A 57,671-nucleotide genomic window follows, 5' to 3' on the forward strand; every position below is an offset into this window, starting at 1 on the left:
GACCATAGAGCATTGGAACCACCTGATCCCATCCCGAACTCAGCAGTGAAACGATGCATCGCCGATGGTAGTGTGGGGTTTCCCCATGTGAGAGTAGGTCATCGTCAAGATTAAATTCCGAAACCCCTGTCTGCTAACGCAGACAGGGGTTTTGTCGTTTTGGAGGACTGCCGCCGACTGAGAGAAGGCAGATAAGTCCTCCCGGGTCGACCACATCAGATCACCCTGAACCCGGCCCACAAAAAAGCCAGTGCCTGAAAGCGGACACTGGCTTGTCAGAAACGCTAACAGATCAGAATTGATAGCTTACCGTCGCACTGACGTTACGCTCTTCGCCCAAATAGCAGAAGTTCAGGCTGGCACAGGACGCTACATAGGTCTCATTGGTCAGGTTGTTCGCGTTCAACCGTACATCTACGCCTTTCAACCCAACCCTGCCCAAGTCATACCCCAAGGATGCGTCAAACAAGGTGTAGGCCGGTACCTTCATTGTGTTCTCCGCGTCTGCCCAGCTGTAGCCGACGTACCGAACCCCGCCGCCAATTCGCAAGCCGTCAAAGGCGCCGCTATCAAACGTGTAGTCCGCCCACACCGATGCCATATGGCGAGGTGCCTGCGTGGGGGAGTTGCCTTTGTTCTCGATCAAGTTGTCGGCTGAGCTCAATGTACTGACCATCGATTTTGAGTATTTAATGTCGGTAAAGGTATAGCTGCCCAAAATCTTCAGGTTATCGGTCAGTTGCATGTGTGCTTCCAACTCCAGGCCCTGCGAGCGAACCGCACCTACTGCGCGATAGAAGTTTTCTTGTGGAAGCTTCGTCGCCAGGTTTTCTTGATCGATGCGAAACCAGGAGGCTGTAAACAGGTCATCCGTCCCCGGCGGCTGATACTTCAAGCCCGCTTCCCACTGCGTTCCATTGGTGGGTGCCAGCGGGTTACCGGCGCTGTCTGAATAGGAGTTCGGGTTGAACGACTCTGAATAGCTGACATAGGGTGCCAAGCCGTTATCAAACAAATACAGCGCGCCGGCTCGCCCAGTCAGCTTGGTACGCTTGTCAGAAATCTCTGTGCCCAGCGGTCGACCCGCTTCAGTAATACGGTTCTCGTCAGAGGTCTCGACCCAGTCCTGACGCAGCCCTAGAGAGAACCGCCATTTATCCATTTCGATCAGGTCTTGTAGATAAACGCCAGTTTGCTCAAGGCGACGCAGATAGCTGGTCAGGCTGGCATTGCTGATAGCAGTGTTGCCATAGACCGGGTTGAATGCGTTGATTGGCTGCAGTGACCCGCTCGTCCAGTCCACCACCGTTTTACGTCGCTGATAATCAGCTCCCATCAGCACGGTATGTTGGGTGGCCCCGGTAAAAAATTCTGCCTGCAGCATGTTGTCGATGATGAACGCATGCAGCTTCTCATCACCTCCCGAGTAATAGCGATTCAACTCGTTACTGGTCGGTGTGGTCCAGCCATAGGCGTACACCTGATCCAATTGCACCTTGGAGTCGAGATAGCGCAAGTTCTGTCGCGCAGTAAACACGTCGTTGAATCGATGCTCGAACTGATAGCCGAACGACTGCTGATCACGTTTGTAGCCATCAACTCCAGGTTCACCTTCAAAGAAGTGGCTGGAGATGCGCTGGCCATTACGCTGATGCAATGCGCCGTCTGCCGGCATACCGCCGTGATAGCCGCCATCAGGATCATGCTGCAGGTACGCCTGGAGTGTCAGCGAGGTGTCTTCGGTAAAGTCGATGCTGAGTGTCGGCGCCAAGGCAAAGCGCTTTTCTTTGGTGTGGTCGAACTGCGTATCGGCCTTGTCCGCTACACCGGTAAGCCGATAGGCAATGCGCTTGTCGTCATCCACGGGGCCACTGAAGTCAAAACCCATGCCCTGCTGGCCGTGACTGCCTGCCGTTGCTTGAACTTGATGGTAGGGCTCAAGCAATGGCTTCTTGCTGGTCAGCGCGACCAGGCCGCCGGGCGAGCTGCGTCCATAGAGGACAGAGGAAGGCCCCTTCAGAATGTCCACGCGCTCGAGAAAATACGGATCAACCTGCATGGTGCTATAGGTGCCGCTATCCCCCATGGACTTCAAGCCATCAAGGTAGATGTTGTCCACAGAACCATCGTTAAAACCGCGCATTGCCACGTAGTCATAACGGTGGGTCGCGCCATAGGGGTTGGTCAGTACACCAGGCGTGTAACGCATGGCTTGTGCGACGGTCTGGGAGCCTTGGTCGTCCATCTGCTCGCGCGTCACCACGGAGACGGTTTGCGACGTCTCCAGCAGCGCAGCGCTGGTCTTGGTTGCGATTTGGCTATGCGTCGCGTTATAGCCTTCCATGCTGCCTAAGGCATTACCCAGGGCGAAGCCTTTGATATCCGTGGTGGGCAGCGTCACGGTGCTGCTCTGCATCTGGGTCTCCAGCACAAAGCTGACACCATCTTGCGATACGGCCTGCAAGCCAGAGCCGCTGAGTAGATGATTCAACCCCTGCTCGGCTGAATACTCGCCGTGCAGCCCGGCTGATTGCCGGCCTTGGGTTTGCCCAGGCGTGCTGGAGAGGGTAATGCCTGCCTGGCGGGCGAATTGATTGAGCACCTCGCCCAGGGCGCCGGCAGGCAGGTCGTAGCGCTGGTTAACCTGCTCGATGTTTGCTTGCCCAGCCATGCCGGCGATCGGAACCGCGCCTATGCCCAGCGCGGTCGACAGCAATGCCGCACGGATGGATTTAGCCAAAAGGGGGTAGGAAGAGCACGATGAGTTGCCGGGAAAACGCGCTGTCATGATCAAGATCCGTGGAGGCCGGTGAGGGCTGATTGAAAGGCTTACTGTCTAAGCCGGTCTCACGGAAAAAAACCGCCAAAAAACTTTATATAAAACATAAAAAATCAGGCTGAACGTTCCAGGCTTACCCACCAACGCGTGCGATAGCGCACTTCAACAGACAGCGTCTGTGCAACGACCGCCAACAATTTATCCGTGTCCTTCAGGCGGAAAACCCCCGACAACCGCAAGTCGCTGGCTTCTGCCGAACAACCCAGATAACCATGGCGATAGCGCCCCACCTCCGACAGGAAGGCAGCCAGGCGCATGTTCCGTGTCACGATCAGCCCATCGACCCAGGCGCCCATGTCCATATCCAGCGGCGGCGCCAGCGTGGCATGCGTGCGATGTACCAGATAGTTCTCTCCTGCGTGGACTTGAGTCGACAGTCCGTCTGCCGAGTGTGGTGAGTGAATGGCCACGTTGCCACTGACCACACTCAAGCGTGTGCAATCGCTGTCTTGGCGCACGGCAAAGCGCCCGTCGATACCTTCGAACAAACCATGCCGAGTTTGCACCAGCAGTGGCGCTGAAGAAGGCGCGCCGCACGTCACCAGAATTTCCCCGCGAACCAGCGTGATCAGACGCTGCTGTGCGTTGAAGTCCAGGTCCACGGCGCTGTCGGTGTTGAGTTGCACGCGAGCGCCATCCGGCAATTGCACGCTGCGCCGTTCCCCTGTTGCAGTCGCAAGGTCGGACGTCCAGCGCTGCCAGCCGGTCAGGTCGCGGCTTAACCAGGCTGCGGAGCCCACCAACATGACGCCAGACAACATCTTCAGTGCCTGCCGCCGGCCCACGCCTTGCGAAGCATTTTCCAAGGCCACGCGCGCACCGGGAATCGCGGCCATTTGGCTGCTCAACTCCTGCTGCAGTGCTTGTACCCGCTGCCAGGCCAATTCATGGTCGTCATGCGCTTCGCGCCAGCGCTCACATTGTGCATGCAAGCGCACATTGGCGCGGTTATTACGCAGGCGCAGTGCCCAAGTGATGGCCTGCTTGACCACCTGAGGATCTGGCCCCGGGCGCGCGGCATTATCCATCGGGGTCATGCTTCATAACGCACTACGTAACAGTGATACAGCGCCTGCGCGATATACCGTTCCACTGTTCGCAACGACACCCCCATCTGCAGCGCGATCTGCTTGTGCGCCAACCCATCACACTGAGCCAGCAGAAACGCCTGACGTACTTTCGGTTTCAATCCGTCCAGAAGACGGGCGATTTCCTCCAGCAGTTCCAGCACCAACATCCGCGCTTCTGCGCTGGGTGCCAACGCTTCAGGCAGATGGGCAATAGACTCAAGGTAGGCGCGCCGGATTTCTTCGCGCCGCCAATGATCAATCACCAGGCCGCTGGCGATGCTTCGCAGAAAGGCGCGAGGAGCTTTGAGTTCAAGGCGTTCGGTTTTTTGCAGCAAGCGCACGAACGTGTCTTGAGCCAGGTCCGCTGCATCCGCCGCATTGCCCAGGCGACTGCGCAGCCACCGGTTGAGCCAGCTGTGATGGGCGCTGTAAAGCGTCTGCACCACAGGTTCACAAGGGATGTACTCGGTAGATGGCATTCACACAGGCCCGGCCAAACGTCACAAATGATAATTAGTCGCATTGTCTGGGAGGCTGAAAAATTTTGCAACGCCAGAGCCTGCAGATCTACCGCCGGTCGGGTTCCTACTCAAAATGAGGATGCTTCTCACAAATTTCTAAGATTTATCCTGGCCTGGCCGAAAGCCTGACGAGCCATGCGTGCACCGAAATAGAGCGGTCGCAGAGTCCGCCTATCCCGTTACATGGAATGTTCCACTCGGCACGCTCATCCCCATTTGGCAAAAGAAGTCGATGAAATGAATCTTAAGTTCAGTCATAAAATTCTGCTGGCCGCATCAGGCGTCGTGGTTCTCGCGTTCGCGTTATTCACGCTTTACAACGACTACCTGCAGCGCAGCACCATCAAGCAAAACCTGGACTCGTCTATCCAGCAATCAGGCGAACTCACGGCCAGCAGTGTGCAGAACTGGCTCAGTGGCCGCATTCTGGTACTCGAAAGCCTGGCGCAAAACGTTGCCCATCAGGGCAGTCAGGCCGATCTTCCTGGTTTGGTTGATCAGCCGGCGTTCACCTCGAACTTCCAGTTCACCTACGTCGGGCAAACCAACGGGGTGTTCACCCAGCGTCCTGACGCGAAGATGCCTGACGATTACGACCCGCGTCAGCGCCCTTGGTACAAGCAGGCGGTGGCTGCCGATAAACCCATGCTGACTCCGCCTTACATGGCCGCAGTCGGCGGGCAGATCGTAACCATTGCTCTGCCCGTCAAAAAGAACGGTGAGCTGTTGGGTGTGGTCGGCGGCGACCTGAGCCTGCAAACCCTGGTGAAGATCATCAACTCGGTAGACTTCGGCGGGATCGGCCATGCGTTCCTGGTCAGCGCCGATGGCCAGGTCATCGTCAGTCCTGACCAGGACCAGGTGATGAAAAACCTCAAGGACATCTACCCAGGTACCAACCTGCGTATCGACAAGGTCAGCCAGGACGTGGTTCTCAATGGCCAGGACCGCATTCTTTCGTTCACGCCGATCAGCGGTTTGCCCGGTGCGGATTGGTACATCGGTCTGTCGATCGATAAAGACAAAGCCTACGCACCACTTGGCAAATTCCGTACTTCGGCGTTGATCGCCATGTTGATCGCGGTCGTCGCCATTGCCGTGCTGTTGAGCCTGTTGATCCAAGTACTGCTGCGCCCGCTGACCACCATGGGTGTGGCCATGCAGGACATTGCCCAGGGTGAGGGCGATTTGACTCGCCGTCTGGACGTAACCAGCAAGGACGAGTTTGGCGAGGTAGGCAGCGCCTTCAACCAGTTCGTCGAGCGTATCCACGCCTCTATTTCCGAGGTGTCTTCGGCAACGCGTCAGGTGCATGACCTGTCCCAGCGCGTGATGGCGTCGTCGAACGCCTCGATCATCGGCTCGGACGAGCAAAGCGCACGCACCAACAGTGTGGCCGCGGCGATCAACGAGCTGGGTGCCGCTACCCAGGAAATTGCGCGTAACGCAGCTGATGCTTCGCAGCACGCCAGTGGTGCCAGTGAACAAGCAGACGACGGGCGCAAGGTGGTGGAGAAAACCATCCTGGCAATGTCGGAGCTGTCGCAGAAGATCAGCCTGTCCTGCACTCAGATCGAAACCCTGAACGCCAGCACCGACAACATTGGCCACATCCTTGATGTGATCAAAGGCATCTCCCAGCAAACCAACTTGTTGGCGCTCAATGCCGCAATCGAGGCCGCGCGTGCCGGGGAAGCCGGGCGTGGGTTTGCCGTGGTTGCCGATGAAGTGCGTAACCTCGCTCACCGTACCCAGGAGTCCGCCGAAGAGATCCACAAGATGATCACGTCGCTGCAAGTGGGCTCGCGTGAGGCGGTGACCACCATGAACGCCAGCCAGACCTCCAGCGAGGAGAGCGTTGAAGTGGCCAACCAGGCCGGCGAGCGCCTGGTCAGCGTGACGCAGCGAATCGTCGAGATCGATGGCATGAACCAGTCGGTCGCGGCGGCTACCGAGGAGCAGACCGCTGTGGTTGAGACCCTCAATGTCGACATCAACCAGATCAACCTGCTGAATCAGCAGGGTGTGGCCAACCTCAACGAAACGCTGAAGGACTGCGATGCGCTGTCTCAGCAAGCGAGCCGCCTGAAGCAACTGGTCGACAGCTTCAAAATCTGACCGGGCCCTGCAGGAGCGAGGCGTCTCGCTCCTGCTGATCAGCTGAACATCTGGCGTACATTCTCCAGGGCAGTGTCGGCGAAGGTCTGCACAAACTGTTCAAACGCCGCCTGGGTGGTATCGACCGGCTCACCCATGAGCGTCCAGGTTGCCCGCGAACATCCTGCGCCGAGCGCTTCCACCTGCATGGCAGCCCACAGCCGGGCGACACCCAAGGTGTTGTAGAGTGTGGTCCAGGTCATGTACATGGCGTCGTCGTCGCGGCTGTTGAGTTGCTCTACGACGCAATGGCCATCGTGGAAATATTTCGTGCGCAAGGCGCCTATGCCTGTGCCCGTCATTTCGATGTGCGAGAGAGTCGGAACGAAGGCATCAAAGCCTGCAAAATTGCCCACCACTCGCCACAGATCAGCGGCCTCGCACGCGACGTCAACAGACGCCACCACCGGTGTGCCGTTCGGGTTGCAAATTAATGTATCGGGTTGCAGCAGATTCATAGAAATGTCCTGAACGGTCAGAGAAAGCCGATGGCCTTGAGGTGGTCGCAGCCCCTGCGCAACAGCGCCGGGTCCTTGTGCGGGTACTGCTCGGCCATCGCCTCCACACCCTGGCGTGCGTTCTCGTGGCAAATCATCGTGATGTCGCTGATGTCTTCTGCGAGGTTATCCAGGTAGAAGCCCAGCACGCCAAACAGCGCGTTATCGGGGCCTACCGTTCGCAGCTCTGTCTGCCACTGCGCAACGCTCACTCGCTCGAAGCAGTGGCCTGCCTGACTGAATGCATCAAGGTAGTGATCCCAGCTCAAAGGCTGTGGGTTGTGCAGGTTGAATACGTTTCGTCTTGCAACAAAGCGGCCGCAGTGAAACGCAACAAAACGGGCAAAGAAGTCCACCGGCATCAGGTCGAAGTTCACCTGCAGGCGCGGCGCCAGGCCCAATTGCAACGAACCCTTGAGCATCATCATCAGGCGGTTGTTTTGCGGCTTGCAGACGCCGTTGCGGCTATTGAAAGCGATGTTTCCCGGGCGATAGATGTTCACCCATGCGCCTTGCTCGGCTGCACGGCCCAGCAAGCGTTCGGCGACCCACTTGGAGAGGTTGTAGCCATTCTTGAGGTAGAGCGGCAACGTGGTTGCAGCCGGCGTTTCGAGGATGTGTCCCTGGGCGTCGACACTGCTGCAGGCCGACAGGGTCGAGATGAAATTGAAGACTTTCTTGCAGTGGGTTTCACACAGGCGCAGGCACTCACGTATCGGTTCGACGTTGTCCTGGGCCAGTGAGGCGTAATCCATCACATGATTGACCCGCGCGGCGTTGTGCACCAAGACCCCGTGGTTACGGGCGAGGTGCTCATACACATCGCTGGCCAGGCCCAGCCGGGGCAAGCCCATATCGGCGGCGTATACCTGCACCCGACTCAAATCCAGATGTTCCAGCCGGTACTCGCGCAATGCCTGGGTGAACCGCGTCATCGCCGACTGCCCCGGCTGTTCACGCACCAGGCATGCCACCTCCTGCACACCGCCGGCCAACAAGGCTTCGACGAGGTGCACGCCGACGAAACTGTTGGCGCCCGTGACAATCACCTTGCGCGGATCGCCAGCGCGGTCCTCATGCAGCGTTTCTATATTCAGCGCTTGCGACGCATCCTTTTCCACCTGGCCTGACAGTGCATGCGGCAGTGCGCCGTCTTCCATCAGCACGCAGAGCGTACGAATTGTCGGTGCTTCAAAGAAACTGCTCAGTGAAAGGCTACGGCCAAACGCTTTGCGCAGACGCAGCAGCAGGGTAGACAGCAGAATGGAATGGCCGCCCAGGTTGAAAAACCCATCGTCGATGGAAATGTCGCCATCCGGCAACGCCAACAACTCGCTCCACAGCGCCACCAACCGCATTTGCAGAGGCGTTCGTGCAGCATTGCAGTCGTTGCGGGGAGTAGCGTGTTTCGGTATCGCCAGCAATGCCTGGCGGTCGATCTTGCCGTGGTGAGTGCGCGGCAGAGTGGGTAATTCTGTCCACACCTCGGGCTGCATGTAGGTCGGCAGCCATTGCCGAGCATGGTGCTTGAGGCCCGCCATGGTGGCGCCTGGTTCGGGTTGGGCGGCAAAGCTGAGGATCCTGCGGTCAGGATCAATCAGCACCGCCACTTGGCGAAACAGCCGACTGCTGCGCAGGCACTGCTCAATCTCCTGGGGCTCGACCCGAAAGCCGCGGATCTTCACCTGATCATCCCGCCGGCCGCCCAGTTCGATACCGTCCGCCGTCCATTTCGCCCGGTCGCCACTGCGGTATGCCCTCACTGATCGGCCGCCCGGCAGTGTCAGCTCAACAAACGGGCTGTCGGCCCCTTGCGGCGCGCTCACATACCCGAGGCCCAGGCCAGGGCCGACGATATACAGATCACCCATCACTTTTTCATCCACCGGGTTCAGGTCTTCGTCGAGGATCAGCACCTGGCTGTTGGCAATGGGGCGGCCAAGATTGCGTGTGCTGTCACCGGGCTGGAACGTTCGGTGGGTGACCAGCACCGTCGTTTCGGTAGGGCCGTAGAAATTGTGCAGGTGGCATTGGCTCGCCAGGCATTCGATCACATGCGGCTCGCAGGCATCGCCGCCGGTCATCAAGTGAGTCAAACCCAAGGGCTGATCCAGCGGCAGAATGCTCAGCAGCGCCGGCGGCAGAAACGCGTGGCTGATGCCCTGTTGGCGAATCAGCTCTACCAGTTGCTGAGGATCGTGCCGTTGGCGCTCGCTCGGGACGATCAACTCGGCGCCGGCTATCAGGGCAGGGAAGATGTCGATCAGCGATGAGTCAAAACTGAGCGGCGAAAATTGCAGCACGCGGCTGTGCTCGTCCAACGACATACAGGCGCCAAGCCAGGCGGTGAAATGCGCAAGGTTGCGTTGGCTGAGCAGTACGCCTTTCGGTTGGCCGGTGGTGCCTGAGGTGAAAAGCGCCACGCAGGGCGCCTCGCTGCTGGGACGATGCTGCATCAGCGGGCGTGTGATATCGGCACAGGTCGGGTCGACAGTGCTGACATTCAGGGTAACGAAATCGTCGCGCAAAGGGTGCTGACCCTCTACCACCAACACCTTGGCATTGCTGCTTTGCAGCATGGTGCGCTGGCGTTGCGGCGGATGATCCGGTGCCAGTGGCAGGTACACCGCGCCGCAACCCAGCACCGCCAGAATGCTGGCATACAGATCGACGGATTTTTCCAGGCACACGCCGACCACGGTTGGCGTCTGCGCGTGTTCCAGCAGGGGGCGCAGGCCTTGCTGGATCGACACGGCGCGATCCAGTAATTGACGGTAGGTCAGCACGCTGCCCGCGATGTTCAGCGCCGGTCGTTCAGCAAAGGAATGAAGGCTGGCCTGTAACCGTTCGATCATTGGCACCTGGGCAGCCTGTAGCAGTGCCGGCTGCGCGGTACGGTTGAATCGATGCAGGAACGCCAACTCATCCAGCCCTTGCAGGCCTTGCTCAGGCCAGGCATTAGCGACGGTTGTTGCCGAAAAAAACGCCGGGTCTCGCGAGAATTGGCTGACCAGCGAGGCTACCCATTCCACCAGAGCATTCGTCGCTTGTCGGCGCAATCGCTCGCCGTTGCCGCTGGGCTCCTCGGTAATGTCGCGTATCGCCAGTACGCGACGGGTCTGGTCATAGCAGCGCAATTGCACCGCAGGAAGCCCGTGTTCAGACACCGGGCCAATGCCCAGTCGCAGGCTGATCCGCTGGGTTCTATCGGCAGGCAGGCGCAGCGGTTGGCTGCCGTCTTCAATCATGACGTCGAGGGACTCCGTCGCGGTGACGTGTCCGTACTGCTCCAGCGTTTGCCTGATCGCTTCCAAGGCTTTGCTGGTGCCGCTCCATCCCATGTTCAAGCGCCTCATGGCTGCCTCCCCGATTCGGGTAAATAGGCGCTCAGGGCCAGGGCGACGCTCGGGGTGTGCAGCACACCGCTGTGGTGCAGAAAACCCATGATATTGCCGAGCAGCGGGTGTTGGCGGGTGATGGGAAAGTGCAGCGCTGCGACTTCGTCCTCAAGCGCACGGCGAACGTCGGCGCCGACGTCCAGGTGTTCGATCAACTGCAGATCGAAAGCTTTCTGCAGATCGTTGGTCAGGTAATGCGTCAAGAACACCGGCAAGGTAGCCGCGATGCTGTCGCGGTCGGCCGGGTTTGCCGACTGCCAGTAGATACGCACCAGGTGGGTCCAGAACTGTGCATGGCGGCCTTCATCAAACAGGTGGTCGGCCATCAAGCCGCGTATGGACGATTTGACGCTGTCATCTTTGGCAAACGCCGCGACGTCATGGGTGATGGTGTTCTCGGCGATAGCCACGCCAATCAACTCCACGGCATCACGCAGGTGCGGCGGTGCCAGCGCCTGGGCTGCGGGCAAGGCATGGCTCAGTTCGATTTGGCCAGGCAAGTCGAGCGGTTGCAGGCCCGTCATGGCCACGGTCTGTTGCAGGAAATCCAGCGCGACCAGCGCGTGGTAATCCTCATCGACCACGACGGTCATTGCGTCGTAGCGACAGGCGAGGGGGAAGGACAGCGAGAAGCGATTCTTGGCAATGCTGCGAGCGGTCTTGTCGACGATCTCGGTTTCGAAGATCACCACGTCATTGAGGAATTTGTAGAAGCTTTGCACCAGCACGAAGTCGCGCCACTGCGAGCAATGCTCCAGGAAAGTCGCGCTCAGCACCAGGGGCTGGCGGCTCGCGGGATAGATCAGTCTGTCGTCGTTTTCCAGCATGCGCCGCGGACGTGTACGCAGGGTTGCACGGCGTTCCCAGTCATCGGCGAAGGAGCGATAGTCGGCGGCGTTCATGGCTGCCTCTCTTGCAGCGAGGCGCGCACGTCGTCCCAGAAGCGGAGGCGGCTGTGCACGGCGCCCAGAGCGATTTCATCGGCCTGGCGTTGGCGAGTCGGGTCTGTACCGATCAGGCGCTGAAGTAGCAGCTCTGCGGCGGGCCCATGCCCTTGCGTGTCCAGTTCGATGTGACGGTTCAAGTAGTAGCAGAAGGTCGGCGCCTGGTGGCCCTTGAATACATCGCCGCGCAGAATGCACGCGAACATGGTGGGAATGACACTCTCGCGTCCATGCAGGAAGGCGGACGCTACGCCGTGGGTGGGCGCGTTCAAGGCGATCTGCAACGTGCTTTCGACAAAGCGGGCTACGCCTGGCGGCGCATCGACCTGATGCAAGGCCGCGCTGGCTTCGGTCCCTTGACGCTGCAGCTCAATGAAGCGCCGGACGACGCGGGTGTCAGCGCCTACTTCGGCCATCGCTTGCAGGTACAGGTCGAAGTGGCTGCAATGGCCCTGTGCGGGGTGTGCGTCGGACTCTTCGCCGAGCACTATTTCATTGATGAGGCGTGCCGCTTGCGGGTCGAGGGGCGGCAGCCAGGGTAATTGCGTGCAGCTCAGGTCCTGCTGCAAGCGTTTGGTCAGGCTCATGAAGTCCCAAACGGCAAATACATGGTGTTGCATAAAACGCTGTAACTTGGTCAATGAAGTTATTTCTTTAAATAACGGATGGCTGCACAGTTGCAGTTTCTTTTGTTCAAGTAAGTGTTGATGCATGGTTGATGCCTATAAGTTATTGCGACTGCTCTGAAAACAGTGTTGGGATTTATAACCGGGCGTGCAGGCGTGGCGCATAGCCAGACCCCGCGCGCAGTAAGAACGCGACTAGACTGCGCAGCAAAATGAAGTGTTTGTTGTATGAGGCAGCGATAGTAAGCTGATTAAACGTTTGGGCGAGATGGTGAAAGTATTAGATATTTTTTCGAAATAAAGTTTGTTGTAAGTAACTTGCTTGAATGGAAGTGGGACGTTTCTTTAAGTTAGCCGGGCATCAATAAATAGGCGATGTATACCGTGGGGGCCCTTCCGCACAGAAAGGGGCCTTCACCGTATAAGGATCTACAAAACGCGTGGTCAAACTTACTGCGTGTCGAGTGTTGCGGCGGCTTCAAGACCATTGAGGTAGGTGGAGATGACCTCCATGCCGCGCATCAGGTGGTTGCGCAACGTCAGGATGCTTTCGTCGGTTTTCTTCTGGGCTACCAGGCTCAGCAGTTCACGGTGATCTTCCTGGGACGTCTCGCCCAGCCCCATCGCTTCGAGGTTGAAGCGCAGAAAGCGTTCTTCCTCATTCAAACCGTGTTCAACCAACTTGAGCAAATGCTGGTTGGGTGCCTTGCTATAAAGCGCCATGTGAAACAGACGATTGAGACGGCCGATCTCGGCGTAATCTTTCTCCTGCTCCAGCGCTTTGATCAAGGCGTCGGCTTCGGCAATGTCGGCGTCGGTAAGCAACGGGATCGACAAGCGCAGCGCTTCGGATTCCAGCAGCATGCGCAGGGCATAGGTTTCAGCTGAATTGTCTTCGATCAACGGCGCAACCACGGCGCCCTTGTGCGTCACCACATGCAGCAAAGACTGGGCTTCCAGCTGGCGCAAAGCTTCGCGTACGGGCATGCGGCTGACACCGAACAGGCTGGCGAGCTCTTGCTGGCGCATCGCGGTGCCACAGGGCAGTCGACCGTCGAGAATGGCATTGCGCAGGGTTTCTTCAATAACGGCGCGGGCAAGGTGGGCGGGAATAGGCCCGCTGATTTTGATGCTGCTTAACGGGTTCGGCTTCTGCGTCACGGTTACGCTATCCTCCTCATTGTTGAATGGAGTGTGTTTAATTGGATCCAATGCACACTAAAGATGGCCCACACGCTTGTCAAACAGCCAAAGTTTCCGTTTGTAAGGGCTTACAAGCTGTACTTTGTGCATCCCACAGCGGGGGGTCATGAACTTCGCCCCCGTATGAATGATTGCACTGTGCCATTGTTTTTTGTCGGTTGAGGCTTCACCATCCTTTGAAATTCCGTCTCTCTTCACGGACTGAACGCCTTGGCGGTAAGTTTTATTCCCTCTCGAATCCTTAGCTGGCTATTTTCAGCGATTCTGTTGGCTGGCTTGATGCTCGGCGGGCTGCATGCCGATTGGGATTTCTCTCAGATCAGCCGCAAAGCCACCGCCTTGTACGGGCCGCTGGGTGAGGGCCAGCAGCGGATTGACGCCTGGCAGCGGTTGCTCGCGACCCAAAAGCAGGTCGACGAGCAGGAGCAGCTCAAGGTCGTCAATCTGTTCTTCAACAAGCAAATGACGTACGTGGAAGACATCGACCTGTGGCACGTGGTCGATTATTGGGAGACGCCCATCGAAGCCCTGTGGAAAGGTGCCGGAGATTGTGAAGACTATGCAATCGCCAAGTATTTCAGCCTGCGTCACCTGGGCGTTTCCAGCGACAAATTGCGCATTACCTACGTCAAGGCCTTGCGTCAGAATCGCGCGCACATGGTGCTGACGTATTATTCGACCCCGAACGCCATCCCGCTGGTGCTCGATAGCCTGATGGACGAGATCCTGCCGGCCACCCGCCGTACCGACCTGATTCCCGTGTATTCCTTCAACGCCGAGGGTTTGTACCTGCCCGGCGCCAAGGGCAACACGAAAGTCGGTGATACCAAACGCTTGTCGCGCTGGCAGGATGTGTTGAGAAAAATGCGTGCCGAAGGCTTCCCGGCCGAGCCTGCCAACTAGGAGTAACTGATCGGATGTCTCTGTTCAAACAACTATTGATCGCAATCTGTCTGTTCCTGGTGGTCGCCTTCAGTGGCAGCTTCATGGTCAGCCTGGAAAGCTCGCGCACCCAATACGTCAACCAGCTTCGCTCCCACGCGCAGGATGCGGCGACCGCACTGGCATTGTCGCTGACGCCCAATATCGACGACCCGGCCATGGTCGAACTGCTGGTCAGCTCGATCTTCGACAGCGGCTATTACGCAAGCATCCGCGTGGTGGACCTGGCCACGGATAAAACCATCGTCGAGCGCAGCGGCATTCCCGACAACAACGGTGTGCCCAACTGGTTCGTGAAATTGATCGGCCTGGAGCCGGCGGGTGGCGATGCGCTGGTCAATCGCGGCTGGGAGCAGGCGGCGCGCGTGGAGGTGGTCAGTCACCCGATGTTCGCCCTGGCCAAACTCTGGCAAAGCGCCCTGGGCAGCCTCGGCTGGCTGTTGCTGTGCGGCGCGGTCAGTGCGGTGCTCGGCGCGTTGTTGCTGCGTCGGCAGTTGAAGCCATTGGACTACATGGTCAAGCAGTCCCACGCCATTGCCCGTCGCGAGTTTCTCAGCTTGCCCGACCTGCCGCGCACGCCGGAACTGCGCCGCGTAGTGCAGGCCATGAACCAGATGGTGGAAAAGCTCAAGGCGCTGTTCCAGGAGCAGGCCGAGCGCAGCGAAAAGCTGCGCATCGAGTCCTATCAAGACAACCTCACCGGCCTCGCCAACCGGCGTTATTTCGAAATGCAGCTCAACGCCCGTGTGAGTAACCCGGAAGAGACCAGCTCCGGCTATCTGCTGCTGCTGCGGGTCAAGGACCTGGCCGGTCTCAACCAGCGCCTCGGGGGCCAGCGTACCGACCAATTGCTGCAAGCGGTCGGCGAACAGCTGCTGCGCGAGTGCGAGCCGTACCCGGAAACCCACAACCTCGTCACCCGTATCCGTGGCGGTGAGTTTGCGGTGCTGGCGCCGGGGCTGGTGCGCGAAGAAGCGCTGCAACTGGCGCAGAACCTTGAGACCACGTTGCTCAGCCTGCAGGCCACTGGCGCCAGTGATGTCACGCCGGTTGCCTATATCGGCCTGGCACCGTTCAACCATGGCGACTCGCCCCAAGCGTTGTTGACCCTGGCTGACCAAGCCCTGGCCCAGGCCGAAGGGCAGGGCGACACCAGCTGGGTGTGCCTGGACCATAGCGCCGCCGCCAGCGTCGGCGACGATCACCATGCGTGGCACACGCTGCTCGACCAGGCCCTGACCCAGCAGCGTTTCCAGCTGTACTTCCAACCGGTCGTCGCCAGCCAGGACCCGCAGCTGGTCTTGCACTACAAAGTGCTGTCGCGCTTGCAGGATGAAGACGGCCACACGATACCTGCCGGGCGTTTCCTGCCGTGGCTTGAGCGCTTCGGCTGGACGGCGCGCCTGGACCGCTTGATGCTCGAGCAGGTACTCAAGCAAATGGCCGGCCACAGCCATAGCCTGGCGCTGAACCTGTCTGCCGCGACCTTGCAGGATGCTCAGGCGCTGAATCGGATTTTTGAGCTGCTGCGCCAGCACAGCAACCTGGGCCCGCGCCTGACCCTGGAAATCGGTGAAGAACAATTGCCGGAGCAGGCGCTGCTGGAGCAGTTGACCCAGCGCCTGCGCGAGCTGGGCTTCTCTCTGAGCCTGCAGCGCTTTGGTGGGCGTTTCAGCATGATCGGCAACCTTGCACGGCTGGGCCTGGCGTACCTGAAAATCGACGGCAGCTACATCCGCGCCATCGATCAGGAAAGCGATAAACGCCTGTTTATCGAGGCGATCCAGCGTGCGGCCCACAGCATCGACTTGCCATTGATTGCCGAGCGCGTGGAAACCGAGGGTGAGCTGAAGGTGATTCGCGAGATGGGGATTTTCGGTGTGCAGGGGCAGCTATTCGGTGAACCGGCGCCCTGGAAATAATCCAAACCTAACGGGGCACTCGCTTGTGTGGGAGCTGGCTTGCCTGCGATAGCATCACTTCGGTCCGCCTGATACACCGAGGTGCCTGCATCGCAGGCAAGCCAGCTCCACAAAAGCCTGCCCCGATTTAGATTCGGTTTGCCTAACTAAATCAGATCAACCCAGTCTCTTCATCATTGATCAGGTGGCTCAACCCGCCCAACGCTTCCCGCGCGTGGGTACGGTCCATCAGCTTGGCCTGCGCTGCCGGCGGCAGGTCCGTCACGCTGATCACGCCCTTGCGCGTCAGCACCTGAATCAAGTCGTCCAGCACCCGAATCATCTCCAGGTCACTTTGCTTGAGCTGCGCCAGGCTGGTTTCCACCACTTCGTTGGCGTACCAGGCCTGAATCTCATGGTGATCGGCCGGCAGGGTTTCAGTTGATTCGGCAAAGGCGGCGGCCTCCACGCGACTCAGTGCACCCTGTGCATCACGTTGCACGTAAAACATAAGAAACCCTCGAAAATGAGCCACACGCGTTCACCAGCATAGGTCAATGGTGTGTTTATGAGCGCGAGTATGCGATGCAACCGCCCGTGAGGGCCAGTAACGCATCAGCCAAATAAATCGGCCGCCCGAGTGGGCGGCCGGTTCATCGCGTCTTAGGCGGTGTGATCGATCTTGATGGTCGGGTCGGCACCACTGATCAGCGAGTTGATGCTGGTGTGAGACCAATCGTTGCCTTCCAGCTTGATCGTCACATCGGCATTGGCCACGCCGCCAGCCGCGTTGAGCTTGCCTTCACTGCTGATTTGCAGGGTCGACACGCCGTCTACCGTGGTGATCTTGAGGTAGTTGTCGATGGTGCTGTCTGTCTCACCCTTCAACAGATCCTTGAGATCGATCCGGTCACCTTCCGAGGCTTTAAAGTCCTTGATCACATCGTTGCCCAGGTCACCCGCCTTCCACACGAAGGTGTCGGCACCCGAACCACCGATCAGGATGTCGTTGCCCTGGCCGCCGATCAAGGTGTCGTCACCGGTGCCGCCCAGCAGGATGTCATTGCCTTTGCCGCCGTCCAGTGTGTCGTTACCGCCCTGGCCGAACAGGATGTCATCACCCGCGCCGCCCAACAGTGTGTCGTTGCCGTCCTTGGCGCCGGACACGTCGAAGTCGGCATAGTGCTCGGTCACGTACTGGTGCACGTTCGAGGTGGTCACCGCCGTGACCGCCACGCCGGTCTTCTGTGCAACAAAGGCCTGCAGTGCGTTGTAACCCTCACCGGTAATACCGCTGAAGCTCACCAGGTCGCCGAAGATGATGTCGTTGCCGTCACCCCCGTTGATGGTGTCGGCGCCAGGCAGCGTTGCCTCGGTGTGGCCGAGGATGGCGTTGGCCAGGTCCTTCGGATCGATGTTGCTTTGCGGCTTGCCATCGCTGTCGTACGGCCGGAGGTCATTGAGGCTGACGTCGCCGTTGATACCGATGGCTTCTACCGTCGACAAGCCTTTGAGCAGTGCAAAGCCGCTGCTGGCGTTGTTTGTGGTCGCTGTGCTGGTGCTGCTGCCACTGCCGTCGAGGTAGGAGACTTCAAACGTGCCGTCACCCTGGGCGTGCACGGTGCCGATCACGCCATTGTCGTACCAGCCGCCACTGCGGACCTGTACCCATTGGTGCAATTGGCCGCGGCTGTCGATCAACTGCAGGTTAGTGCCGTTGACGTTGATGCTGAACGTGTTACCCAGCACATAGTTGTTGGTGCTGATGTAGTCGTCCAAGCGACCATCGGTGACGCCGCTGTTGTAGAAGTCAGTGACCACCGGGTTGGTCTGCTCGCCGTTCTGGAAGTACGTCGGCTGGCCGTCGGTGATGAAGTAGGTCAGGTTGGTCGCGCCGGTGTTGCCGGTCGCCAGGCCGCTCTGGAAGAAGTTGGCCGTGGTCTTGAACACGTCTTCATAGTTGGTACCGCCGCCTGACACCATCGAGTCCAGCACTGCCTTGAGCAACGTCAGGGCGTTTGGATCGTTGAGGTTGATGGCGACCGACTTGTTCACCTGGGTATCGAAATCCGCCAGGAAGATATTCACAGTCCCCGACGTATTGGCGCCCAGGCTGTCTTTGAGCGAGTTGAACACTGAGGTCAACGAAGCCTTCGCGGCGTTGACCGACGCGGTGCTCATGCTGCCGGAACTGTCCACCATGAACGCGATGTTGTAGTTCTTGCCCTGCACCACGTTCAGGCCGCCGATATCGGCCACGACGATGTCGTTGCCATCGGTGCCGGTAATCGCGTCACTGCCCGAGGTGCCCGTGATCGCGCTGTACGTGGCCGGGTACACCGTCACCGGCAATTGCGCGGTGGTGATGGCCGAACCGCCGAGGCTTTCGGTGGACGTCGAGGTGACGGTCAGGTTGAACTGGCCGCTGTAGTAGGTCGGCGGCTTGATGGTCAGGGTGCTCAGGTCCCAGCCGGTGACGTTGACTTCGCCCACGGTTTTGGTCGCGGTGAAGGTGTGCCCGGACGCGTCGGTGAGCACGGAGCCTGCCGGTACACCGCTGATCTTCACGCTCAGGGTTTCCGAGCCGTCGGTATCGGTCAGCGCGGTGGTGACTTTGGACAGCTTCACAGTGCCGTTTTCCTGGCCTTCGTTGAGCTTGTAGCCCACGTAGTAACCGTCACCGTTGCTGCCATGCAGGTCGGACACGGTCACGCCGGCGTTGGTCAGGTCAGTGACCCCGGTGTACAGCGCTGCGCCGCTGGTGCTCAGGTCTGTGGCCGCTGCGCCGTTGATCGACAGGTTGACGTCATAGCTGCCCGGGCCGGACTGGTTGGCGTGGTAAATCTCAATGCTGTAGTAGCCGCTGACGGTCGGGGTAATCGAGCCGCTGAACTTGCCACTGTTGGTGCCCCATTGCGCGCTGGCCACGTCTTTGCCGCCGACGTTGATCACCAGGCTGTCATCGCCGGTGCCGCTGAAGGTATAGGACTTGCCGGCTTCCATGTACATCAGGCCGGAGATCTTCGAGCCCGCACCTGCCGCCACGTTGGCGGTGGATTCGACGTTGGTCACAATCGCGCTGCTGTTCGGCGTGCCGGCGTTATCAATGGCGTTTTTCAGGTCGGCCGGGGCCGCGCCGTTACCGTTGGTGCCGATACCGGCGATGCTGTTCCAGCTTTGCTTGAGCAAGCCCACCGAATTGACGTTGTTGTCAGCCACATTCAGGGTCGGTGCGTCGGCGACCGGCGTGATATCGACTTTCACCGTGGCGCTGGTGCCCAGGTCCTTGCCGTCGGTAGGCTGGAACTTGAACTGCGCGTAATCGGCCTGCTTGTTGCCAATACCGGTGCCGCCATAACCGTCGGTGCCGGACTCGTTGGCGTTGGGCATAAAGCGCAACTGGCCGCCGTCGATCTGCGCCTTGGTGAAGGTCTGGCCGGCGGTCACGTTGGTCCAGGTGGAGCCGTCGGCCGCCAGGTATTGCAGCTTGCCGGCCACCGGCAGGTCGGTGATTTTCACGCCAAGGCTGGCTTGTGGCGAGTCCACATCGGTCACGCCGAAGTTGGCCCAGGTCAGGGCCAGCGGCGTGTCTTCGGTGCCGGTCACGGCGCTGCCGGTTGCCACTGGCGCATCGTTGACCGCCACCACGTTGACCGTGGCGGTAGCGACGTTGGAGTAATTGCCGCCATCGGTCACGGTCACGGTAATGGTCCGTGGCGTGGTGCTCGGGTCGTGGCTGTTGTTGGTGAACGTGATGTTCTTGATCTGCTGCATGTAGTCAGCCAGCGACGCCGTACCGGTCAGGGTCAGCGTGATCTTGCCGGTGGCAGGGTCTGTGGTCGGGGTCACAGTGATGCCGGTAACGCCTGCGTAGTTCAGCGAATCGCCCTGCTGGGTGTTGGTCAAGACCACGGTGGCGCCGGTCAGTTGGGTGCTGTCCGGATCGGTAATCTTGATGTCGGTGTCAGCAATCGACACGCCCGTGCCGCCTTCGGTGAACGAGGTCTTGTAGTCGGCACCGGTGGCGCCGCTGGAGTTGTTGGCATCCAGGTCGATGACCGGCGGCGCGTCGTTGTCGATGATGTTGGTGCTGACGCTGCCATTGCCGACCACCAGGTTTTCGAAGTTGCCGCCGGTAGTTTTGTCGATGGTGATGACGATCGTTTCTGTCGGCTCGGTGATCTTGTCGTCGATCGTGCCGATCGTGAACGGCACGCTGCTGGCGCCGGCCGGGATCTTCACGGTGTACACGCCGGTGAAATCCGAGCCGTCGGTGGCGGTGCCGCTGTACTTGAGCGTCACGGTCACATCGGTTTGCGCCGGGTTGCTCAGGGTCAGGGTGTAGTTCGCCGTGCCGCCTTCAGTCACCGATGCGTCGCCGGTAATGCTGATGGTGGTGTTGTTGATCACATCCGTCACCTTGGTGGTCACGGTGCTGCCGTCGACGATCAAATGCTCGTACTTGTCGCCGCCGCTGACCACGCCGGTGATCTTGGCAGTCACGTCGTTGGCGCCGACGTACGCATCGTTAGGCGCAGTGGTGGTCGCGGTGTTGCTGGACTGCCCGTTGCCGATGGTAATGGTCGAGCCGTTATCCAACTTCACCACTAGGTCGGAACCGACGTTGGTTACGGCATTGCCGTTCTTGTCGACCAGGGACGCGGTATAGGTGATCTGACCGCCTTCGCTGACCGAGCCGTTGGCTTTGAGCGACACGGTCACGTCGTCGATGGTGTCGTTGACGACGGTGGTCGCCCCGCCTGGGGTGATGGTGACGCCCTCGAAATTACCGCCGGTAGTGCCGGTGATCTTCACGGTCTGGGTGCTTTTGTCGATGAACACGTCGTCGCTTGGCGCATTGACGGTCACCTGGCCGACCAGGGAATCCTTGGCAATCTTGATCGTCGAGCCGTTATCCAGGGTGATCACCATGTCGCTGCCGGCCTTGTTGCTCAAGGTGGCGGTGTAGGTGATGGTGCCGCCTTCGTTAACTTCGCTTGGCGCGCTCAGGGTCACGGTCGTCAGGTCAGTGGTGCCCGGTGTGTCGTATACGGTGGTGCTCACCGGATCCTTGACCGGCACCAGGTTCTCGAACTGCTCACCACCGGTGACGCCCTTGATGGCCGCAGTCACCGTCTGGTTGCCGGCGTACACATCATTAGGCGCGACAACGGTGGCCGTGCTGGAACTCTGGCCGTCGGCAATGCTGATGGTCTTGCCGTTATCCAGCTCGACCACCACAGTTTTGCCGACGTTATTGACGGCATGACCGTCTTTGTCGACCAGGGTGGCGGTGTAGACGATGTTGCCTTTCTCGCCGACGCTGCCGGTGGCGGTCAGGAGAATTCTCACCGTATCAATGGTGTCGTTGACCACGGTAGTGGCGCCGCCTGGCGTCACGCTGAGGTTTTCGAAATTGCCGCCGGTCGTGCCGGCGATCTTGACGGTCTGGGTGCTCTTGTCGATGAACACGTCATCGCCCGGCGCATTGACGGTCACCTGGCCGACCAGGGAATCCTTGGCAATCTTGATCGTCGAGCCGTTATCCAGGGTGATCACCATGTCGCTGCCAGCCTTGTTGCTCAAGGTGGCGGTGTAGGTGATGGTGCCGCCTTCGTTAACTTCGCTTGGCGCGCTCAGGGTCACGGTGGTGGTGTCGATCGAGTCGGTGATGCTCGTCACGGCAGCGGCCGGATTCGCCGCCAGGTTCTCAAAATTACCGCCGGTTGCCTTGGTGATCGTTGTGCTGACAGTCGACGCGTTGTTGTAAACGTCGTTCGGCGGCGTTTGGAAAACGACCGTGCCCGAAGACTTGCCCGCTTCGATGTTGATCGTCTGGCCGTTGCTCAGCGTCACGGTTACCGCGGTTTGCGCTGGATTGGTCAGCGTGGCGGTGTAAGTGATGGTGCCGCCTTCAACGACCGATGGATCTGCCGTCAGGGTGACGGTGGTGGTGTCGATCGAGTCGGTGATGGTGGTGGTTGCTGGCGCAGGGTTGGTTGCCAGGTTTTCGAAGTTGCCACCGGTGGCGCTGGTGATCGTGGTGTTGACGGTCGAACCGTTGTTGTAGACGTCGTTGGCCGGGGTTTCGAAAACTACAGTTCCGCTGGACTTGCCCGCTTCGATGTTGATCGTTTGACCGTTGCTCAGCGTCACGGTCACCGCAGTTTGCGCCGGGTTAGTCAGCGTGGCGGTGTAAGTGATGTTGCCGCCTTCAACGACCGATGGATCTGCCGTCAAAGTTACGGTAGTGGTGTCGATCGAATCGGTGATGGTGGTGGTTGCTGGCGCTGGGTTGGTTGCCAGGTTTTCGAAGTTACCGCCGGTAGCGTTGGTGATCGTCGTGTTGACGGTCGAGCCGTTGTTGTAGACGTCGTTGGCCGGGGTTTCGAAAACTACAGTTCCGCTGGACTTGCCCGCTTCGATGTTGATCGTTTGACCATTAGAAAGCGTCACGGTCACCGGAGTCTGCGCCGGGTTGGTCAGCGTAGCGGTGTAGGTAATGTTGCCGCCTTCAACGACCGATGGATCAGCCGTCAAAGTGACGGTGGTTGTGTCGATCGAGTCGGTGATCGTGGTGGTGGCTGGCGCTGGGTTTGTTGCCAGGTTTTCGAAGTTGCCACCGGTAGCGTTGGTGATCGTCGTATTGACGGTCGAACCGTTGTTGTAGACGTCGTTAGCCGGAGTTTCAAACACTACAGTGCCGCTGGACTTGCCCGCTTCGATGTTGATCGTCTGACCGTTGCTCAGCGTCACGGTAACCGCAGTTTGCGCCGGGTTAGTCAGCGTAGCAGTGTAGGTAATGTTGCCGCCTTCAACGACCGATTGATCAGCCGTCAAAGTGACAGTGGTGGTATCGATCGAGTCGGTGATCGTGGTCACCGCAGGCGCAGTGCTCGGCACCAGGTTCTCAAAGTTGCCGCCAGTTGCACCGGCAATAGTGGTGCTAACGGTGGAACCGTTGTTGTAAACGTCGTTAACCGGGGTTTCGAAAACTACAGTTCCGCTGGACTTGCCCGCTTCGATATTGATCGTCTGACCGTTGCTCAGCGTGACCGTCACAGCGGTTTGCGCAGGGTTGGTCAGCGTGGCGGTGTAAGTAATGTTGCCGCCTTCAACGACCGATGGATCTGCCGTCAGAGTGACGGTGGTGGTGTCGATCGAATCGGTAATCGTGGTGGTCGCTGGCGCAGGATTGGTTGCCAGATTTTCGAAGTTACCGCCGGTGGCGTTGGTGATCGTCGTATTGACGGTCGAGCCGTTGTTGTAGACGTCGTTGGCCGGAGTTTCAAACACCACCGAGCCCGCAGATTTACCCGCTTCGATAACGATGGTCTGGCCATTGCTCAACGTCACGGTAACCGGAGTTTGGGCCGGGTTAGTCAACGTAGCGGTGTAAGTGATGTTGCCGCCTTCAACGACCGAGTTATCGGCAGTCAGAGTGACGGTGGTGGTGTCGATCGAATCGGTAATCGTGGTGGTCGCTGGCGTAGGGTTGGTCGCCAGATTCTCGAAGTTGCCACCGGTGGCGTTGGTGATCGTCGTGTTGACGGTCGAACCATTGTTGTAAACATCGTTAGCCGGGGTTTCAAACACCACCGAGCCTGCAGATTTACCGGCTTCGATGACGATGGTCTGGCCATTGCTCAGCGTCACGGTTACCGCGGTTTGCGCCGGGTTAGTCAGCGTAGCGGTGTAAGTGATGTTGCCGCCTTCAACAACCGATGGGTCCGCCGTCAGGGTGACGGTAGTGGTATCAATCGAATCAGTAATCGTGGTGACTGCTGGCGCAGGATTGGTCGCCAGGTTTTCGAAATTACCGCCAGTGGCGTTGGTGATCGTCGTGTTGACGGTCGAACCGTTGTTGTAAACGTCGTTAGCCGGGGTTTCGAAAACCACAGTTCCGCTGGACTTGCCCGCTTCGATGTTGATCGTCTGGCCGTTGCTCAAGGTAACCGTCACAGCGGTTTGCGCTGGGTTGGTCAGCGTGGCGGTGTAGGTGATGTTGCCGCCTTCAACGACCGAAGGATCTGCCGTCAGAGTGACGGTGGTGGTATCGATCGAGTCGGTGATGGTAGTGGTCGCTGGCGCTGGGTTGGTTGCCAGGTTTTCGAAGTTACCGCCAGTGGTGTTGGTGATCGTCGTGTTGACGGTCGAACCATTGTTGTAAACGTCGTTGGCCGGAGTTTCGAAAACCACAGTTCCGCTGGACTTGCCCGCTTCGATGTTGATCGTCTGGCCGTTGCTCAGCGTGACCGTCACAGCGGTCTGTGCCGGGTTGGTCAGCGTGGCGGTGTAAGTGATGTTGCCGCCTTCAACGACGGATGGATCTGCCGTCAGAGTGACGGTGGTGGTGTCGATCGAATCGGTAATCGTGGTGGTCGCTGGCGCAGGATTGGTTGCCAGATTTTCGAAGTTACCGCCAGTGGCGCTGGTGATCGTCGTGTTGACGGTCGAACCGTTGTTGTAAACGTCGTTAGCCGGAGTCTCAAACACTACAGTGCCGCTGGACTTGCCGGCTTCGATGTTGATCGTCTGACCGTTGCTCAAGGTAACCGTCACAGCGGTTTGCGCTGGATTGGTCAACGTTGCGGTGTAAGTAATGTTGCCGCCTTCAACGACCGAAGGATCCGCCGTCAGGGTAACGGTAGTGGTATCAATCGAATCGGTGATCGTGGTGGTTGCTGGCGCTGGGTTGGTCGCCAGGTTCTCGAAGTTACCGCCAGTGGCGCTGGTGATCGTCGTGTTGACGGTCGAACCGTTGTTGTAAACGTCGTTAGCCGGAGTTTCGAAAACCACAGATCCGCTGGACTTGCCCGCTTCGATGTTGATCGTCTGGCCGTTGCTCAGCGTCACGGTTACCGCGGTTTGCGCTGGGTTGGTCAACGTGGCGGTGTAGGTGATGTTGCCGCCTTCAACGACCGATTGATCCGCCGTCAGCGTGACGGTAGTGGTGTCGATCGAGTCGGTGATGGTAGTGGTCGCTGGCGCAGGGTTGGTTGCCAGGTTTTCGAAGTTGCCACCGGTAGCGTTGGTGATCGTCGTGTTGACGGTCGAACCATTGTTGTAAACATCGTTAGCCGGGGTTTCAAACACCACCGAGCCTGCAGATTTACCGGCTTCGATGACGATGGTCTGGCCATTGCTCAACGTCACGGTAACCGCAGTTTGGGCCGGGTTAGTCAACGTAGCGGTGTAAGTGATGTTGCCGCCTTCAACGACCGATGGTTCCGCCGTCAGGGTGACGGTGGTGGTGTCGATCGAGTCGGTGATGGTGGTAGTCGCTGGTGCTGGGTTAGTCGCCAGGTTCTCGAAGTTACCGCCAGTGGCATTAGTGATCGTCGTGTTGACGGTCGAACCGTTGTTGTAAACATCGTTAGCCGGGGTTTCAAACACCACCGAGCCTGCAGATTTACCGGCTTCGATGACGATGGTCTGGCCATTGCTCAGCGTCACGGTGACCGGAGTTTGCGCCGGGTTAGTCAGCGTAGCGGTGTAAGTGATATTGCCGCCCTCAACAACCGAGTTGTCGGCAGTCAGGGTAACGGTAGTGGTATCGATCGAATCGGTGATCGTGGTGACTGCTGGCGCAGTGCTCGGCACCAGGTTCTCAAAGTTGCCGCCAGTTGCACCGGCAATAGTGGTGCTAACGGTGGAACCGTTGTTGTAGACGTCGTTGGCTGGAGTTTCGAAAACTACAGTTCCGCTGGACTTGCCTGCTTCGATATTGATCGTCTGGCCGTTGCTCAAGGTAACCGTCACAGCGGTTTGCGCTGGATTGGTCAGCGTGGCGGTGTAAGTGATGTTGCCGCCTTCAACGACCGATGTATCTGCCGTCAGAGTGACGGTAGTGGTGTCGATCGAATCAGTGATCGTGGTGACCGCTGGGGCAGTACCTGGAACCAAGTTCTCAAAGTTACCGCCAGTTGCACTGGTAATAGTGGTGCTGACAGTCGAACCATTGTTGTAGACGTCGTTGGCCGGAGTTTCGAAAACTACAGTTCCGCTGGACTTACCCGCTTCGATATTGATCGTCTGACCATTGGAAAGCGTCACAGTCACCGCAGTTTGCGCCGGGTTAGTCAGCGTAGCGGTGTAGGTAATGTTGCCGCCTTCAACGACCGATGGATCAGCCGTCAAAGTGACGGTGGTTGTGTCGATCGAGTCGGTGATCGTGGTGGTTGCTGGCGCTGGGTTTGTTGCCAGATTTTCGAAGTTGCCACCGGTGGCGTTGGTGATCGTCGTGTTGACGGTCGAGCCGTTGTTGTAGACGTCGTTGGCCGGGGTTTCAAACACCACCGAGCCGGCAGATTTACCGGCCTCAATGACGATCGTCTGACCATTAGAAAGCGTCACAGTCACCGGAGTTTGCGCCAGGTTAGTCAGCGTAGCGGTGTAAGTGATGTTGCCGCCTTCAACGACCGAGTTATCGGCAGTCAGAGTGACGGTGGTGGTGTCGATCGAATCGGTAATCGTGGTGGTCGCTGGCGTAGGGTTGGTCGCCAGATTCTCGAAGTTGCCACCGGTGGCGTTGGTGATCGTCGTGTTGACGGTCGAACCGTTGTTGTAGACATCGTTGGCCGGAGTTTCAAACACCACCGAGCCGGCAGATTTACCGGCCTCAATGACGATGGTCTGGCCATTGCTCAGCGTCACGGTGACCGGAGTTTGCGCCGGGTTAGTCAGCGTAGCGGTGTAAGTAATATTGCCGCCTTCAACGACCGATGGGTCCGCCGTCAGCGTGACGGTGGTGGTGTCGATCGAGTCGGTAATGGTGGTAGTCGCTGGTGCTGGGTTAGTCGCCAGGTTTTCGAAATTACCGCCGGTAGCGTTGGTGATCGTCGTGTTGACGGTCGAACCGTTGTTGTAGACGTCGTTGGCCGGGGTTTCAAACACCACCGAGCCGGCAGATTTACCGGCCTCAATGACGATCGTCTGACCATTAGAAAGCGTCACAGTCACCGCAGTTTGCGCCGGGTTAGTCAGCGTAGCGGTGTAAGTAATATTGCCGCCTTCAACGACCGATGGGTCCGCCGTCAGCGTGACGGTGGTGGTGTCGATCGAGTCGGTAATGGTGGTAGTCGCTGGTGCTGGGTTAGTCGCCAGGTTTTCGAAATTACCGCCGGTAGCGTTGGTGATCGTCGTGTTGACGGTCGAACCGTTGTTGTAGACGTCGTTAGCCGGGGTTTCAAACACCACCGAGCCTGCAGATTTACCGGCTTCGATGACGATGGTCTGGCCATTGCTCAAGGTAACCGTCACAGCAGTTTGTGCTGGATTGGTCAACGTGGCGGTGTAGGTGATGTTGCCGCCTTCAACGACCGATTGATCAGCCGTCAAAGTGACGGTGGTGGTGTCGATCGAATCAGTGATCGTGGTGACTGCTGGGGCAGTACCTGGAACTAAGTTCTCGAAGTTGCCGCCGGTGGCGCTGGTGATCGTCGTGTTGACGGTCGAACCATTGTTGTAGACGTCGTTAGCCGGAGTTTCAAAGACTACCGAACCCGCAGATTTACCGGCTTCGATGACGATGGTCTGACCATTGGAAAGCGTCACAGTCACCGGAGTTTGCGCCGGGTTAGTCAGCGTGGCGGTGTAAGTAATGTTGCCGCCTTCAACGACCGATTGATCAGCCGTCAAAGTGACGGTGGTGGTGTCGATCGAATCAGTAATCGTGGTGGTCGCTGGCGCTGGGTTGGTCGCCAGGTTCTCGAAGTTACCGCCAGTGGCATTAGTGATCGTCGTGTTGACGGTCGAACCATTGTTGTAAACGTCGTTGGCCGGAGTTTCGAAAACCACAGATCCGCTGGACTTGCCCGCTTCGATGTTGATCGTCTGGCCATTGCTCAAGGTAACCGTCACAGCGGTTTGCGCTGGATTGGTCAACGTGGCGGTGTAAGTAATGTTGCCGCCTTCAACGACCGATGGGTCCGCCGTCAGGGTGACGGTGGTGGTGTCGATCGAATCAGTAATCGTGGTGGTCGCTGGCGCTGGGTTGGTCGCCAGGTTCTCGAAGTTACCACCGGTAGCGTTGGTGATCGTCGTGTTGACGGTCGAACCGTTGTTGTAAACGTCGTTAGCCGGGGTTTCAAAGACTACCGAACCCGCAGATTTACCGGCTTCGATGACGATGGTCTGGCCATTAGAAAGCGTCACCGTCACCGGAGTTTGCGCCGGGTTAGTCAGCGTAGCGGTGTAAGTAATATTGCCGCCTTCAACGACCGATGGATCAGCCGTCAAAGTGACGGTAGTGGTGTCGATCGAGTCGGTGATGGTGGTGGTCGCTGGCGCAGGGTTGGTCGCCAGATTCTCGAAGTTGCCACCGGTAGCGTTGGTGATCGTCGTATTGACGGTCGAACCGTTGTTGTAAACGTCGTTGGCCGGAGTTTCGAAAACTACAGTTCCGCTGGACTTGCCCGCTTCGATATTGATCGTCTGACCGTTGCTCAAGGTAACCGTCACCGCAGTTTGCGCCGGGTTAGTCAGCGTGGCGGTGTAAGTAATGTTGCCGCCTTCAACGACCGAGTTATCGGCAGTCAGAGTGACGGTAGTGGTATCAATCGAGTCGGTGATCGTGGTGACCGCAGGTGTAGTGCTCGGTACCAAGTTCTCGAAGTTACCGCCGGTAGCGTTGGTGATCGTCGTGTTGACGGTCGAACCGTTGTTGTAGACATCGTTTGCCGGAGTTTCAAACACCACTGAGCCGGCAGATTTACCGGCTTCGATGACGATGGTCTGGCCATTGCTCAGCGTCACGGTGACCGGAGTTTGCGCCGGGTTGGTCAACGTGGCGGTGTAAGTGATATTGCCGCCTTCAACGACCGAGTTATCGGCAGTCAGAGTGACGGTAGTGGTATCAATCGAGTCGGTGATCGTGGTGACCGCAGGTGTAGTGCTCGGCACCAAGTTCTCGAAGTTACCGCCAGTTGCACCGGTAATAGTGGTGCTGACAGTCGAACCATTGTTGTAAACGTCGTTAGCCGGAGTTTCAAAGACTACCGAGCCTGCAGATTTGCCGGCTTCGATGACGATGGTCTGGCCATTAGAAAGCGTCACAGTCACCGGCGTCTGCGCAGGGTTGGTCAGTGTTGCGGTGTAAGTGATCTGACCGCCTTCGGTGACAGTCTCGCCCGCCGTCAACGTAACGGTGGTGGTATCAACCGAATCAGTAATCGTAGTGATCGCAGGTGTAGTGCTCGGCACCAAGTTCTCGAAGTTACCGCCAGTTGCACCGGTAATAGTGGTGCTGACAGTCGAACCATTGTTGTAAACGTCGTTAGCCGGGGTTTCAAAGACTACCGAGCCTGCAGATTTGCCGGCTTCGATGACGATGGTCTGGCCATTAGAAAGCGTCACAGTCACCGGCGTCTGCGCAGGGTTGGTCAGCGTTGCGGTGTAAGTGATCTGACCGCCTTCGGTGACAGTCTCGCCCGCCTTCAACGTAACAGTGGTGGTGTCGATCGAATCAGTAATCGTAGTGACCGCAGGCGCAGTACTCGGCACCAAGTTCTCAAAGTTACCGCCCGTTGCCCCAGTAATAGTGGTGCTAACAGTCGAACCATTGTTGTAAACGTCGTTAGCCGGCGTATCCACCACCACCGTGCCAACCGACTCACCCGCCTTGATGGTAATCACCGAGCCATTGCTCAAAGTGACCGTCACCGGCGTCTGCGCAGGGTTGGTCAGCGTCGCGGTGTAAGTGATCTGACCGCCTTCGGTCACTGTTCCGCCCGCTGTCAGCGTCACCGTGGTGGTGTCGATGGTATCGGTAATCTGAGTCACGGCCGGATTGGGGTCGAGGGTCAGTACCAGGTTGTTGCCGCCAGTAGTGCCGGTGACGTTGACGCTGATCTGGCTTGGATCGATGTAGGGGCTGTCATTCGGCGCCAGCGGTACGTTGACGGTGCCGGTGGTCTGGCCGGCAATGATGGTGATCACTGCGCCGTTGGACAGCGTGATGTTCAGGTTGCTGGAAGGCGCCTGGGTCACCGTGGCGGTGTAGGTCAGCACGCCGCCGGCTTCGGTGATGCTCGGGGTTGCGCTCAGCGACAGGGTGGACGCCTGCAGCACCAGGTTGCCGCTGTTGTCGGTCGAGCCTTGGGCGCCCGCCAGTTGGGTTTGTGTCGCCGTGGTCTGGCCCAGAGGGCCGGTCGGGAAGCCGATGGTCGGGTCGACGCGGCCTGCGGTCGCGTCCAGCACGACGAAGCTGTGGCCGCCGCCTGCGGCGCCGTTACCGGCAGCGGTTGCGCCTGCGGCAGTGGCTTCCAGGTCGGTGGTCGGGTCGGCGCCGGCGGCGATGGCTTGCTGCAGCTCGGCAACCGACGGCGCGGCCTGCTCGGTGGCTGCGGCCAGATCGAGGCTGGAGTCCGGCATGTCGGCGCTCCATTGGGTATCCCGACCGAGGTCCAGCGTGCGGCCGTCGGCCAGTTCTAGGCTGACCGCGCCGGACATGCCGGTGTCTACCTGGTCGCCCGCGAACAGGCGATCACCTTCAACGAGGACGCGGCGTGTCCCTTCCGGAGAAATAACGAAAACTTGACCAACAATGCTTTTGACGATGGCAACAACACTGCTCATTAAAGATTTCTCCGGCGATCCGTTTCTGATGATTTCCATGCGGCCGCTCGCAAGTGCGAGGGCCAAACAGGAGGGGGCGTAGTCTAATTACTTATTGGCGTCAAATAATTGGCTAGATTTATTCGCTATCTAGTTTATGCCAAACTATTGACCTTCTGGTCGCCATCCTAAACAATTGGCCCTGTAATGTCACATTGATATTCATGCGGCGAACCGTCCTACATGTGTGAAGCAGTTCCGCTTTTTGAACTTTCCGACGTACGGTCATTACGGTAGCCATTATCCGACTCAGCGAGGCCAATCGCTGTGATTTGAGACAAGAAGTCCTGGGGAATTTTTAAATGCGTTTGCACCTGTTCAAGGCAATACCGTTCGTACTCGCCGCCAGTTTTGTACAAGCCCAAACATTGCCCCAGGCCATGCAACAGGCATTAGACGTGCACCCGGAAATTCAAGCCGGCGTGAATAGCCGTATCGCCGCTGATTACGATTTACGCGCTGCACAAGGTGGTTACTTGCCTCGCGTAGACCTGAACGCCGGTTATGGTCGTGAAGGCACCGACGATTCCAACACGCGCGCCGCCAGCGGCCCGAACGGCAACCAGTGGGACACCCACAACCGCGGCGAATCGAGCCTGCGTCTGCAGCAGATGATTTTTGACGGTTTCGCCACCTCCAGCGAAGTCGGGCGCCAACAAGCCAACGTCAATTCCCGCGCTTACTCCTTGCTGGGTACTTCCGAGCGCACCGGGTTGACTGTCGCCCAGGTGTACCTGGATGTGCTGACACGCCGTGAGTTCGTGCGCCTGGCTGAAGAAAATCTGCGCAACCACGAACGCATTTACGACCAGATCAAGCTGCGCACCCAACGCGGCGTCGGTAACGGTGCCGACCAGGACCAGGCCGAAGCGCGTCTGGCCCAGGCCCGCAACAACCTGATCACCGAGCAGACCAACCTGGCCGACTCCCAGGTCAATTACCTCAGCGCCGTCGGCCAGATGCCCGACCAGCTCGAGCGCCCGGCGCCGTTCGTGGCCATGCTGCCGGCTGACTTCAACGAAGCACGCCGCCAGATGCTCGACAACAGCCCGGTCCTGCGTTCGGCCGAGTCGGATATTTCCGCCGCCGAAAGTCAGTACGAAGCTGCCAAGTCCACCTTCTACCCGCACTTTGATGCAGAGCTGGGCACTAATGCCGACAACAACGTCGGCGGCGATGCCGGCCACAGCAACGGTTGGGAAGCCATGGTGCGCATGCGCTTCAACCTGTTCGCCGGTGGCAGCAACAAGGCTGACCTGCAATCGAAGTCCTACCAGGCCAACCAGGCACTGGATATCCGCAACAACGCCCTGCGCCAACTCAACGAAGAACTGGGCCTGGCCTGGAACGCCTTGAACAACGCCAACGCGCAATTGCCGGTAGCCCAGCAATACGTGGATCACAGCACCCGCGTGCGCACCTCTTACCAGCAGCAGTTCAGCCTGGGCCAACGTACACTGCTCGACTTGCTCGACAGCGAGAACGAATTGTTCACCGCTTCGCGTCGTCTGGAAGAGATCAAGAACATTCAGTTATTTACTCAATATCGAATCAAGGCGACCATGGGCGAATTGCTCAAAAGCCAGGGCGTGGTCGCACCGATGGCCTCCGTCGTACAGAACGACGTTAAGCCAAAAGTCCAACTGCCTGGGATGAATTGAGTCACCCCTATAGCCCCATCTGTTAGTCGAGAGTGCAGCGCGTGGAATCCGAAGTCAGTCGAGTTCATCTCAGTCATGATCCACGCACGCTGCACGACGACCCGTTACTTGACGGGTTGTTGGCGCTTTGTGCCTTGCATCAAAAACCGGCCAGCGCGGCCATGCTCACCACCGGCCTGCCGCTGCCTTCGCAGCGCCTGAGTGCCGAGCTGCTGCCGCGCGCAGCCGCGCGTGCCGGCCTGCAAGGGCGGGTACTGCAACGCAAGCTGGAACAGATTCCGACCATCGCACTGCCCGCGCTGCTGTTGCTCAAGGACGGTCGCAGTACGGTGCTGGTGGGTTGGCAAGGCGAAGACGAAGCCCGCATCCTGCTCAGCGAAAGCGACGGCGGTGAAGTGCTGATCAAGCGTGAGCTGTTGGTCGACGATTACATCGGCAAAGTTTTCTTCGCCCAGCCGCAGCACAAATTCGACGTCAACCACGGCACCCTGATCCCGCGAGCGCGCTCGTGGTTTCGCGACACCCTCAAGCGTTCGCGCTGGCTCTACACCGACGCCATCGCCGCCAGCTTCCTGATCAACATCATCGCCATGGCGGCGCCGCTGTTTGTGATGAATGTCTACGATCGAGTCGTGCCCAACCAGGCCACGTCCACCTTGTGGGTATTGGCCGTGGGCATCGGCGGCGCATACCTGTTCGACCTGGTGCTCAAGAGCCTGCGCAGCCTGTGCCTGGACCTGGCCGGCAAAAAGACCGACCTGATCATCTCGGCAACGCTGTTCGAGCGCATTGTCGGCATGTCCATGAAGTACCGCCCGGCACGGGTCGGCAGCTTCGCGCAGAACATCCATGAGTTTCAAAGCCTGCGCGATTTCCTCGCGTCGCTGACCCTCACCAGCCTGATCGACCTGCCGTTCACCCTGCTGATTTTCCTGGTGATCGCCATCCTTGGCGGCCACCTGGTGTGGATTCCGGTGCTGGCTTTCCCGATTGCCCTGGGCATCGGCTACGCCCTGCAAAAACCGTTGGTAGCGACCATGGAGCGGACCATGGCCCTGGCTGCCGAGCGCCAGTCGAGCCTGATCGAAACCCTCGCAGGTTTGGACGCGGTCAAGGTCAACAACGCCGAGAGCGAGCGTCAGTACGGCTGGGAACAGACCATTGGTACCCTCAGCCGGCTGGAGCTGCGCGTGAAGTTGCTGTCGGGCCTGTCGATGAACATGACCCTGCTGATCCAGCAACTGGCCGGCGTGATCATGATCGTGTTCGGCGTGTACCAGATTATCGACGGCAACCTCAGCATGGGCGGCCTGATTGCCTGCTACATGCTCAGTGGCCGTGCGCTGAGCCCGCTGGCCTCGCTGTCGGGCCTGCTGACCCGCTACCAGCAAGCCAAGGTCACCATGACCTCGGTGGACCAGATGATGGAGCTGCCCCAGGAGCGCAATTTCGAAGAACGCCCGATGAGCCGCCGCACCCTGCAAGGTGCCATCGAGTGTCGAGGCCTGAACTTCACCTACCCGAACCAGCAGAATGCCGCGCTGAAAAACATCAACCTGGTGATCAAGCCCGGCGAAAAAATCGGCATCATCGGCCGCAGCGGCTCGGGCAAAAGCTCCCTGGCCAAACTGATCGTCGGCCTGTACCAGCCCGACTCCGGCGCCTTGCTGGTGGACGGCGTGGACGTGCGCCAGATCGACGTGAGCGAATTACGCCACAACATCGGCTACGTCGCCCAAGACATCCAGCTGCTGGCCGGCACCCTGCGCGACAACCTGGTCTCGGGTGCGCGTTATGTCGAAGACGAAATGGTCCTGCAAGCCGCCGAACTGGCCGGCGTGCACGAATTCGCGCGCCTGCACCCGCAGGGTTATGAACTGCAAGTTGGCGAGCGTGGGCAGAACCTGTCCGGCGGCCAGCGCCAGAACGTCGCCCTGGCCCGTGCGCTGTTGCTCAACCCGCCCATCCTGCTGTTGGACGAACCCACCAGCGCCATGGACAACACCGGTGAAGAACGCTTGAAACAACGCCTGCAAGCCGTGGTGCAAAACAAGACCGTGGTGCTGGTCACGCACCGTGCCTCACTGCTCTCGCTGGTGGACCGCCTGCTGGTGGTCGACCGTGGGCAGATCCTCGCGGACGGCCCGAAAGCCGTGGTTATGGAAGCGTTGAAAAAGGGGCAGATCAGTGTTGCTTAACTCCATCAAAAGCGCGGTCGGCCGCTACTTCAAAGGCACCGATTCGCTGCAGGGCCAGCCGCTGCCTGAGGTCAACAAAGCGCTGATCGAAGATGCACCGCGGGTCATCCGCCTGACCATTTGGGCGATCATTGCGTTCTTCGTGTTCCTGGTGGTGTGGGCGGGCTTCTCCAGCATCGACGAAGTCACCCGCGGCGACGGCAAGGCGATTCCGTCGTCCAAGCTGCAAAAAATCCAGAACCTGGAAGGCGGCATCGTTTCCGAGCTGTTCGTCAAGGAAGGCCAGATCGTCGAAGCCGGCGCGCCGCTGATTCGCCTCGACGACACGCGGTTTGTCTCTAACGCCGGCGAAACCGAAGCCTTGCGCCTGGCCATGCAACTGCGCGTCGAGCGCCTGAGCGCGCAGGTGGACGACCGCCCGCTGAACATTCCCGACGACGTGCTCAAGGCCGCGCCAAACCAGGCGGCCAACGAGCGCTCGCTGTATGAAAGCCGTCGCCAGCAGTTGAAAGACGAAGTCGGCGGTTTGCAGGAGCAGCTGGTGCAGCGTCAACAGGAACTGCGCGAGTTCACCTCCAAGCAAGGCCAGTACCGCAGCCAGTTGTCCCTGCAGCGTCAGGAAATCAACATGTCCGAGCCGTTGGTGGCCCAGGGTGCGGTGTCGCCGGTGGAAGTGCTGCGCCTCAAGCGCGCCGAGATGGAAACCCGCGGCCAGTTGGACGCCACCACCCTGGCGATTCCCCGTGCCGAATCAGCGATCAAGGAAGTGCAGCGCAAGATCGACGAAACCCGTGGCAAATTCCGCAGTGAAGCGCTGACCCAACTCAACGAAGCGCGCACCGAACTGAACAAGGCCGAATCCACCGGCCGCGCCCTCGAGGACCGCGTCAGCCGCACGCTGGTCACCTCGCCGGTGCGCGGTATCGTCAAGCAGCTGCTGGTCAACACCGTCGGTGGCGTGATCCAGCCGGGCAGCGACATGGTCGAAATCGTGCCGCTTAACGACACCCTGCTGGTGGAAGCCAAGATCCGCCCACAAGACATCGCGTTCCTGCACCCTGGGCAAGAAGCAATCGTCAAATTCACCGCCTATGACTACACCATTTATGGCGGGCTGAAGGCCAAGCTCGAACGCATCGGTGCTGACACCATCACCGACGAAGACAAGAAAACCACCTACTACATGATCACCTTGCGCACCGACCGCAGCCATTTGGGCACCGATGAGAAGCCGCTGCTGATCATCCCCGGCATGGTGGCCTCGGTGGACATCATCACGGGCAAGAAAAGCATCCTGAGCTACCTGCTCAAACCGATCATCAAGGCGCGGGCCGAGGCGTTGCACGAGCGCTGATCTTCAGCGCCGGCACGGGCCTCATCGCGGGCAAGCCCGGCTCCCACATTTGAATGTGTACACCCATCAAATGTGGGAGCTGGCTTGCCTGCGATGGCGCCATCAGCTTCACCACAGACCCCCACCCTAATGCATATCGATATTCACTAACGGTATTTAATCGCCCGTTCTTATATCTATAAAGTCACTCTCCTGTCCGACCGGGAGTGCCCTCATGTCCGCCACCTCTACTGTTCCAACAGCGACCCCAACCGCCCAAACCTTCGAGATCCGCCCATTCCCCGGCAGCGTTGGCGCCGAGATCGTCGGCCTGGATTTGTCTCACCCGGTTAACGACCAGGACTTCGCACGCATCCACCGCGCGCACCTGGATCACCACGTCGTGGTGTTCCGCGACCAGCGCATCACTCCCGAACAACAGATCGCTTTCAGCCGCCGCTTCGGTGTGTTGCAGATCCACGTGCTCAAACAGTTCCTGCTGGCCAACCACCCGGAAATCCTGATCGTCTCCAACATCATCGAAAACGGCCAATCCATCGGCCTGGGTGACGCGGGCAAGTTCTGGCACTCGGACCTGTCCTATAAAGAGTTGCCAAGCCTGGGCTCGATGCTGCACGCCCAGGAGCTGCCCTCCGAAGGCGGCGACACACTGTTTGCCGACATGCACAAAGCCTGGGACCAACTGCCCGAGCACCTGCGCAAAGCGGTGGAGGGCCGCAGCGCCGCGCATTCCTACACCGCGCGCTACAGCGAAACCAAATTCGAAGGCAATTGGCGGCCAACCCTGACGCCTGAGCAGCTGGCCCAAGTGGCCGAAGTGGTGCACCCGATCGTGCGCACTCATCCGGAAAACGGCCGCAAGGCGCTGTTCGTCAGTGAAGGTTTCACCACCCGCATCGTAGGCCTGCCTGAAGATGAAAGCCGCGACCTGCTGGCCCAGCTCTACGCCCACAGCGTGCTGCCGCACAATATCTACCGCCACCAGTGGCAGCCCCACGACCTGGTGTTCTGGGACAACCGCTCGCTGATCCACCTGGCCGCCGGTTGCCCGAGCCACCTGCGCCGCAAGCTGTTTCGCACCACCATTCAGGGCGATGCGCCTTTCTAATCCTGATCCTCGGCAAGAGAGTTGAAATGAACGCGCCCCTGCAAGGCCACGCGGCCAGCAACCTGAACACCGCCCAGCCGCTGTTGGCGGTGGACCACGTCAGCCTCGAATACCGCACCCCCGAGCGCGTGGTGCGGGCCACCCATCAAGTCAGTTTCGAGATCGACCCGGCTGATCGCTACGTGCTGCTCGGCCCTTCGGGCTGCGGCAAATCCACCTTGCTCAAGTCCATCGCCGGGTTTATCAAACCCTGCGAAGGCGAGATTCGCCTGCTCGGGCAACAGGTCGAACAACCCGGCCCGGACCGCATCGTGGTGTTCCAGGAATTCGACCAGTTACCGCCGTGGAAAACCGTCAAGCAGAACGTGATGTTCCCGCTGCTGGCGTCCAAAACCTTGAAGCGTCGCGAAGCCGAAGAGCGTGCGCTGTACTACCTCGAAAAAGTCGGCCTCAGCGCTTTTGCCGATGCTTACCCCCACACCCTGTCCGGCGGCATGAAAGCCCGTGTGGCGATCGCTCGCGCCCTGGCCATGCAGCCAAAAATCCTGCTGATGGATGAACCCTTCGCCGCCCTCGACGCCTTGACCCGACGCAAGATGCAGGAAGAACTGCTGCTGCTCTGGGAAGAGGTGCGCTTCACGCTGTTGTTCGTCACCCATTCCATCGAAGAAGCCTTGGTGGTGGGAAATCGCATCCTGTTGCTGTCGCCGCACCCGGGGCGTGTGCGCGCGGAAATCCATAGCCATCAATACGACCTGCACAGCCTTGGCGGTGTGGAATTCCAGGCGTCGGCGCGGCGCATTCATCGCCTGCTGTTCGATGAAGCGCCCGAGGCCGAACGTGAGTTGGGTTTCGCCGATATTCGCATCGCTTACTGAGGGGCCGACCTATGCGCCAGGAATTTGAAGTACACCTCGAACCGCTGCTCAGCGTCCCCGTTGAACGCGAGCTGCCGCTGCGCCAACGCTTGTGGCAGCAAGGCTGGCTGCGCAAGGGCCTGATCCTGATCGTGCTGGCGATCCTCTGGGAGGCAGTCGCGCGTTACCAGAACAATGACCTGCTGCTGCCGAGCTTTTTGCAGACCTCTCAAGCGTTATTCGATGGCCTGCTCAGCGGTGAGTTGTTGAGCAAAGTGAGCATCTCGCTGGCGGTGCTGATCAAGGGCTACGTGATCGGCATCGTGCTCGCGTTTGCCCTGACCACGCTGGCGGTCTCGACCCAGCTTGGCCGCGACCTGCTGAGCACACTGACCTCGATGTTCAACCCGCTGCCGGCCATCGCCTTGCTGCCGCTGGCCCTGCTGTGGTTCGGCCTGGGGCAGAACAGCCTGATTTTCGTGCTGGTGCATTCGGTGCTGTGGGCCTTGGCGCTGAACACGTATTCGGGGTTTCTCGGCGTGTCAGAAACCCTGCGCATGGCCGGCCGCAACTACGGCCTCAAGGGCATGCGTTTTGTGCTGTTCATCCTGATCCCGGCGGCGCTGCCATCGATTCTTGCCGGGCTGAAAATCGGCTGGGCATTTGCCTGGCGCACGTTGATCGCCGCCGAGCTGGTGTTCGGCGCCAGCAGCGGCAAGGGCGGTTTGGGTTGGTACATCTTCCAGAACCGCAATGAGCTATACACCGACAAGGTGTTTGCCGGCTTGGCGGTGGTCATCCTGATCGGGTTGCTGGTCGAGAATCTGGTGTTCAACACCGTTGAACGGCTGACGGTGAAGCGCTGGGGCATGCAGCGCTGAACCCGCGATTTTAATCCTGCTACGATTGCACGCAATTCACTCTCCACCGACCATGAGTGCTTGGCATGCAACTACCGGACATGAACCTGCTGGTCGCGCTCGACGCGTTACTCGATGAGGGCAGCGTGGTCGGCGCCGCGCGGCGCATGAACCTTAGCCCGGCCGCCATGAGCCGCACCCTTACGCGTATTCGCGAAGCGGTGGGCGACCCGATCCTGGTGCGCGCCGGGCGTGGTCTGGTGCCAACGCCCAAGGCGCTGCAGTTGCAAGGCCAGGTGCGCAACGTGGTGGAGCAGGCGGCGTTGTTGTTCCGCTCGGCAGACCAGGTTGACCTCAGCACCTTGCGCCGGCGTTTCAGCGTGCGTGCCAATGACTTCTTTATCGGCGTGTATGGCGGTCGGCTGTTCGACACCATGGAACGCATGGCACCGCTGTGCGAGCTGTGTTTTGTGCCCGAAGGCGACACCGATGACGAGGCTTTGCGTGAAGGCCGGCTGGACCTGCGGGTGAGTAATTCCATGCCGTCCAGCCCCGAAGTGAAGGTGCAGAACCTGTTTTCCACCACCTTCGTGGGCCTTGCGCGCGAGGACCACCCACTGTTCGACGAAGAAATCACCGCCGCGCGGTTTGCCAGCTACTCCCACATCAGCATTTCGCGACGCGGCATCGCCCGCGGGCCAATCGACACGGCGCTCAATGCCCTGGGCCTGGAGCGCCGCGTGGCCATGATCGCCCCAGGCTTTCATGGCGCGATGTTCATGCTGCCCGATTCCGACCTGCTGCTGCCGGTGCCCAAGGAAGCCCTGCTGAGTGCCAATCGCCTGAAGCTGCCCCTGCGCGCATTCCAATTGCCAATCTCCCTGCCGACGCTGATGCTGGCCCAGTTCTGGCATCCGCGTTTCGACAAAGACCCTGCCCATAAGTGGCTGCGCGAAACCATGCGCGAAAGCTGCCACGCCACCTGGCTGGAAGCGCAGCCCACCTAAAGTGTAGGCACTGGCTTATCGTGGCGAGCCAGCTACCACGGGATAAGTGCGTGGCCCAATAGTTGCGTCTGACGCACTTATAAGCTTCCAGCAAGTAACTTTTTGTTATGGGTGTGCCTGATTAAACTGCTCGGATATTTCTAATTCCGAGTTACCTGTCCATGACCTCCCTCGCTGCCCCCGCCCTCCAGGCTGCAGCCAAACCCACTGCGCTCAACCCGCCCGTGTTCGGCCCGCGCATCATCATTGGCTTGGTCGGCGTACTGCTGGCGGTGCTGGTGTCCGGTCTCAACGAGATGGTCACCAAAGTCGCCCTCGCCGACATCCGTGGTGCGCTGTACATCGGTTTTGACGAAGGCACCTGGCTGGTCGCGGCTTACACGGCGACCTCCGTGGCGGCGATGGCCTTCGCGCCCTGGTGTTCGGTGACGTTTTCCCTGCGCCGCTTCACGTTGTGTGCCATCGGCGTGTTCACCGTGCTGGGCATCCTGTGCCCGTTTGCGCCGAACTACGAAACCCTGCTGGTGCTGCGCACCGTGCAAGGCCTGGCCGGTGGCGCGTTGCCGCCGATGCTGATGACCGTTGCGCTGCGTTTCCTGCCGGCCAACGTCAAGCTGTATGGCCTGGCGGGTTACGCACTCACCGCCACGTTCGGCCCAAGCCTGGGCACGCCGTTGGCGGCGCTGTGGACTGAATACGTCGGCTGGCAATGGGCGTTTTGGCAGATCGTCGCGCCGTGCCTGCTGGCGATGGCCGCCGTGGCCTACGGCTTGCCGCAAGACCCGGTGCGCCTGGAGCGCTTCAAGCAGTTCAACTGGCGCGGCGTGCTGCTGGGCTTCCCGGCGATCTGCATGCTGGTGATCGGCTTGTTGCAGGGCAATCGCCTGGACTGGTTCGAGTCCGGCCTGATCACCTTTCTGCTCAGCGGCGGCACGCTGTTGCTGGTGCTGTTTCTGATCAATGAATGGTCGCAGCCGATTCCGTTTTTCAAGTTGCAGATGCTCGGCCTGCGCAACCTGGCGTTTGCCCTGATCGTGCTGGCGGGCGTGTTGATGGTGCTGACGTCGGTCATCATCATCCCGTCGAGCTTCCTCGCCCAGGTTCAGGGTTACCGGCCGTTGCAAACTGCGCCGGTGATGCTGCTGATGGCGTTGCCGCAGTTGATTGCGCTGCCGTTGGTGGCGGCGCTGTGCAACCTGCGCTGGGTCGATTGCCGCTGGGTCCTGGGGATTGGCTTGAGCATGCTGGTGCTGTGCTGTGTGGGCAGCTCGCACCTGACGTCGGAGTGGATCCGGGATGATTTCTACGGCCTCTACCTGCTGCAAATCTTTGGTCAGCCCATGGCCGTACTGCCGCTGCTGATGCTCTCCACTGGCAGCATCCAACCGATGGACGGGCCGTTCGCCTCGGCGTGGTTCAACACCGTCAAAGGCCTGGCCGCCGTGATCGCCACCGCCGTGCTGGACACGCTGACCACCCAGCGTCTGCACTTTCACTCGACCATGTTGGTGGACCGCCTGGGCAACTCGCCCCTGGCCGACGGCGACGCGCCGGGCCTGGCGCACCGTCTGCACGAGCAGGCCGTGGTGCTGACTTCTTCGGACCTTTATTACGTCATGGCCGCCGTCGCGGTGGCGTTGATTCTGCTGATTTTCTGGATGCCGACGCGGATTTTTCCACCGCGCGCACCGACCTAGCCAAAAGGATTTCTCATGAAACGCAAAGACAAAATTGCCGTCGCCGTTATTGCTGTGTTTGCCGTCGGTGTACTGGTTTATCTGGTCGCGCCCGGCCTGTTGGGCAGCAAGCGCCAGACCACCAACGACGCCTTCGTTGCCGCCGACTTCACCTTGGTGGCGCCGCGCGTGGCCGGTTTTATCAAGGAAGTGCTGGTGGAAGACAACCAGCGCGTCAAGGCCGGCCAGCTGTTGGCGTTGATCGATGACCGCGATTTTCGCGCCGCCGCCCAGGCGGCCGATGCCGACACGCTCGTCGCCCAGGCCCAACTGAAAAACGCCACCGCGACCCTCGAACGCCAAAGCTCGGTGATCGCCCAGGCCCAGGCCACCGTAGCGGCGGACCGTGCCGAAGTGGCTTTTGCCGAACACGAACTGAACCGCTACAGCCACCTCGCCGGTGTAGGCGCGGGCACCGTGCAGAACGCCCAGCAAGCCAAGACCCGCATCGACCAGGCCACCGCGCGCCTGGCCAATGCCACGGCGGTGCTCGCCGCAGAACGCAAGCAGGTGGAAATCCTCACCGCCCAGCGCGATGCCGCCGAAGGTGGGCTCAAACGTGCCCAGGCAGCGCTCGAAATGGCCAGCTATCAACTCTCTTACACGCGCATCGTCGCGCCAGTGGACGGCATGGTCGGTGAGCGCGCGGTACGGGTGGGCGCCTATGTGACGCCGGGCAGCAAGATCCTCGCCGTGGTGCCCTTGGCCGAGGCTTATGTGGTGGCCAACTTTCAGGAAACCCAGTTGTGGCACATGCACGCCGGCCAAGCCGTGCAGGTGCGTGTCGACAGCCTCGACGGCGAACTTCTCAAGGGTCATCTGGAAAGCCTCGCACCCGCCACGGGCGTGACGTTCGCCTCGGTCAAACCCGACAACGCCACCGGCAATTTCACCAAGGTGGTGCAACGCATTCCGGTGAAAATCGTGCTCGAACCCAATCAGCCACTGACCGAGCGCTTGCGTGTCGGCATGTCGGTGGAGGCCAGCGTCGACACCCAGCCTGTTGCGCAGCCGCGTGAGGTGGCCCAGCAATGAAGCCATTTGCCTGGCTCACCTTGAGCCTCATCAGCCTCAGTGCCTGTACCGTTGGCCCGGATTTCCAGCGGCCGCAAGGCCCGCACATCACGCAATGGGGCGAGCCCCAAGGGCGCCAAGCCGCCAGCCGCGCCGTCACCGAGCCTTTGCAGGAGCGTTGGTGGGACGTGTTCCACGACGCGCAACTTTCAGCGCTCACACGCCGTGCGCTCACCGATAACCTCGACCTGAAACTGGTCAGCAGCCGCCTGCAACAAAGCCGCGCCGTGCGCCAGGTGACCACCGCCGAGCGTTATCCCAACGTCAACGCCACCGGTGGTTATCAGCGTGAGCGCAACAGCGCTAAAGGCTTGAGTGATCCGTCCGGCGAGAATGGCCGTTCGGCGTTCAACCAATGGGACATGGGTTTCTCCGCCGCCTGGGAATTGGACTTCTGGGGCCGTGTAAAACGTGAAACCGAAGCCGCCGACGCCACCCTGCAAGTGGCCGAAGACGACCGCCGCGCCGTGCTGTTGTCGGTGCTCGCCGAAACCGCCCAGGACTACATCCAGTTGCGCGGCGTGCAGAACACCCGCGCCGTCACCGAGCAAAACCTCGACGTGGCGCGCCACAGCCTCAAACTCTCGCAACTGCGCCTGGCCGACGGTGTCGCGACCGACCTGGACGTGGCCGAAGCTGCTGCCCAAGTGGCCGCCATTGAAGCGCGCCTGCCGGATTTGCAGCAGCGCCAGGACCAATTGATCAACGCCCTGAGCCTGTTGATGGGCGAGCCGCCACAAGCCCTGCATGCGCAGTTGTCCAAGGACGCCGCCGTGCCGCAAACCCAGCGCCAGGTCGCCATCGGCTTGCCGTCGGAGTTGGCTGAACGCCGCCCCGACATACGCCAGGCCGAAGCACGCCTGCACGCGGCCACCGCCACTATCGGCGTGGCCAAGGGTGACTTCTATCCGCGCATCACCCTGTCCGGCAGCCTGGGCTCCCAGGCCCTGCAACTGTCGGATTTCGGCTCATGGGGCTCGCGCGCGTTTGCCTTCGGCCCGCAATTCAGCCTGCCGCTGTTCAACGGCGGGCGCCTGCAAGGTATGTTGAACCTGCGTGAAGCGCAGCAACAGGAAGCCGCGCTGGCCTACCAGCAAACCGTGCTGCGCGCCTGGCATGAAATCGACGACCAGCTGACCCGCTACAACGCCAGCCAACTGCGCCGCGACAGCCTCGCCGAAGCGGTGCGCCAGAACCAGATCGCGTTGAGCACCGCGCAACAGCAGTACGTCGAAGGCGTGGTGGATTTCGTCAACGTGCTGACCGTGCAAAGCGCGCTGCTCGCGACGCAGGAACAGTGGGTGGAAAGCTCCACCGGCGTGTCGCTGGCCATGGTCGGGTTGTACAAGGCGTTGGGTGGCGGTTGGCAGTCTGTTTATCCCGCAGGCTAAACACAACACCCTGTGGGAGCGGGCTTGCCCGCGATGAGGGCATATCATTCAACATCACGTTGACTGCACTGCCGCTATCGCGGGCAAGCCCGCTCCCACATGGAAACCGTGCGTGGGTCACGGATTCTGCAGAAAAACCACATACCCGCGAAACCACTCATTCCCCTTCAAATACCCCGGCGCCTCCCACACGCCGCCCTGAATCAAGCCGACCTTGAATGGCAGCCCCAGCCGGTTCATGCGCGGCAAATACGCGGCGTAATCCGGGATGCTGTGGCGCCCTTGATACGTCTGCACCACCACTTCATCCACCACGCCTTTGAGCTGCGCGATGGCGGTTGGGTCGGCATTGCTGCTCCAGTCCATCAGCCCGGTGATGCTCAGCTTCAAGTCGGCGGGCAGGCGGTGGCGCAGGTCGCGCAGGAAGTCGGCGTATTCGTGCAGGTATTGGGTGCGGGCGTCGAAATCGATTTGGATGCCGACCACCGGGTTGCCCGCGTCACGCCAGCGTTGCACCTGGCCGAGCAGTTGGGTGTAAACCCGCTCCGGCCAGTGCAGGGTGTGGGCGCGGTAGACCACCCAGACCTCGCCACGGGTGAGGCGTGGTATGCCGATGCCCTGGGCGATCAGTTGCACGCCGCGCTCGGGGGCGCGGCGGGTGGAGTTGATCTGGCCTTGCAGGATGTACAGGGTGTTGGCCTGTTTAAGCACCGGCTGTGGAGTAACGCCACTCCACAGCCAGAAGGCGTCGTAGTCGCGAGCGTCGACGGCGCCAAAGGCCGGGCTTGCCAGCAGGAGCAAGCCGAGCCACAGGTGCTTCACCAGTAGTACTGCAGCGATTTGCCCCACTGGGTGTCGGCGAAGCCGCTTTTGAGCTGGCGGAACCAGGCCTTGCGCACGGCAGGTTCAACGTCATCGCCGCCGCAGCTGTTGTAGCCGGCCGGTGCATAGCAGTTGATGGCGCGGAACAGTGCGTAGGCCTTGTCGTTCTTCGGCGCCTTGGCGTTGGCGATCACCTGCTTGTAGCCGTTGAGCCGCGAGAAGGTTTCACCGGGGAATGGCGACGCGGTACTGCCCAGGCTGCCGGCGGCGCGTGTCTGCTCCAGGGGCATGCCGTCGAGGTTATTGCGCAAGATGAATTCACCAAAGCAGTTCAGGGCTTGCGGGTTTTTCGCATCGGTTTGCAAGGTGGCGGCGGTTTGCGCGATGGTCGGGCAGCTGTAGCCGGATTCGGCTTTTTCACCGTTCCACTGGAACAGCTTCAAACTCTGGCCGCCGCTGTAGACGTAGCCCAGGCTGGTGCCCAGCTTGTCTTCAGGGGCCGGCGTTGGCAGTTGCTTGAGGTCTTCGGCGAAGGTGGCGAACTGGCCGCGCAGCAAGTCCTTATAGAGCAGCACGAATTGCGCGGTCTGGCGCTCCACCGGGTCGTCGGCTTTGGCGATCTGCTGGCGCAGCAAGTCAGGCCCGGCAACGTTGCGCAGCAGGATGTAACGCACTTGCTTGGCGCTGATCGGCGAATCGGCGGCGAACAAGTTGGCCAGCTGGCCGCTGCGCTCGTAGTTGAGTGCCAGGGCCAACTCCAACTGGTCGCGTTGCAGCGCCAATTTGGCCAGCGGCAGCAGTTGCAGCCACAGGTCTTGTGCGCCTTTCCAGTCTTGCTTGGCTTCCAGGGCCAGGGCGCGCAGGGTTTGTTGGCTGAAGGCGAAGTAATTCAGGCTCGACGGCACGCTTTGCGGCAACTGCTTCAAGGCGGCATCCGGTTGATGCTCGACGTACAGCGCGCTCACGGCTAACAAGTAGTCGTAAAACGCCGGTTCATCGGCAAACGCTGCTTTTTGCTTCTCAAGGTCTGCGCGGCTGAGCGCGGGCTGGTTGCCGCCACGCATGACCATCAGGTCGCTGACGAGTTGGATCATCGGCGTCTTGACGGTGTCGCTATTGACCATCAACAGCTTGAGGTCGGCCTCTTCGACCAATTCATCCACCGACACATTGCGCTGCTCGTCGGTGGCCTGGGTCAGCTGCCAGGCAAATGCCTCGGCGAGTTTTTCGTTGTCGTCCGCCAGCCAGTAAACCCGGCGCAGCAAGCCGCGCGCAGAGGCGCTGTACTCGCCCTGTGGATAAGTTTTCAGATACGCGTTGAAGCCTTTCTCGGTCTCGGCGAGCGCAGGTTTATCCACACGGTCGAGGTGCGGCACGCCGTCTTCGTCATAGGTGTTGGCTTGGGCCTGGTTGAGTGCGTTACGCGCGGTCATGTACAGCGCGGTTTCTTTCAGCCAGGGCGAAGCGGCGTTCTGGGTGGCGACGAAGCCAGGCCCGGCGTCGGTGAAACGGCCTGTGTAGAAATCGGCGGCGGCTTGCAGGTACGTGCGAAACAGCTGACCTTCGGTCGACTGGATATCTTGCGGCGGCTCCACCACCGGGCCTACCCATTCACAGGCGGTGAGCAATTGCAGGCGCGCCTTCACCAGCAGATCGCGTTCGGTGGCTGGCATGTCGGCTTTGACCACCTGGCTGATAAACGCGGCAGCGCTGTTGTCGTCATTGCTGCGGCAGCGGCTACCTTCGCCATTGAGAAACGCATCGCCGGCAGCTTTAGCGTCGTCGCGCTTGATGCCCAGCGGTTCAAGCAGTGCATCGAGTGGCGAGGTGTTGGGGGCGTCGGACGTGCTGACCGGCTCGGCTTCGCCACGCGGCACAAGGCGATACACCGGGAACGGCACCGGGCCAAAACCCTCGGCCAGGTCATCTTCGCTCAGGGCATTGGGCGTCAGCGGCGCGGCTTTCCTGTCGGCCAGCAACAAGCGCAGATTGGCCCGGCTGTCATTGCCAGGGCTCAGGAACGGCAGGTTGTTGCAGGGGTCCAGCGTGTCACGCGACACCCGCCAGTCGGGGTAACACGAGTCGTCCGAACTGGCCTGGGCCGGTAGGGAAATGCCGGCAAGCAGGGCCAGAGCCAGAGGTGACAAAAAACCGATGCGCATGACGTGTCCTTGATCCTGAGTCCTTGGAGGGTGCCAATCATAGCTTGATCCGGCAGCAGCTTCGGTGAAGGCCTACACAAATTGCTGATTTGTCCGATTTTTGGTCGTGGCAATGCTCAGCGAAATCCGGGCGCAGTGGCGGGTCTATGAGCTTCAAGTCAAATCCCGCGGTGTGCCGCCCGACGGTTGTAAAACAGCGAGCGAAACCGGGGCTTTTGTCCTAGAGTGGCGCTTGTTTGCGCGTGTGCAGGTTTTGCCCGGGAAATGGGCAGTGTCAGGGGAATTGAGGTGCGACGGTCTGTGGTAGAGCAAGACGACAAAATTGGGACGTTTCCCGCAGTCAATCGCCTCACAGGCGCCTGGGAGGGTGCCGGTTGGCTCAGCCGATTATGGTGGTTGCCGATTCTGGCGCTGGCCATGGCCGTGCGTTTCTATGGCCTGACCGCTTCGGCGATCTGGGGCGACGAAGCGTCGAGCCTGCTGCTCAGCGAATACGCCATGGAGGACCTGTGGTTTCACGCCGCCCATGATGTGCACCCGCCGCTGTACTTCTTCATGCTGCGCGGTTGGATCGAGCTGTTTGGCGATGACATCTGGTCGATTCGCGGCATGAGTGCCCTGCCCGGGATCGGGGCGGTGGGGCTGGGCATCTGGCTCACGCGACAACTGTCCACGCGTCGGGCGGCAGTGCTGGCGGGCGTGCTGCTGGCGTTGTTTCCGACGGCGGTGCGTTACAGCCAGGAAGTGCGCATGTACTCGCTGCTGGCCGTATGGTTGCTGGGCGCCACGCTGGCGCTGGTGTACTGGGTGCGCCAGCCCGAGCGCACGCGTTACCTGGCCGTCTATGTAGTGCTGATGGCGGCCGGGTTCTACACCCACTATTTCACCGCGCTGTGTGTGCTGGTGCATTGGGCTTACCTGGGCGTGTTGTGCCGCTCACAGGCGCCCGGCCAACGCTTGATCATTCGCCCGTCGTGGTGGTGCGCCAATGCGCTCATTGTGGCGTTGTACCTGCCGTGGCTGCCGAACCTGCTGGACCTCACCCAGCACATTGAACAGCTCAAGGTTGGCGGTGACATTGGCTGGGAAGATCCGGTTTCGCTGATTTCCGTGCCGTCGATGGTCTGGCAGTTCATGCTTCAGGATGAAGGCATCGGTTTCTGGCCGCCGCTGTTCTGGCTGTTCCCGCTGCTGTTGATCGCCGTCGTGGGCATCGCGGCCTGGCGTGATCGTGAGCGCTATCGCCCGGCATGCCTGCTGGCGCTGTTTTTCCTGCTGCCGCTGTTGCTGGTGTACGGCGTCTCTTTCATCTCCCCGGTATTTATCGAGCGCTACCTCACGGTCTACGCACTCGGCTTGCCGATCCTCATGGCCCTGGCCATCGACCGCCTGCCCAAGAGCCTGGCATGGTTGGGCGCGGCGTTGTTTGTGTTGTTTGTTGGTGTGGAACTGCTGGGGTTGAAGAACAACGCCACGGTGGATGTGCATGATCAATTCAACGTGCCGGTGGAGTTCGTTAACCGCAACTATCAGGAAGACGACCGCATCGTCCTCAGCGATATGCTGTGGTACTTGCCCTACGTGTATTACGACGAGACCGACGCCCAGTTGCAGCTCTACACGCCCCCCAAACCCGACGGCACGCCGACCCGGCCGAACGCCTACGGTTTCGGCACGTTGGTGGATCAGGACGGCGGGCGTATTTACCTGGACCGTTTGTCGGCATTACCGGCCGATACGCACCGCGTGTGGCTGATCAGCAGCACGGATATGCCGGACGAGTTCGCCCCGATTCCCGCCGATTGGCGCCAGCTTCTGCAGCAAGTCGGCGGCGGAGCGCGGGCGCGCTTGTTTGTGCTGTGCCGCGGGCCAGAGCCCTCGCAACCCGAGGGTTGCCGTTAATCAAGCATCGGCATTAAGTACATGCCCGGAACGCCTGTTCCGGGCCAATCGCTTCGAAAACACTAAGCGGGTTTACGATTTCGTTGATGGCACAGCAGTGCGTCACGTGGTTGTTGGCCTGGCTGGCGCCTGGACTAGACTCACAGGAATGGTCTTCGTAGGAACCCACCATGGAATCGCCTGTGCACAGCTTGCCGTCATTGTTCAAACAACTGGGGCTGCCGGATGACCCGGTGAGTATCGAGCAGTTTGTGACGGTTCATTCACCGCTCAAGCCTGAGCTGCATCTGGCGGACGCGTTTTTCTGGACGGCCAGTCAGCGAGCGTTTTTGCGCGAAGAGATTTTGGAGGATGCGGATTGGGCGGAAGTGGTGGACCAGCTGAGTGTGTTGTTGCGGACGGGGCGTGAGGGGTAAAAATAGTGGCCTCCCTGGTGTTTGGGATTTTGCCGACGGCTAGTACCGATAACCGTCAGGTGCGAGGCCAACGCTGACCCAATGTGGGAGCCAAAGTGGAAAAGCCAGCACGCCCACTCAAACCCGCTTTACTTACCCACAGCGACCCGCGCCACCGATCACAAATTTGTTTCAAAACTTGACTGCTTTGGACGCATCCACCATATTGATAGTTAGCAAACTAACTGTATGCGAACAATCCAGTGCCTCATACCCTCGAACAACTCCAGATGAACCTCAGCAGCAGCATGGTGGTGGGCGCCCGCAATTGGCGCAAAATCTGCCAGACCACGCTGGTGAGCTACGGTATTTCCGAAGCCTGCGCCGTGCCGTTGTTGATGATCGGCCGCTTGGGCGACGGTGTGCACCAAGTAAAAGTCGCCCAGGCCTCCGGCATGGAAAGCCCCTCGCTGGTGCGCCTGCTTGATCAGTTGTGCGCCGGCGGCTACGTGTGCCGGACCGAAGACGTCCACGACCGTCGCGCCAAGGCCTTGAGCCTCACCGAGCGCGGCCGCGAGCTGGTGCAAGCGGTGGAAGTGCAGCTGGTGCGCCTGCGTCAGGAAGTGCTGGCGGACATTGCCCACAGCGACCTTGAAGCCGCCCTGCGCGTGCTGCGGGCCTTCGAAGCGGCTGGGGTTGCAGCGCCTTGAACGGATTTTTTACCGGTTTTCCGCCAGCCCGCGATTGGTTCTACGGGGTACGGACGTTCGCAGCGTCAATGATCGCGCTGTACATCGCCATGCTCATGCAAATGCCACGTCCGTACTGGGCGATGGCCACGGTGTATATCGTCTCCAGCCCGTTTGTCGGTCCTACCAGTTCCAAGGCGTTGTACCGCGCCATCGGCACCTTCATGGGCGCAGCGGCGGCGGTGGTGTTTGTGCCGATGTTTGTGCAGGCGCCGTACGTGTTGGTGGTGGTGATTGCATTGTGGACGGGCATTTTGCTGTTCCTGTCCATGCACCTGCGCACCGCGAATAACTACGCGCTGATGCTGGCCGGCTACACCTTGCCGCTGATCGCCTTGCCGGTGGTGGATAACCCGCTGGCGGTGTGGGATGTGGCCGAGGCGCGTACCGAGGAAATCTTTCTCGGCATCGCGGTCGCGGCGGTGGTGGGCGCGATGTTCTGGCCGCGTCGCCTGATGCCGGTGTTCGATGGCTCGGTGACCAAATGGTTTGCCGATGCCCAGGTCTACAGCCTGCGTTTTTTGACGCGCAACGTGCAGCCGGAAGAGGTCAGCACCTTGCGCGGCGGCATGGTCGCCACCTTCAACACCCTGGAATTGATGATCGGCCAGCTGCCTCACGAAGGCGCGCGGCCGCAGACCGTCCGCAACACCAAGGAACTGCGCGGGCGCATGATTCACTTGCTGCCCGTAGTGGATGCCCTCGACGACGCCCTCTACGCCGTCGAACACCGCGCGCCAGAGTTTCTCGACCGGCTTACGCCGGTGCTGGACGCAAGCCGGCAGTGGCTGGAAAGCACCGTTGAAACCGCCCCGCTGGAAAGCTGGCGCGTGCTGCGCGATCAGGTCGATGCCCTGCAGCCCCAAGGCGAAGCGCTGGACGACCGCCACACACTATTGTTCTCCAACGCGCTGTATCGCCTCGGCGAATGGATCGATCTGTGGCAAGACTGTCGCAGCCTGCAGGCCGCCATCCAGTGCGAGAGCCAGGACACCTGGCGCGCGGTGTACCGTCATTGGCGCCTGGGCCGGCTGACGCCATTTCTCGACCGTGGCTTGATGTTCTATTCGGCGTTTTCCACCGTTACCGCGATCATCGTCGCCTCGGTGCTGTGGATTCTGCTGGGCTGGACCGACGGCGGCAGCGCGGTGATTCTGGCGGCCGTGGCCTGCAGTTTTTTTGCCTCGATGGACGACCCGGCGCCGCAGATCTACCGGTTCTTTTTCTGGACCGCGATGTCGGTGCTGTTCGCCAGCCTTTATCTGTTTCTGGTGCTGCCTAACCTGCATGATTTTCCGATGCTGGTGCTGGCGTTTGCCGTGCCGTTTATCTGCATCGGCACGCTCACCGTGCAGCCGCGTTTCTACCTCGGCATGCTGCTGACGCTGGTCAATACCTCGTCGTTCATCAGCATCCAGGGCGCCTATGACGCGGACTTCCTGAACTTCGCCAACGTTAACCTGGCCGGGCCCGTGGGCTTGTTGTTCGCCTTTGTGTGGACGTTGATTGCACGGCCGTTCGGCGCCGAACTGGCGGCCAAGCGCCTGACCCGTTTCAGTTGGCGCGACATCGTCACCCTGACCGAACCTGCGACCCTCGCCGAACACCGGCACATGGCTGCGCAAATGCTCGACCGCCTGATGCAGCACCTGCCGCGCCTGGCCCTCACCGGCCAGGACACCGGCATCGCCCTGCGCGATTTGCGTGTGGCGCTGAACCTGCTCGACCTGCTGGCCTACTCGCCGCGTATCTACGGTGTGCCACGGGTACTGCTCAACCAGGTGGTGGAAGGCGTGGGCGGTTACTTCAAGGCCTGCCTGAAGGCGGGTGAACGCTTGCCCGCGCCGAGCGGTCTGCTGATGACCCTGGACCGCACGCGCCGCGCCCTCAACGGGCAAGGCCTGCAAGACGAAGACGACACCCGCCTGCATCTGCTGCACGCACTGGCCGGCTTGCGCCTGTCGTTGCTGCCTGGCGTGGAATTTATTGGCGGCACCGAAATGGAAGCGCCGCTGCCTGATGGAGCGCCTTTATGATCGGTGATCTGGATATCAGCGGGGTGTTCCTGCCCACGCTGCTGGTGCTGATGGGCATTACGTACGTGTTGTTTCTGGTGGTGCACGGGCTGTTGACGCGCATTCACTTCTATCGCCTGGTCTGGCACCGGGCATTGTTCAATGTGGGGCTCTACGCGCTGTTGCTGGGCGCGGTGGACTCACTCAGTCGATATCTGATGACATGAAAAAACCTTTTTTGACCATCGGCCGTGTTGTCCTGACGTTATTGATAGTGACCTTCGCTGTCGTCGTTGTGTGGCGCATGGTCATGTACTACATGTTTGCGCCCTGGACCCGTGACGGGCATATCCGTGCCGACATCGTGCAGATCGCCCCGGACGTGTCCGGGCTGATCCAGCAAGTCGACGTGCGCGACAACCAGTTGGTGACCAAGGGCCAGGTGCTGTTTGCCGTGGACCAGGACCGTTTCAAGCTGGCCCTGCGCCAAGCCCAGGCCGCCGTGGCCGACCGCCAGGAAACCCTGGCCCAGGCCAATCGCGAGTACAAGCGTAACCGCGGCCTGGGCAACCTGGTGCCAAGTGAGCAACTGGAAGAAAGCCAGTCCCGCGTGGCCCGCGCCCAATCGGCCCTGGCCGAGGCGCAGGTGACGGTGGACGCCGCCCAGCTCAACCTTGACCGCTCGGTGATCCGCAGCCCCGTGGACGGCTACGTCAACGACCGTGCGCCGCGCAATCAGGAGTTCGTCACCGCCGGGCGCCCGGTGCTGTCGGTGGTCGACAGCAACTCCTTCCACATCGACGGTTACTTTGAAGAGACCAAGCTCGACGGCATTCACGTCGGCATGGCCGTGGATATTCGTGTGATCGGCGACAACGCGCGCTTGCGTGGCCATGTGCAAAGCATTGTTGCCGGTATCGAAGACCGTGACCGCACCAGTGGCTCCAACCTGCTGCCCAACGTCAACCCGGCGTTCAGCTGGGTGCGCCTGGCCCAGCGGATTCCGGTGCGCATTGCCTTTGATGACGTGCCGGCGGACTTCCGCATGATTGCCGGGCGCACAGCCACGGTGTCGATCATCGATGACAAGACCGCCGCCAAAGAAAACGCGCAGCAGGGAGAAAAACCATGAAACCGGCGGCGTTGCTGGCCACGGCTGGCTTGGGTTTGCTGCTGTCGGCCTGCCAGGTGGTAGGCCCGGATTACAAGTTGCCGGACAAGGCCGCTATCAACCGTGGCGACCTGCAAGGGCAGATCGCGGGCGAGGGCCACAACGTGGTGTCGGCGCCGGTGCCGGCCGACTGGTGGAAGCTCTACAAAGACCCGCGCCTGGACGAGCTGGTGCGTCAGGCCATGGCCTCCAACACTGACTTGCGAGTGGCCGCCGCCAACCTGCAACGCGCGCGTTTCCAGACCCAGGAGGCTGAGTCGGCAGGCGGCTGGAGTGCCGGTGCCAAGGCTGAGGCCCAACGTTTGCAGGAATCAGGTGAAGCGTTTTTGCTGACCGAGAAAGTCCCGGTCGGCAACATCGGCAGCGCCAGCATCAGCACCTCTTACCAGTTCGACCTGTTCGGCACCCTGCAGCGCGGTATCGAAAGCGCCCAGGCCACCACCGACGCCGCCCAGGCCGCCGCTGACATCGCGCGCATCACGCTGGTAGCGGATGTGGTGCGCTCCTACACCCAGGTGTGCGCGGCCAACGAAGAACTGGCGATCGCCAACGAGTCCCTCGACCTGCAGGCCCAGAGCACCAAACTGACCCAGCGCCTGCGTGACGCCGGGCGTGGTGATGAAACCCAGGTGACGCGTTCGCAAACCCAATACAAATCGTTGCGCGCCGACATGCCGCGCTACGAAGCATTGCGCCAGGCGGGCTTGTTCCGGTTGTCGATGCTGCTGGCCAAGCCGGTAGACCAACTGCCAGCGGGCACCGGCACTTGCGCCGAGCTGCCGCACATCGCCCAGTTGCTGCCGGTGGGCGACGGCGCGACCCTGCTCAAACGTCGCCCCGATGTGCGCCAGGCCGAGCGCCAACTGGCCGCCGCCACCGCGCGTATCGGCGTGGCCACCGGCGCGTTGTACCCGGACATCAGTATCGGCGCCACCGTGGGCACGGTGGGGCTGCTCGATGACTTGGGCACGCCGGCCACCAATCGCTGGGGCTTTGGCCCGTTGATCAGTTGGTCGGTGCCGACCAACGGCGCGCGTGCGCGCATTCATGAAGCCGAAGCCGCGACCCAGGGCGCCCTGGCGCACTTCGACGGCGTGGTGCTCAATGCCATCCGCGAAACCCAGACCGGCCTTGCGCAATACACCGCGCAGTTGCAACGCCGCGATGCGTTGGCCGATGCCGGCCAGTCTGCCAAAGAGGCGTCGGAGCAGACGCACCGCTTCTTCCAGGCCGGCCGCGCCTCGTTCCTGGCCGACCTGCAAGCCACGCGCACCTACACCGATGTGCGCGCGCAGCTGGCGGCGGCGAACACCCAGGTTGCCATGAGCCAGATCGATCTGTTCCTGGCGCTGGGCGGTGGTTGGGAAAGCGGACGAACGCAAGCGTCTCAGGCCAGCAAACCCTGAGCTAAAAGCTATGCTTTGTCAGGTGAGTCGCCGTGGCGGCTCACCTGACACTGCTCGCGTTTGCTCATGGGGATTCCAATAATGAAAAACCCTTATGCTCCCGCTTTCTGGTGCGTGTGCTTCGCACTGGTGTTGTTATCGGCTGCCTATTTCTACGGCGTCATGCTTGCCCATCAAATCGACAAGGCCATGGTGTTTCTCGACAGCGCGTGCCTGGTGATTGGCACGTTGTCCATTGGCGTGGTGGCGTGGGCGTCGTATCAAAATCAACGGGTGAAGAAAAAACTGCTCGAACAAGGCAAAACCCGCGTGGCGATCTGGGACACCAAAGTCGCCTTGCGCCGCGTCGAAACCGTGTTCGACCGCTATTTCTGGGGCAGCTACTGGCAGCCCGGGCGGACTTTCCAGGAAGTCATGGGCGAACTCACCGGCACCCCGCTGGAAAAAAGCCTCGAAGCCCTGAAAAAACAGTGCGTGCTGCTCGACCAGCAGGTAGCCGACGGTAGGCATTGGCTGAATAACGCACGGGAATTGTCCGACGTGGCCAACGCCATGGCACGCGAGCGCTACCAGCTGGACTTCTGCAACCCCAAGGTCGACACCCCGGGAAACGCCGTCATACACCGCGAATTCGAGGTGTTGGTGTACACCTGGACCGCACGTTTGAAGAGTTTTGATCATCAACTCGATGAGATTGAATTGGAGTACTCGTGAACCAACGGTTGACCTGACCCCTCTGAAAAGCTGGGCCGTTCGCGGCCGCCAGTGCTAATCTTCCCCCGTTTTCGGCGGGTTTGAGCCAACCCCTCTTGGGGTTCAAGGAAGACAGCCCACTTCTCACAGGATTTGATCAGGTCACTTCATGAATAAGCCAGCAGTCGTTCTTTTGGGTTTCGTTGTCGCCGTCGGCGTCGTCAGTGCAGGCGGCGCCTGGTACACCGGTAAGCAACTGGAACCGGTGCTGCAGACCGCGATCCAGAACGCCAACAAGGAACTGCAGACCTCCATGGCCGGCGTCGACGGCAGCGTGAACCTGGAGCTGGTGTCCCTGGACCGTGGCCTGTTCAGCAGCACCGCTCACTACCGCCTCAAGGGTCAAGGCAGCGTATTCGGCGAAGAAAACCCGAACCCTGAGCTGCTGTTTGTCGACCACATCGAACACGGCCCGTTGCCGTTCTCGCGCCTGGTTTCGCTGAAGTGGCTGCCAGTTATGGCCACCAGTCACTATGAGCTGGAAAAGAACGCCACCACCGAAAAATGGTTCGCCGCCAGCAAAGACGTGTCGCCGCTCAGAGGCGTGGCCAATATCGGCTACGACCGTTCGGTCGATGGCAACGTCGAACTGCTGCCTCTGGAGCTCAAGGACGACAAGTCCTCGGTGAGCTTCTCCGGCGCCAACCTGGACTTCGACGGCACCGCCGAAGGCCAGAAGGTCAAGGCTGAAGGTTATATGAACAGCCTCAAGGTCGCGGTGATCGATGCCAACGGCGCGCCTTTTGAAGCCGAGCTGTCCGGCCTGACCGTGGCCAGCAACCTGGAAAAAACCACGTTTGGTTTCTACACCGGGCAAAACACCGTTGAGCTGACCGACACCAAAGTGACCTACGGCCCGCAGAAAGCCGTGCTGACCCTCAAGGGCTTCGAGCAGAAAGACACCAGCGAGACCAAGGACAACAACCTGGCCGGCCGCGTCGATTACAAAATCGACGAGATCGGTTACCAGGGCAAGCCTGTCGGTTCGGCCGCCATGGCCCTGAGCATGAAAAACGTCGACATCCCGGCCATGCTGGTACTGACCAAGCTGTATCAAGACAAGATGCAACCGGTGCAAGCCGCCGCCGCTGCTGGTCAGCCTGTGCCTGAGCTGCAACTGACCGAAGCCGAGCAGACCCTGGCCGAGGCCAACGTCAACCAGGTGCTGGCTGCCAAGCCGCAAGTGGCGGTGGAAAACCTGTCGCTGAAAACCACCCACGGCGAAAGCAAATTCAACCTGGTGGTCGACCTGACCAAGCCGGCTTCCATGGAGCTGCCGCCGGTTGAACTGGGCAAGCAGGTCATCGCGCTGCTGGATGCCAACCTGACCCTGTCCAAGCCAATGATCGGTGACGTCGCTGCATTGCAAGCGCAAGTGGGCGGCGTGACCGACCCTAAAGCCATCGAGCAGCAATCGCAGATGGCGGCCGAGATGGTCAGCGGCATGGCCGTCGGCACCCAGTTGGCTACCCTGGTGGGCACGGATGTGGTCTCCAAGCTGCATTACGCCAACAATGAAGTGACCTTCAACGGCCAGAAGATGACAGTTGAGCAATTCATCGGGTTTGTGATGGCCAAAGCCGGCGCGGTCAGCGGCGCGCAGTAAGATTTCTTACATCAGTAAGAAATAAATAATGGGGGAGCAGGGTTGCCTGGGGCAGCGGTCAAACAGTCGGCATACGGGCCGGCGGTGACCGGTCAGCCCAGGCAAGTCTGCTCCCCCATTGGCTTTTCTGTTGACGGGACAATTCTGAACAATTGTTCCGAATCGGACATATTCCTACATTCATAGGGGATAGTTCCTACAGGAAAGCTAGGCCGGGTCATCAGACGCCGGCACCCTGATGCAAACCGCTCAGGACCACCTATCGTTACAGCTTTCCGCGTGTAAGGAAGCTCACGATATGTTGCGAAACCTACCCATCAGTGCTTCAGGCCGGTTGCGACTGCTCATCGGGGCTGCCTTGTGCAGTCAATTGCTGATGCCCGGCCTCGCCCTGGCCGATCCGGCCTACGACGCGTTGATTATTCAGGCGCGAAACGGCAACTTCACGCCGGCCCTTACCCAACTGCGCCAATTACCTGCCGAGCGCCAGACGCCAGGCCAGATCAGCGATCACATTGTGATTGCCGGCTGGGCCGGGCAAGACGCCGAAGTGCTGAAGGTGTACGAGGCGCAAGGCAAGAATCGCAACTTGACTACCCAGGCGCTGGCCACGGTCGCCCGTACCTATCGCAATCAAAAGCAGTGGCCTCAGGCCCTGGCGGTTTATCAGCAGGCGCTGCTGCGTGAACCGAATAATATCGACCTGCAACTGGGCCAGGCCCTGACCCAG

General features: G+C 60.2%; 35 protein-coding genes and 1 rRNA gene (1 of these 36 running past the window's edge). 24 read left to right on the forward strand and 12 right to left on the reverse strand.

All coding sequences use genetic code 11. The features are described 5' to 3' along the window. Positions 1-110: ribosomal RNA gene (gene rrf / locus ACP7B3_RS28785) — 5S ribosomal RNA — on the forward strand; the annotation flags it as partial. Between the two features lie 182 nt (positions 111-292). On the opposite strand, the gene ACP7B3_RS28790 is transcribed toward rrf, so the two are convergent. The 3 genes from ACP7B3_RS28790 to ACP7B3_RS28800 all read right to left on the reverse strand — a co-directional run bounded on the left by ACP7B3_RS28790 (position 293) and on the right by ACP7B3_RS28800 (position 4,388). Then, positions 293-2,788 (reverse strand): TonB-dependent siderophore receptor, encoded by a 2,496-nt coding sequence (locus ACP7B3_RS28790; protein ID WP_426182699.1) that lies wholly within the window; start codon positions 2,786-2,788, stop codon positions 293-295. Between the two features lie 104 nt (positions 2,789-2,892). Then, the gene (locus tag ACP7B3_RS28795; protein WP_426182702.1) at positions 2,893-3,876 is read right to left on the reverse strand and encodes a FecR domain-containing protein; all 984 of its coding nucleotides are present in this window, start codon (positions 3,874-3,876) and stop codon (positions 2,893-2,895) included. Beyond that, a complete protein-coding gene (locus tag ACP7B3_RS28800; protein ID WP_426182705.1) occupies positions 3,873-4,388 on the reverse strand; it encodes a sigma-70 family RNA polymerase sigma factor in 516 nt (171 codons plus the stop codon). Before ACP7B3_RS28800 ends, ACP7B3_RS28795 begins: the two co-directional genes overlap by 4 nt. 279 nt (positions 4,389-4,667) lie before the next feature. On the opposite strand from ACP7B3_RS28800, the gene ACP7B3_RS28805 reads away from it, so the two are divergent. Beyond that, on the forward strand, positions 4,668-6,548 hold the full coding sequence (locus ACP7B3_RS28805; protein ID WP_426182708.1) for a methyl-accepting chemotaxis protein: 1,881 nt from the start codon (positions 4,668-4,670) through the stop codon (positions 6,546-6,548). Between the two features lie 38 nt (positions 6,549-6,586). Here ACP7B3_RS28805 and ACP7B3_RS28810 read toward each other — a convergent pair whose 3' ends face one another. The 5 genes from ACP7B3_RS28810 to ACP7B3_RS28830 form a co-directional block, all read right to left on the reverse strand. Next, positions 6,587-7,045, reverse strand: a complete 459-nt coding sequence (locus tag ACP7B3_RS28810; protein ID WP_426182711.1) for an SRPBCC family protein — start codon at positions 7,043-7,045, stop codon at positions 6,587-6,589. A gap of 17 nt (positions 7,046-7,062) precedes the next feature. Further along, positions 7,063-10,440, reverse strand: coding sequence for an amino acid adenylation domain-containing protein (locus tag ACP7B3_RS28815; protein ID WP_426182714.1), 3,378 nt, complete (start codon positions 10,438-10,440; stop codon positions 7,063-7,065). After that, complete coding sequence (locus tag ACP7B3_RS28820; protein WP_426182717.1) at positions 10,437-11,384, reverse strand: diiron oxygenase; 948 nt, start codon at positions 11,382-11,384, stop codon at positions 10,437-10,439. The genes ACP7B3_RS28815 and ACP7B3_RS28820 overlap by 4 nt, the downstream gene beginning before the upstream one ends. Continuing rightward, positions 11,381-12,139: a DUF3050 domain-containing protein gene (locus ACP7B3_RS28825; RefSeq protein WP_416364637.1), complete on the reverse strand. Its 759-nt coding sequence runs from the start codon at positions 12,137-12,139 to the stop codon at positions 11,381-11,383. Before ACP7B3_RS28825 ends, ACP7B3_RS28820 begins: the two co-directional genes overlap by 4 nt. A 363-nt stretch (positions 12,140-12,502) precedes the next feature. After that, positions 12,503-13,213 (reverse strand): GntR family transcriptional regulator, encoded by a 711-nt coding sequence (locus ACP7B3_RS28830; RefSeq protein ID WP_426182720.1) that lies wholly within the window; start codon positions 13,211-13,213, stop codon positions 12,503-12,505. A gap of 252 nt (positions 13,214-13,465) precedes the next feature. Here ACP7B3_RS28830 and lapG point away from each other — a divergent pair, with 252 nt between their 5' ends. Both lapG and lapD read left to right on the forward strand, forming a co-directional pair. Then, entirely contained in the window at positions 13,466-14,158 is a 693-nt protein-coding gene (gene lapG, locus ACP7B3_RS28835; protein WP_106580708.1) for a cysteine protease LapG, read from the forward strand. 14 nt (positions 14,159-14,172) lie between these two features. Beyond that, positions 14,173-16,119 carry a cyclic di-GMP receptor LapD gene (gene lapD, locus ACP7B3_RS28840; RefSeq protein ID WP_262207455.1) on the forward strand — a complete coding sequence of 649 codons (1,947 nt, stop codon included), beginning with the start codon at positions 14,173-14,175 and terminating at the stop codon, positions 16,117-16,119. 151 nt (positions 16,120-16,270) lie between these two features. Here the strand turns inward: lapD and ACP7B3_RS28845 are convergent, their stop codons facing one another. Both ACP7B3_RS28845 and ACP7B3_RS28850 read right to left on the reverse strand, forming a co-directional pair. Next, positions 16,271-16,609 carry a hypothetical protein gene (locus ACP7B3_RS28845; protein WP_016968775.1) on the reverse strand — a complete coding sequence of 113 codons (339 nt, stop codon included), beginning with the start codon at positions 16,607-16,609 and terminating at the stop codon, positions 16,271-16,273. Positions 16,610-16,761: 152 nt separating this feature from the next. Further along, positions 16,762-30,675 (reverse strand): retention module-containing protein, encoded by a 13,914-nt coding sequence (locus ACP7B3_RS28850; RefSeq protein WP_426182725.1) that lies wholly within the window; start codon positions 30,673-30,675, stop codon positions 16,762-16,764. A gap of 341 nt (positions 30,676-31,016) precedes the next feature. Here ACP7B3_RS28850 and ACP7B3_RS28855 point away from each other — a divergent pair, with 341 nt between their 5' ends. The 10 genes from ACP7B3_RS28855 to ACP7B3_RS28900 all read left to right on the forward strand — a co-directional run bounded on the left by ACP7B3_RS28855 (position 31,017) and on the right by ACP7B3_RS28900 (position 43,960). Next, entirely contained in the window at positions 31,017-32,375 is a 1,359-nt protein-coding gene (locus ACP7B3_RS28855) for a TolC family outer membrane protein (protein WP_145159602.1), read from the forward strand. A 41-nt stretch (positions 32,376-32,416) separates the two neighbouring features. After that, positions 32,417-34,573, forward strand: coding sequence for a type I secretion system permease/ATPase (locus tag ACP7B3_RS28860; RefSeq protein WP_119738405.1), 2,157 nt, complete (start codon positions 32,417-32,419; stop codon positions 34,571-34,573). Further along, entirely contained in the window at positions 34,563-35,927 is a 1,365-nt protein-coding gene (locus tag ACP7B3_RS28865) for an HlyD family type I secretion periplasmic adaptor subunit (protein WP_426182730.1), read from the forward strand. Before ACP7B3_RS28860 ends, ACP7B3_RS28865 begins: the two co-directional genes overlap by 11 nt. A 214-nt stretch (positions 35,928-36,141) precedes the next feature. After that, the gene (locus ACP7B3_RS28870) at positions 36,142-37,035 is read left to right on the forward strand and encodes a TauD/TfdA dioxygenase family protein (protein WP_426182733.1); all 894 of its coding nucleotides are present in this window, start codon (positions 36,142-36,144) and stop codon (positions 37,033-37,035) included. A gap of 26 nt (positions 37,036-37,061) precedes the next feature. Beyond that, positions 37,062-37,913, forward strand: coding sequence for an ABC transporter ATP-binding protein (locus tag ACP7B3_RS28875; RefSeq protein WP_426182736.1), 852 nt, complete (start codon positions 37,062-37,064; stop codon positions 37,911-37,913). A gap of 11 nt (positions 37,914-37,924) precedes the next feature. After that, positions 37,925-38,773 carry an ABC transporter permease gene (locus ACP7B3_RS28880; RefSeq protein WP_404486223.1) on the forward strand — a complete coding sequence of 283 codons (849 nt, stop codon included), beginning with the start codon at positions 37,925-37,927 and terminating at the stop codon, positions 38,771-38,773. A 65-nt stretch (positions 38,774-38,838) separates the two neighbouring features. After that, positions 38,839-39,759: a LysR family transcriptional regulator gene (locus ACP7B3_RS28885; protein ID WP_145159612.1), complete on the forward strand. Its 921-nt coding sequence runs from the start codon at positions 38,839-38,841 to the stop codon at positions 39,757-39,759. A 161-nt stretch (positions 39,760-39,920) separates the two neighbouring features. After that, complete coding sequence (locus ACP7B3_RS28890; RefSeq protein WP_426182741.1) at positions 39,921-41,456, forward strand: MFS transporter; 1,536 nt, start codon at positions 39,921-39,923, stop codon at positions 41,454-41,456. A 15-nt stretch (positions 41,457-41,471) separates the two neighbouring features. Beyond that, complete coding sequence (locus ACP7B3_RS28895; protein ID WP_242201699.1) at positions 41,472-42,530, forward strand: HlyD family secretion protein; 1,059 nt, start codon at positions 41,472-41,474, stop codon at positions 42,528-42,530. Beyond that, positions 42,527-43,960: an efflux transporter outer membrane subunit gene (locus tag ACP7B3_RS28900; protein WP_242201701.1), complete on the forward strand. Its 1,434-nt coding sequence runs from the start codon at positions 42,527-42,529 to the stop codon at positions 43,958-43,960. The genes ACP7B3_RS28895 and ACP7B3_RS28900 overlap by 4 nt, the downstream gene beginning before the upstream one ends. Before the next feature lie 117 nt (positions 43,961-44,077). Here the strand turns inward: ACP7B3_RS28900 and ACP7B3_RS28905 are convergent, their stop codons facing one another. After that, the gene (locus ACP7B3_RS28905; RefSeq protein ID WP_426182745.1) at positions 44,078-44,782 is read right to left on the reverse strand and encodes a DUF3142 domain-containing protein; all 705 of its coding nucleotides are present in this window, start codon (positions 44,780-44,782) and stop codon (positions 44,078-44,080) included. Then, on the reverse strand, positions 44,779-46,944 hold the full coding sequence (locus tag ACP7B3_RS28910) for an outer membrane assembly lipoprotein YfiO (protein WP_426182748.1): 2,166 nt from the start codon (positions 46,942-46,944) through the stop codon (positions 44,779-44,781). The genes ACP7B3_RS28905 and ACP7B3_RS28910 overlap by 4 nt, the downstream gene beginning before the upstream one ends. Positions 46,945-47,232: 288 nt before the next feature. Between ACP7B3_RS28910 and ACP7B3_RS28915 the strand changes: the two genes are divergently transcribed. From ACP7B3_RS28915 to pgaA, 10 genes are all read left to right on the forward strand, one after another. Then, complete coding sequence (locus ACP7B3_RS28915; protein ID WP_426182751.1) at positions 47,233-48,846, forward strand: glycosyltransferase family 39 protein; 1,614 nt, start codon at positions 47,233-47,235, stop codon at positions 48,844-48,846. Positions 48,847-49,016: 170 nt separating this feature from the next. After that, positions 49,017-49,262 carry a DUF2789 domain-containing protein gene (locus tag ACP7B3_RS28920; protein ID WP_145159625.1) on the forward strand — a complete coding sequence of 82 codons (246 nt, stop codon included), beginning with the start codon at positions 49,017-49,019 and terminating at the stop codon, positions 49,260-49,262. A gap of 269 nt (positions 49,263-49,531) precedes the next feature. Further along, positions 49,532-49,951 carry a MarR family winged helix-turn-helix transcriptional regulator gene (locus ACP7B3_RS28925; protein WP_106577317.1) on the forward strand — a complete coding sequence of 140 codons (420 nt, stop codon included), beginning with the start codon at positions 49,532-49,534 and terminating at the stop codon, positions 49,949-49,951. Continuing rightward, positions 49,948-52,026: an FUSC family protein gene (locus ACP7B3_RS28930; RefSeq protein ID WP_426182755.1), complete on the forward strand. Its 2,079-nt coding sequence runs from the start codon at positions 49,948-49,950 to the stop codon at positions 52,024-52,026. Before ACP7B3_RS28925 ends, ACP7B3_RS28930 begins: the two co-directional genes overlap by 4 nt. Continuing rightward, positions 52,023-52,232, forward strand: coding sequence for a DUF1656 domain-containing protein (locus ACP7B3_RS28935; protein ID WP_016969155.1), 210 nt, complete (start codon positions 52,023-52,025; stop codon positions 52,230-52,232). The genes ACP7B3_RS28930 and ACP7B3_RS28935 overlap by 4 nt, the downstream gene beginning before the upstream one ends. Next, a complete protein-coding gene (locus ACP7B3_RS28940; RefSeq protein ID WP_262208228.1) occupies positions 52,229-53,137 on the forward strand; it encodes an efflux RND transporter periplasmic adaptor subunit in 909 nt (302 codons plus the stop codon). Before ACP7B3_RS28935 ends, ACP7B3_RS28940 begins: the two co-directional genes overlap by 4 nt. Next, on the forward strand, positions 53,134-54,582 hold the full coding sequence (locus tag ACP7B3_RS28945; RefSeq protein WP_106577320.1) for an efflux transporter outer membrane subunit: 1,449 nt from the start codon (positions 53,134-53,136) through the stop codon (positions 54,580-54,582). The genes ACP7B3_RS28940 and ACP7B3_RS28945 overlap by 4 nt, the downstream gene beginning before the upstream one ends. Positions 54,583-54,663: 81 nt before the next feature. Continuing rightward, positions 54,664-55,296, forward strand: a complete 633-nt coding sequence (locus ACP7B3_RS28950) for an NADH:ubiquinone oxidoreductase subunit N (protein WP_106577321.1) — start codon at positions 54,664-54,666, stop codon at positions 55,294-55,296. Positions 55,297-55,444: 148 nt separating this feature from the next. Next, the gene (locus ACP7B3_RS28955; protein ID WP_426182760.1) at positions 55,445-56,941 is read left to right on the forward strand and encodes a YdgA family protein; all 1,497 of its coding nucleotides are present in this window, start codon (positions 55,445-55,447) and stop codon (positions 56,939-56,941) included. 298 nt (positions 56,942-57,239) lie between these two features. Then, a protein-coding gene (pgaA, locus tag ACP7B3_RS28960) for a poly-beta-1,6 N-acetyl-D-glucosamine export porin PgaA (RefSeq protein WP_404486238.1) crosses the window boundary here: on the forward strand, positions 57,240-57,671 show its beginning. Its footprint extends 2,049 nt past the window's final position; the window shows 432 of its 2,481 coding nt (coding positions 1-432); the start codon lies at positions 57,240-57,242; its stop codon lies off the right edge, out of view.

Source organism: Pseudomonas sp. TWRC1-2 (assembly GCF_049896685.1).
GTDB lineage: Bacteria > Pseudomonadota > Gammaproteobacteria > Pseudomonadales > Pseudomonadaceae > Aquipseudomonas.

What these genes read in the sequence shown, in the direction of transcription:
- ACP7B3_RS28790 (WP_426182699.1), bottom strand. Translation starts at nt 2,788, where the DNA reads ATGACAGCGCGTTTTCCCGGCAACTCATCGTGCTCTTCCTACCCCCTT.
- ACP7B3_RS28795 (WP_426182702.1), bottom strand. Translation starts at nt 3,876, where the DNA reads ATGACCCCGATGGATAATGCCGCGCGCCCGGGGCCAGATCCTCAGGTG.
- ACP7B3_RS28800 (WP_426182705.1), bottom strand. Translation starts at nt 4,388, where the DNA reads ATGCCATCTACCGAGTACATCCCTTGTGAACCTGTGGTGCAGACGCTT.
- ACP7B3_RS28805 (WP_426182708.1), top strand. Translation starts at nt 4,668, where the DNA reads ATGAATCTTAAGTTCAGTCATAAAATTCTGCTGGCCGCATCAGGCGTC.
- ACP7B3_RS28810 (WP_426182711.1), bottom strand. Translation starts at nt 7,045, where the DNA reads ATGAATCTGCTGCAACCCGATACATTAATTTGCAACCCGAACGGCACA.
- ACP7B3_RS28815 (WP_426182714.1), bottom strand. Translation starts at nt 10,440, where the DNA reads ATGAGGCGCTTGAACATGGGATGGAGCGGCACCAGCAAAGCCTTGGAA.
- ACP7B3_RS28820 (WP_426182717.1), bottom strand. Translation starts at nt 11,384, where the DNA reads ATGAACGCCGCCGACTATCGCTCCTTCGCCGATGACTGGGAACGCCGT.
- ACP7B3_RS28825 (WP_416364637.1), bottom strand. Translation starts at nt 12,139, where the DNA reads ATGCATCAACACTTACTTGAACAAAAGAAACTGCAACTGTGCAGCCAT.
- lapD (WP_262207455.1), top strand. Translation starts at nt 14,173, where the DNA reads ATGTCTCTGTTCAAACAACTATTGATCGCAATCTGTCTGTTCCTGGTG.
- ACP7B3_RS28845 (WP_016968775.1), bottom strand. Translation starts at nt 16,609, where the DNA reads ATGTTTTACGTGCAACGTGATGCACAGGGTGCACTGAGTCGCGTGGAG.
- ACP7B3_RS28850 (WP_426182725.1), bottom strand. Translation starts at nt 30,675, where the DNA reads ATGAGCAGTGTTGTTGCCATCGTCAAAAGCATTGTTGGTCAAGTTTTC.
- ACP7B3_RS28855 (WP_145159602.1), top strand. Translation starts at nt 31,017, where the DNA reads ATGCGTTTGCACCTGTTCAAGGCAATACCGTTCGTACTCGCCGCCAGT.
- ACP7B3_RS28870 (WP_426182733.1), top strand. Translation starts at nt 36,142, where the DNA reads ATGTCCGCCACCTCTACTGTTCCAACAGCGACCCCAACCGCCCAAACC.
- ACP7B3_RS28875 (WP_426182736.1), top strand. Translation starts at nt 37,062, where the DNA reads ATGAACGCGCCCCTGCAAGGCCACGCGGCCAGCAACCTGAACACCGCC.
- ACP7B3_RS28880 (WP_404486223.1), top strand. Translation starts at nt 37,925, where the DNA reads ATGCGCCAGGAATTTGAAGTACACCTCGAACCGCTGCTCAGCGTCCCC.
- ACP7B3_RS28885 (WP_145159612.1), top strand. Translation starts at nt 38,839, where the DNA reads ATGCAACTACCGGACATGAACCTGCTGGTCGCGCTCGACGCGTTACTC.
- ACP7B3_RS28890 (WP_426182741.1), top strand. Translation starts at nt 39,921, where the DNA reads ATGACCTCCCTCGCTGCCCCCGCCCTCCAGGCTGCAGCCAAACCCACT.
- ACP7B3_RS28895 (WP_242201699.1), top strand. Translation starts at nt 41,472, where the DNA reads ATGAAACGCAAAGACAAAATTGCCGTCGCCGTTATTGCTGTGTTTGCC.
- ACP7B3_RS28900 (WP_242201701.1), top strand. Translation starts at nt 42,527, where the DNA reads ATGAAGCCATTTGCCTGGCTCACCTTGAGCCTCATCAGCCTCAGTGCC.
- ACP7B3_RS28910 (WP_426182748.1), bottom strand. Translation starts at nt 46,944, where the DNA reads ATGCGCATCGGTTTTTTGTCACCTCTGGCTCTGGCCCTGCTTGCCGGC.
- ACP7B3_RS28920 (WP_145159625.1), top strand. Translation starts at nt 49,017, where the DNA reads ATGGAATCGCCTGTGCACAGCTTGCCGTCATTGTTCAAACAACTGGGG.
- ACP7B3_RS28925 (WP_106577317.1), top strand. Translation starts at nt 49,532, where the DNA reads ATGAACCTCAGCAGCAGCATGGTGGTGGGCGCCCGCAATTGGCGCAAA.
- ACP7B3_RS28935 (WP_016969155.1), top strand. Translation starts at nt 52,023, where the DNA reads ATGATCGGTGATCTGGATATCAGCGGGGTGTTCCTGCCCACGCTGCTG.
- ACP7B3_RS28940 (WP_262208228.1), top strand. Translation starts at nt 52,229, where the DNA reads ATGAAAAAACCTTTTTTGACCATCGGCCGTGTTGTCCTGACGTTATTG.
- ACP7B3_RS28945 (WP_106577320.1), top strand. Translation starts at nt 53,134, where the DNA reads ATGAAACCGGCGGCGTTGCTGGCCACGGCTGGCTTGGGTTTGCTGCTG.
- ACP7B3_RS28950 (WP_106577321.1), top strand. Translation starts at nt 54,664, where the DNA reads ATGAAAAACCCTTATGCTCCCGCTTTCTGGTGCGTGTGCTTCGCACTG.
- ACP7B3_RS28955 (WP_426182760.1), top strand. Translation starts at nt 55,445, where the DNA reads ATGAATAAGCCAGCAGTCGTTCTTTTGGGTTTCGTTGTCGCCGTCGGC.